This is a genomic window from Methylibium rhizosphaerae, from assembly GCF_006386545.1.
Classification (GTDB): domain Bacteria; phylum Pseudomonadota; class Gammaproteobacteria; order Burkholderiales; family Burkholderiaceae_C; genus Pseudorivibacter; species Pseudorivibacter rhizosphaerae.
In genome coordinates this window covers 1-50,171 of the sequence record NZ_SWAR01000040.1, presented here as the reverse complement: position 1 = coordinate 50,171, position 50,171 = coordinate 1, and the positions used below count along the sequence as shown (strand labels likewise).

The following is a 50,171-nucleotide window of genomic DNA, read 5'->3' as shown; positions in this document are numbered from 1 at the left end:
GGCGCTGGGCGACAGGCAGTCGATCTCGAAGCCGCCCAGGGTGTTGATGCCTTCGGTGCCGGACAGCCGCTCGACCACCAGCGTGGTGCTGGGCAGGGCCGTCTCGATGGCCAGCAGCCGGTTGTTCTGGCTGAGCAGGCCGGCGGCCAGCGCGGTCAGGTCGGCGCGGCCGGCTGCGAGCACTCCGTCAACGATGGCGGACATGTCCACTCCTCCCTGGAGCGAAGTCTTCGTTGCGCGCGATTGTGGAGGACCGTGGCAAGGGGTCACGCCCCTAGTTCGGGTGGCAGTTGCATCAAGGCGTTACCACGCCACGCCTTGCGCAGACGTGGCCCCAACCGGCGCCAACGGCTCAAGCACCCCGGAGATCTGCCAGGAAAGGCGCAAGTGCCACCGGCAGCTCCGCTCCCGAACGAGCCGCATGACCCAGCGTGTCGGCCTTCGCGAGGTCCAGCGCCAACCGCGCAAGCTTTGGGCAGCGCTCGAGGCCCTGCTTGATGCTGCGCGCGTTCGCGCCCAAACGGACTGCCGGGTTGTGCAGGAACAGCAGCGTGCTGACCGCGGCCCACAGTGGCTGTCCGTAGGCTTCATAGGGGACCGCTCCCCTGCTCCCGGCGATTTCCTCGGCGGACGAATCGTCGGACAGGTCGTCTGCCAGGTAGACGACACGACCGATGCCGACGAACTGCACCGCGGCCGCGCACATGGCGCAAGGGTGCTGGGTCGACCAGAGCGTCAGCACCTTGTGGTCGACATCGGTGGCGACCTGGGCGAGCGCATTGAGCTCCGCATGGGCGATGCGCGTGTCCTGCAGCGCCCTGCTCGTCCGCGTATCGAGCGGCCCCGCCGCCTCGTAGGCGTGGTTGCGACCGCGCCCCATAAGCTGGCCCTGTGCATCGACGATGGCCGAGCCGCATGCCAGGCCGCCGCCCCGCAAGCCTGCCCACTGCTCTTCGAACGAGACCCGTGCTCCAGCCGGCAACGCGGCCCATGCCTGCTGCAGTCCTTCAAGGTCGAGAGGCGTCGGGACATTCATGGAGTTCTCCCAGAGGCTGGACCGTCCGCCTCGTGTGCCTTTGACAAGCCCGGCCAGTCGCCGCAGGTCCTGCGCGATTCGCTGCGGGGTGCGACGGTGGCGTCGCTCACCTCGTACCACGCCATCACATGGTCCGCCGGCACCACAAACGCCGAACGCCGGCGCGGCTCGCCTGGCCCCCATGCAGGCTCACGGCAATCGATGCGCCAGTACGCCCCCAGGCGCGTCTCGACTGTCACGTCAGGCAGCAAGCATGATTCGACGCTGGCGGAGTCGTTGCCCTGGAGCCGAGCCCATTGCACGCCGATCTGCGTGAGATGCTCGCAGCCTTCCTTGTCCAGGACGATATGGGCGCGCTCGATACGGACGGAGGCCAGTGCCAGCACGCGGTCGTGCAATCGCCCGACCGAGCCCAGCATCACGGCACCATAGAGCAGCGCGCCGGCAAAGACCAGCAGCTGGATGCCCGCCAGCACGAACGTGGAGCCCCTGCCCGTGAGGGTGAGCGTCAGCGCAAAACCGTTCAACAGCAGCGTGAACAGAAAGCCGGCCGCCAGCAGCGCCACGCCGACAGACCACCCGGCATGGGCATAGTCAGACAAAGTGATGAGCCCGAGGAGCACCACCAACGGCATCGACGTGATCGTCGAGTAGAGCGCCGCCACCAGCAGGCGTGCCGGCCAGGTTCGCAGCCCTCTCGGCTTCAGCGGTCCAGCGTCGGCGGCCCGCCCGGGCACCTGCCACGCATACCAGCCGACACCCGCCAGCAACAAGCCCCACCCTGCAGCCCTCAGCCACACCGGCCAGCTCGACTCGTCGCCGAGCCAGTCGCGCGCAACAGGGGCGAAGAGCATCCACAGCCAGCTGCCGCCGATGGTGCAGAACAGGAACAGCCACAGTCGCACTCGGCGGAGGGCCACAGGGCTGCCGCCCGCAAGCGCCCCATTGCGCACGAAGCACTGCAGCCAGCCGCTTTGCTTCTCGTCTCGCAAGCCGATCCAGATCCATGCCGGCAAGCTCCAGCACACCACCAGCGCCACGAAGGCGCCCAGCGAGATCAGCGCGACGACCACGCCCAATGCCAGCGCGCTGCCCAGGCTGTCGAGCGGCACGTAGCCGATCCGCAGGAAGTAGAGCAAGGCGATCAGCGCACCGATCACCCCACTGGCCTTGGCGAGCAGCTTCAGCCACTCGACCCATGGCTTGGCTTCCTCCAGCGTGGGCAGCAGTGCCGGCGGCCGGGCCGCTTCGCCACTGTGCCGCGGCGGCGGTGTGAAGTTCGAAGCCGATGTCACTTGGCGCACCGATCGCTCAGCGACCACTGGCTACCTACCCGCTCGAACCCCTGCTCCTTCAGCCAGCGCCCGGCTTCGGCGTCAAGGCCGCCAGCGCAGGCTCCGGCGCTCACGCACCATCCCATGACGAACGGTGCTTCGGCGCTGCCCACGCCGGCCAGGCATTTGCGCTGTGCCAGGGGTTGCAAGGTGGTGGGGAATTCTTCGAGCCGCAGCGGCGGATGCGCCGGCTCGAAGTACACGCGTGAAGGCGGCGCGTCCGCTCCGCGCGGCGAAATGGTCTCTTGCACAAGTCCGTCCCTGGAGCCAGTCAAGCGCCGGCTTCGGCAGGACTTTAGAAGAAACGGGTGGCGTGCTGCAACGAGCGTGGCACACGACACAGGTCAGCCGGCGCTTCATCGGCATCCGTCGGTCGTGGCGCCGAAGTTCAGCACCATCACCCGGCCTGCCACCGCCATACGGCGTGCAGCACGTGCTCGATCCTCACCACTGTTGCTCCTTGTCGCTTGATCTTCAGTACGAGGTCGACGAGCTGGTCCACCTGGAACGCCTTCCCGCCCGTGGTGAGCCCGACGCGACGAGCTTGCGCACCTTCTCGACGAGGTGCTGGTCGGTTGTGCGAAGGGTCACGTCCAGGCGCCACGCCCCGGTGGAGGCAGGGAAAACACTGAAGCTGACGCACGCCTGGGGTTCGTCCTCCATCATGACTCGCACACCGCGCGGTCCGAGGATGAGTCGTCCGACAGTGGGTCGGCTCCATCGCGTACTTCAAGCATTCAGCGTTGCCTCGGAAGGTTCAGCAACATGACATCTCGTGAGCGTTCACCCCGGATCTCCGTCTCCCGCCGGTTCCTCAGCCTGGGTCTGGGGAGCCTGCTGCTCGCCAGCGGCGCGCCCGTCCTGGCCGCGGCCGGCGACGGCACCCTGAGCGATCCCAACCTTCGATTCGTCGGCCGCTGGGACAAGAGCAACAGCAGCGTCTATACGAGCAACTGGGGCGGCGCCTACCTCAGCACGAAGTTCACAGGACCCAGTATCGAGGTCCATCTCGAAGCCCCGAGATCCTTCGAGTACATCATCGACGGCGTGCGGAACTCGTACTGGAACTGGAACAACAGCACCACAGTCACCCTGTCCGCGCAGGGCAGCGGGCCGCACACGCTGCAGATCGCGACCACCTGGGAAAGCAACAAGTTGCCGATCAAGAAGCTGCAACTCCCGGTGGGCGAGAAGACCCTGCCGCCCGATCCCCGCCCGCTGGTGGAGTTCATTGGTGACTCCATCACCGCCGGGCACTCGACTTCCACGGGCGCCTTGACCGACTACGCCTGGCTGGTCGCCGAGATGATGGGCGCGGACCACACCCAGATTGCCGTCTCGGGCATCGCCCTGGTCAACGGCTACTTCTACAAGGATGTCGGCCCTTGGCCGGGCATGGACAACCTGTACTTCAAGTCGCGGTCCGCCTTGGATTGCCAGGACACGGCCTGCGCGAACAACCCGCTGTGGAACTTTTCCACTTACACGCCGCGGCTCATCGTCATCAACCTCGGGACGAACGACGCTTTCCTCGGCGTGCCGGCGAGCGAGTTCCAGAAGCGATACACCGACTTCCTCGTCGCCGTGCGGGCCAAGCACCCCAACGCAGAGATTGCGGCGATCGGCACGTTCGGCGGCCACTACCTGGGTGAGACGGAGGCCGCGGTGAAAGCCCGGGTCAGTGCTGGCGACACCAAGGTGCACTTCATCGGCACGAAGGACTGGGTGCTCGGGTCCGACACCGCCGACGGTGTTCATCCGCACGACAAAGGCCAGGTCAAGATCGCCGGGCTCCTGTTGCCGGAACTGCAGAAGTACCTGGGCAGCACCACCACGGTCAACGACACCCAGTTCGGCTACGACAACACGGCGAACTGGCCTTATGGCTGGCAAGCCGGTGCGAATCAGTCGGACAACCACTGGTCCAATGTCCCGAACGCCTACTACCAGCTGCAGTTCACGGGAACCCAGGTCAACGTCTACGGAGGTCGCGCACCCATGCACGGCGTCGCCGCGATTTCCGTGGACGGCGGCGCGGAAACCAGCGTCGACACCTACGCGGCCACACGCGCAGACAACGTGCTGCTGTGGAGCAGCCCGACACTGGCAGCGGGCCTCCACACGCTGAAGGTGCGTGTGACCGGCACGCGGAACCCGAGCTCGGGGAACACGTACATCACGGCGGACAGGGTCGACATCGTCGGCGGGGACCTGAACCTGTCGAGCAACGCCGGCTTCGAGAACGGGCTCACCGGCTGGAACGCATGGCCCGCTGGCGCATGGCAGTACGCCGACAAGACGAGCCCGCGCTCCGGGTCGTCGCACCTCACCCACCGCAGCACGACGCCCTACGCGGGCACGACCTTCCAGCAGTTGACAGGCCTGAGCAACGGGCTGTACACGTTCAAGGCCTGGGTCAGAGGCACCGGCGGCCAGACGATGTACGTGAAGGACTTCGGCGGTGCCCAGAAGGACGTGAAGCTTCTGCCTTCGGATGTCTACACGCAGGTGGTCATCAGCGACGTCAACGTCACCAACGGCCGCGCGGAGATCGGGTTCTGGTCCGATGGGCCTGGCAGCGCCGTCTGGCTCAACGTCGATGACGTGGTGTTCCAGAAGCAGTAGACGCCGTGTCGACCGAGCCGCTGGACGACCCTGCGGTCCGCGGCCCGGCCACTTCGGCGGGGGCTGCGGACTGCGCCGCCAAGGCCTCGATGCGTGACAGTTCGCGCCGGGCCTCGGCGTAGCCGGGCTCGAGTTCCAGCACGACGCGCAGCATCAGCAGCGCACGCCTCCACGAGTGCTCGGCCGAGGCCTGCATCGCGCGGGCCAGCAGTTGCATGGCCCAGGGGTCGTGCAGCGTGAAGGCGTCGGTCCCCTCGACCGCGCCGGGCAGCAGCTCGCGCAGCAGATGGCGGGCCAACGCCCGTCCCAGACGCACGAGGTCGCCTGCGTAGACGGTGCCGGCCGGATCGCCAGCAACGCCGAGCAGTCGATAGTCGAGACGGTAGCCTTGCGCTTCACGGGAGATGCCGGTATGCACGACATGGCGCGCGCCGGCGCGATGCCGCAAGGCCTCAGCCCGCTCCTGCACGGGCGCCGCAGGGTCGAGCCCCTGCATCGCGGCCGCGACGTCGTGCACCGTGAGGGGCGCCAGCCGTGGGTCGGTGGCCAGTGCGTTGCCAACGAGCGCCATCAGCCCGATGGTCGCCCAGTCAAGCGACAGGTCCCCCGTGAGGTTCTCGAAGGGCAGCAGGGCTACGCTGAGGGGAGCGGCCGCGGGCGTGGGCTCCGGCGCGGCGGACACGGTCTCATGCACCTCGGCCGCAAACCGGTACCCGATCCTGTGGACCGTGCGGATGAGCCGATTGCGCTCGGTGCAGCCGATCGCCTTGCGCACCGTCATCGCCGCGCGGGCCAGAGCGCCCACGGACACGATGCGGCCGAGCCACACCACGTCGAGCAGTTCGTCCTTGGAGACATCGCGATCGCGGTGACGCAGCAGGTAGGCCAGCAGGTCGAAGGCGAGCGGCTCCAGCGCCTGCTCGTGCCCCTCGACGAGCAGCTGGCGCGTTCCCATGCGCAACTCGCAGCGGCCGAAGTGGTACACGAGGTCGTCCATGCTGGTCCTCCGGTAGGTTGAGCCAGCGAGGCCAACGTCGGGTCGGCAGACCTGGCATGCCGGCCCCGCACGTCACGCACGAGTCGGGTGACCGCGTGGCGGGATTCTGCGAGACGAAGCCGTCGTCACACTGACGCCGGCCGGTCTCGCGCGTCAGGGTTTACCGGGTGCCGCGCCGCATGGCGGGCGTGGAAAAGAGAAAGGGACGACGGCCTGGCGCCTCGCGGCGGGCCATCGTCCCTGTGGCGCGCGGCGCCGTCGGCGCCGGCCGCGTCCGGCACGCGCTTGCGCAGCGTGCCGGCATCCGGTCGCCTACCTCAGCTTCCCGTGCTGGGAGCCGGGGACCTTGATCTTGTTGTAGTACTCCTTCGCGAACCACAGCAGATAACCGCCGTCGGTCTCGGTCGACGTCGTCTCGTTGTGGCCGGCGCCGAACTGGAGCGCGACGATGTGCGCCGCGGTGACCTTGTCCATCTTGGTGAAGAAGTGATAGACCTTGTCGTCCTTGAACTGGCCGGCTCCGCGGATCTTCCTTTCCACGTCGATGTACGGGCCGTACTTGTTGGGCATGTTGACGTTGCCCAGCGGGATCTGCCAGAGGATCAGCGGCTTGCCGATCGCCTCGGTCAGCGTCTTGAACTTGCCCATCACCTTGTCGAAGTACTCGTCGCTCCAGTAATACCAGGTCTTCGAGCCGTTCTCCGGCAAGGAGGCCCACCCGGCATCCCGATCGGTCACGTCACCGACGATGAAGTGGCCCGTGTCGGCCCCCAGCGACTTGTAGTAGCGAATGCACGCCTGCACGCCCTTCTGCGGCTCTTCCGGCTCTTTCATGATGTCCCAGCACGAGATGTGCAGGCCGACGGTCGAGTTGGGCGCGAACTTCTTCGCCATCTCGATCATGCAGCGTGCGAGACCGCCGGCGTTGTCGCCGAAGCCCTTGCCCTTGCACTCGTCGCCGGCAGCTTGGCTCAAAGCGGCCGGGATCTTGGTCGCATCGTTGGGGAAATTGCCGTCCGTGTCCCGGATGAAGCCCCAGAAGTCCGGCTCGAGTTGGATGATGTTCTTCTCGTTGCCGATGGTCTTCAGCAGGAATCGGAAGTCATCCAGGTAGCCCTTGAGCAGCCACTGATTGTTGATGGCGCCACGGTAGTCCGCCTCGTAATAGTTCTTGACGCCCCACTGCTGATTCAGCCGGCCTTGCGCCTTCCCGAGGTCCTCCCCCGCGTAATAGCTCCACTGCTGGATCAGCCGATGGGGCGAGCCGTCGGGGAGCTGGAAGGTTTCGGCGTTCTCCTGGTTGCGGAAGATGATCTTGCCGCCCGCCGTGAGGTTGTACTGGCCGCCACTGTCCATGCCCTCGCAGCCCCACCAGCCGAAGCACTCCTTCTTGCACTTGGTGTAGCACGCGGGATCCTGCGCGGTGGTGTGGCTGTGGATGTACGAGTACCGCAGATCCCACGGCGCCTTGCTCATCGTGTCCGTGAGGTTCTTGCTATCGACTCCCCAGAGGCTTTTCCGGGCATCGATCAGGCCACCGACCAGCACGCGGTCGAAGCCCATGAAGCTGCCGAAGGTGCCGCTGGCGCTGCACTTGCCGTCCACCGGGTTGAAGTACCAGCGCTGCAGCGCCGATCCCTGCTGGTCGGAGTTCTGGCGCAAGGCCGAGCCGGCCGCCGGGTTGGGCATCGTCCGGAGCTTGTTGGAAGACTTCGACGCGATGGTGTAGGCGTCGCCGCTGCGCGCCACGGTCCACTGCTGGTTTGCGTGGCCGCTGTAGGTGTACTGCTTGACGGGCGCGTTCTCGCTCGAGTCCCAGTTGAGCAGGTCCAGCGCCTGCAGGGTGTGCCCGGCGCGGATGGTGAAGACCCCCGGGCCGGTCTGCGTGAACAACCATTGCTGGTTCGACTGCGTGCCGCCGGCCCACTGGATGACGTCTGCGCCGCTCTTGGTGGACCCGTAGGCCACGTCGAGCTGCAGGCCGCTGGCCTTGTTGACGATGTAGTAGCTGCGGCCGCTGGCGGGTGCGTCGGTGCAGTTGGCCGCGTTCGCGGACCAGGCGGCCGACAGGCCGGCGGCGAGCATGATCAGGCGTGCCGCGGACGCGGTACGCCTGGGCATGCCGAAGAGGCGTTGGGTTCGATTCATGGTGGGCGCGGTCCTCCGGAGTGGCTTGGATGAATGGTTGGCTGCGGTTTGTGTTTTCCGACTCGCATGCACGAGTGCGCGAAAAGTACCGGTGTCGGCTTGTCGAGACATGATGGACAGCGAACCTCTGACGATCGACAACCAATCGTCAGGGTTTGGTCGCGGCGGCGGCAGGCCGGTGTTGCGCGAGCTGTCGTTCGAGTTCAAGCGCCGACGGTGCGCCGGTCTCTCGCGTGCCGTCGGCGAACACCAGCGTGGGCGTCCCCCGGATCTGGTGCCGGCCGCCGAACGCGAGGTTGCGTTCCAGCGCGCCGTTGTCGCAGCCGGCCTGCGCTGTCGGCAGCTTTCCCTCGCTCATCCACTCGCGCCACGCCACGTCCTTGTCCTTGGCGCACCAGATGGACTTCGCCTTGCTCAGCGACTGCGGGCCGAGCAGCGGTATCAGGAAGGTGTAGACGGTGATGTCGTCCCTTTGCTGCAGCACGCTCTCCAGCTGCTTGCAGTAGGGGCAGTCGGGATCGGCGAATACCGCGAGCTTGCGTGTGCCGCGGCCGTGCGTGGAGACGATGGCGTCGTGCAGCGGCAGCTTGGAGAAGTCGATCGTGGGGACCTTGCCGATCCGAGCCTGCGTCAGGTTGGTCTTGTGACGTGTGTCCAGCATCTCGCCGCGGACGATGTAATCGCCGCGCCGGTCCGTATAGAAGACGACCGTCCCGGAGCGCACCTCGTACAGGCCCGGGATCGGCGTGCGCGTCACCTCGTCAATGGGCGGGGACTGCGGGAACCGCGCGGCCAGCGCCTTGCGGATCGCGGCCTCCTGGGCGACGGCGCCCTGGGCGGCTGCCGTCAACGCGATGCCGAGCAGGACGATCCGGCAGGTGGCCGGCCACAGAGCGCCGGGCCGGCGCACGGTCTTGTGTGCTTTCAATGAATCTCTCCCGTGGAATGGATCGGCAGGCCGGATACGCAGACCGGGCCCGTGGGTGAACGAAGGGTCAGGCGGCCGGCTCGTCAGGTGCAAGGAGTTCGCGACGTTGCGCGATGGCCGAGCTGGGGTCCGCGGTCGGAGCAGTTCTTGGTCGAGCAGTTCGACGCGCCGATCTGCAGGGTCGATGTTCATCGCGGATGCGCCCGAGACGCACGGTAACGGCGCGACCCCGGCGAATCATGATGAAGCATGAACCCACCCCGGAATTGGCAATGGCCGCACGACGGGCGGAGGGCTTCGCGGCCATGGTCATCGATTCCTCATGTCTGGCACGCCGCCCGTGCATAGACTCGAGCACTCGCCGTATCGACAACGACGCATCAATGCCATCGATCCCGTCCGCCCTGGCGCGTGTCGGCGGCCTGCGCAGCTGGCTCGCGCATTCGTGGGCCGCGCTGCGCCGCCGCGTACGCCATCGGGTGAAGCCCACGCGCGCCACGCGACCCGGCCGCCCGGAACCCACGACGCGACAGTTCACGCAAATGCACGCGGCGCTGCGTCAAGTGCTCGATCACCATCCGAGTGTGCGAGGTGTGCTTCCGGCTCTCGCGGCCGTTGAACGTGTGCTGCACGCGGGGCCGCGCGCACTGGAGTGCCTTCCGGTGCGCTGCCTGTGCGATGCTTCGGCGCGGCTCGACCGGCTGGCCGGTGACTGGAGCTCGGACGGGTTGCGGCAACTGCGCGAACACCTTCGAGGACTGTGCGAATCCGGTGCCGCGAAGGCGCGCGTCGAGCCGGCCGGACCCCAGACGCCAGCCCGGCTTCATTGACCTGAAGCCCATTCCAGACGTGCCGCAAGCCGGGTCAGGCGCAAACCGCCGGCACCCTGTCGAAGCACTTCGCCGTGACCTCGGTCATCGGGCAGAGACCGCGCGCACCGCCCCGCCCTTCAGGGCTCAGCACGAGCGGCTGGGCAGGAACGGGGTCGGCGGAAGCGGCTGCAGGCCCTCGCGCGCCTGCCGGTCGTACTCGGCCGCCAGATCCTCGAAGTACGGGTTCCAGCCCGGCTCCTTGCGCGCGGCGATGTAGCGCCGGTGCAGCGCGGCGGCGCTGCGCACGTCGCCCGCCGCATGCCGCACCCGCGCCCGGGTCGCGATGACCACGGGCAACGCCGCAAGTTCGGCATCGATCCGTGCGAGCGCACGCGCGGCCTCGTCGCTGCGGCCGGCCTCGGCGTTCAGCCAGGCGATGTCGACGCAGGCCCAGGTGTGCCACATCGCGGAGGGGCCCAGCGCCACAGCCTTGCCGAGCCAAGCCAGGGCGGCGTCGCGCTCGCCGCGCCGGTGCGCGAGCGCGGCGCACATCAGCAAGGGGTGAACCTTGTATTCGGTCGTCGCATAGGCCGACGGGTCATCGTTGTCGATGAGCGCCTGCGCTTCATCGTCTCGACCGCAGAACATGAGCGCCTCGGCATGCCAGGGCAGCACGTAGGCGCGAAGCGCGGCGAAGGGCATGCGATCGAGTGCGCGGCCCGTGAAGGCAGCCGCCTGCGTCCAATCGCCCCGGCTTCCATGCCAGAAGCCGCGTGCCAGCAGCACGAAATGCTCTTGATACGGTGCACCGGGCAACGCATCCAGGTCGGCCAGCGTGCGCTGCGCGATGGCCGGCCAGCCGGCCAGTCGACAGGCGAATGCAGAACACTCTGCCAGCGACTCTGCGATCAACCGGGAGCCGATGGCTGCCGCCGCAGCGAATCCTTCGGCCGCATACGAAACCGCCTCCGCCAGACGACCCAGGCGACTGAGCGACTTGCTGGCGTTGTTGCATGCCCCGGCAAGCGTCAGTTGCCGCCCGATCTGTCGCGCGCCGCGCGCGGCCTTCATCGCCAGTTCCGCGCCTTCTTCAGGCGTCACCAGTCCGGCTTCGTACAGCATCAGCCACAGCAGCTTGGCGCGGTCGCCCGTATCCAGACAGAACTGGCGACTGCGGGCCAGGTGCTCACGTGCCTCCTCGTAGCGCGAGCGGGCGTGCGACACGATGGCTCGCAGTTGGTAGACGTTCGCCCAGAACATGGCGCCCTCGCGCCCGTCGGACAAGGCCATGACTTGATCCAGATGAGGCGCGGCCTCCTCTGGAAGGTGGTGCGTGGTCTGGCCGTGAGCCATGGCGTAGTGGACCCGCACCAGCGTCACCCGATCGTCGGCGGACTCCGCGCGGCGGATCAGATCGGCCGCCAGCGTGTGCGCCTGCGCACGGGTCTCTGTGCGCGCCGCCAGGCGCTGAAGCAACCTCAGCGCAGTGGCGGTATGGTCCGGCTCCACGTGGTGGGCGAGCTGGAACAAGTGCAGCGCCAGCTCGAATCGCTCGTCGGCCGCCGCCTGGCGCCCGCGGAAATACGCCTCCGCGGCCAGGGGGTCTTTCGGCAACTGCGCCGCGGCGGCTTCGTCGTCGATGGCGCAGCCCAGGAGCGCGCCCACGGCCTTGGCCGTCGCCAAGGCCAGATCGGCCGGCCGCGATTCGGCGACGGATCCGGTGGCGACCTTGCCTCCGGCGAACAGGCGGAAGTCCACCTGCAAGCCCGCTGGAGACCGCGCGACGCGCGCATGCACAACCGCCGCGGCGCCGGTGACCTGCTGCAGGCGGGCAACCCGCTGCGCCAAGGTATCCGCAGGCACCTCTGCGACGGCTCCCAGGACGGAAGGCATCGTGACGAGCGAGATGCGACGATCGCTCTCGAGCATCTCGCCGACGAGCGACGGCAGTCCGGATCGAACCCACGCGGAGTCCGCGTCGTTCGTCGCGTCATCGAAGGGCAGGAGCGCCACCGAGACACTTCGGCCATCTTCGCCTGGCGCCAGGGCATCCGTGCTCACGTTCGCGACGAAGCGAAAGCCCACCCGTTGGACGGCTGTCACCGCGCAGCACGAGCCCTCGGATTCGATCGCCTGCCGGACCTTCGTGATCGCGCGGGCCAGCGCGGCAGAGCTCACCTCGCGGCCGCCGAACACCTCCTCGAGCAGCTCGTCCTTGGAGACCACGCGGTGGCGGTGGCGGATGAGGTGCAGCAGCAGGCGGCGCGGCTGCGGTTGCATGGTCACGGGCTTTCCGTCGAACCGCAACTCTCCGGACTCCAGGTCGGCGGTGAACCGGCCGAAGCGGACGCGCTGGGTCGCTTCGTCGTTCGATGAAAGGGGCCGTGGCAAGTCCATGGTCCGCATTCTTGCCGATGCGCGCGAACGTTCGAGGTCTGCTCGACCCAACCGCCAGCGGCCCCGCGCTTTCCGACACCGGGTCCGCCTGCGCGGCCACTCCACGGCCATTCGAAGTCAGCACGCGCGGCTGGGCAGCAGCGCGGCCGTCGGCAGCGGCTCGATCCCGGCGCGGCACTGGCGCTCGTATTCGGCACCTAGCGTGTCGAAGCACGCGTTCCAGCCCGGCTCCTTGCGCGCGGCAAGGTACTGGCGATGCAGCGCCAGCGCGCCACGCACGTCGCCCGCGGCGTGCAGCACCCGTGCTCGCGTCGCGACGACGACCGGCAGTTTCGCGAGCGTCGGGTCGACCTGCGCGAGCAGTTGCGCCGCCGTGTCGCCCTGGCCGGCCTGCGCATGCAGCCATGCCGCATCGACGCACGCCCAGGTCCGCCACATCGGTGCCGGCCCCTGCGCCAGCGCTTCGCCCAGGAGTTCGAGCGCGCGGTGCGGTGCGCCGTGGAGGTGGGCCAGGGCAGCACGCAGCAGGAGCAGCAAGGTGGCGAAGTTGTGATTCGGTCGCAGCGACGGGTCCGTGCGTTCGAGGGCGGCCTGCGCCTCGTCGGGGCGGCCGGTGAGCATGAGCGCCTCGATGTGCCACGGCAGGATGTGCGCGCGCAGGTAGGCCGTGCCGGCACGTTCGAAGGCATGGCCGAGGTGGCCGGCGGCCTGTGTCCATTCGCCCCGGCCGCTGTGGCACAGGCCACGGGCCAGCGACACAACCGCCCCATGACAAGGCAGCCCCGGCAGCGCATCGAGCTCCGCCAGTGCGCGCGCCGCCGCCGTGGGCCAGCCCGCCAACCGGCACGCCAGGGCAGACCCCTCCACCAGCTCCTCGGCGATGCCTCGTTCGCCCACGGACACCGCGGCCGCAAAACCCTCGGCCGCATGGGCCATGGCCTGCTCGAGTCGGCCGGCATCGATCAAGGCCCTGCACGCGCTGTTGCATGCCGTGGCCAAGGTGAAGGGCAGGCCCAGCTCCCGCGCGCCGCGCGCGGCTTCCCAGGCGAGATCCACTGCCTGCTGCCCACCAATCAGCCCCGACTCCAGCATCAAGGCACGCAGCGCCGCGGCGCGGTCGCCTGCGTCGCGAAAGAGGCGCCGGCTGCGTTCGGCATGCTCGCGCGCCTCCGCAAGCCGCGCCCGGTTGCGCGCCGCGTGGGCCTGCAGCAGATGGACCTCGGCCCAGAAGCGTGCTCCCCCGCTGCCATCGGCGAGTTCGATCACTCGGCGCAGTTCGCGGTCGAAGCCATCGGCCTCGTTGCGGCGCAGCCGCCAGAACGCGAGGACGCGGTGCACGCGCAGCTTCGTGGCCCGGTCACCGGTCGCATCGGCGGCAACGAGCAGCCAGCCGACCATCGAGCACAGTTCAGTCGTCGAGTGGGCGAATCGCGCCAGTCCGCGCAACAACCCGAGCGCGATGCCGGTGTGATCGGGCTCGAGCTCGTGCGCGAGGCGGTAGAGGGTGACGGCGGCAGCGGTGCGCTCGGCAGCTTCGGCCTGGCGCGCGCGGAAGTACGCTTCCGCGGCCAGGGGGTCGCGCGGCATGGCCGCCGCCGTCGTCTCGTCGAACGCGCGGTTCAGCACGTCCACGTCGAGCGTGGGAGCATCCACCTTGGCTACGAAGCGGTAGCCCACGCGCGGGACGTTCGAGACGGCAGCGCCGGCGCCGTGGTCCTGCAGCGGCTGGCGCACCTTCGTGATGGCGCGCGCCAGCGCTCCGTTGGTGGCGCAGGAGCGGCCGAAGACCTCCTCGATCAGCTCCTGCTTGGACACCACCCGGTGGCGGTGACGGATCAAGTGCAGCAGCAGCTTGCGCGGCTGCGGCTCGAGGTCGATCGGGCGCCCGTCAACCGTCAGCCTGCCCGAGCCCAGGTCGGCCATGAACCTGCCAAAACGGATGTGCGGCGCCATTCGTCGCGTCCGGTCAACGCGGCAGGCTACTGCCTGTCGGATCCGACCGCGGCACTTGCCTGGCCCCTGCCGGGGCGGCCCAGCAGGCTCGGGCCGCCCAGCAGTGCGGCGGTCAGCGACCGGCGAGCGATACGCGATGAATAAGCCTGGTGGTTCACGGCGGAAACCCTTCCGAGGCGGGCGCCTCGTTGCACAGACACATGACGCGGGGCCGGCCGGGCATCGGCCAGCCCCGGTTCAGACGGCTCGGCCCGTCAGGTCGGCAAGACCTGCTGGCTCTGCCCGTTCACGACCACGGTGACGGCTGCATTGCGGTTCGGCGCCCGGTCCGCCACGATGGAGTAGCCCGTGACCACGCCGTTGCTCCAGCTGCATGAGACGCGGTAGCCGCCACGCGCGCGCAGGCCGTTGAACGAGCCCTTGGGCTTCCAGTGGTCCGGCAGGGCCGGCAGCAGGACGATCCTCCCTTCGTGGCTTTGCAGCAGCATCTCGGCCACCGCGCCGGTGATGCCGAAGTTGCCGTCCATCTGGAATGGCGGGTGGTCGCAGAACAGGTTGTCCAGCGTGTTGAAGCTCAGCAGGCCGCGCACCATCTCACCGGCGCGCATGCCGTCGCCGAGCCGCGCGAACAGCGCAGCGCGCCACGGCCAGGTCCATGAGCGACGGCTGTCCCAGCCGAACTGGTCCGGCGTGAAGGTTCCGCCCTTGTCGCTGCAGCGGGCCTTCAGCGAGACCATTGCGGCGGTGGCCAGCTGCGGCGTCTTGCTCGGCGTGATCTGCCGTCCGGGGTAGACCGCGAACAGGTGCGAGGTGTGGCGGTGCGTGTCGTTCGGGTCGTCGCGGTCGACCTGCCACTCCTGCAGCTGCCCCCACGAGCCGATCTTGTTCGGGGCGAGCTTCGCCTGCAGCATGCGCACGTCGGTGCCGTCGGCGGAGCGGGGGCTGACCCCGAGTGCCGCGGAGGCGTCGATGTAGTTCTGGAACAGGTCCCAGATGATCTGCTGGTCGTACATCACTCCGTCTTCACGGGGCACGTGGTTCTGCTCGGGCGAGAACCCCAGCGGCGCGACGAGCAGGCCGTCGCTGCGCAGCTTCAGCTGCGACTTCCAGAACTCGACGATCTCCTTGATGAGCGGGTATGCGGTGGTCTGCAGGTAGGCCCTGTCCTGTGTGAACGCGTAGTGCTCCCACACGTGCTGGCAGTACCAGGCGCTGGCCACCGTGTTCCACTCCCAGGCGCTGCTGCCGAAGGGGCTCTGCATCGTGCGGGCCGTCCAGCCCGGCGTCTGCGCGCCGAACTCGCGTTGCGTCGCCACGCGCATCGGCGCGGCCTGGGCCTGGACGAAGCCGATCAGCGCGAGGTGGCAGTCCCCGAGGTCGGCCGACTCGGCGCCCCAGTAGTTCATCTGCACGTTGATGTTGTTGTGGAAGTCGCTCGACCAGGCCGGCCAGTTGCTGTCGTTCCACAGGCCCTGCAGGTTGGCCGGCAGGCCGTCCGGACGCGAGCAGCTGATGAGCAGGTAGCGACCGTAGTCGTACATGGTCTGCTCCAGGCCCGTGTCGGTTCGGTTGGACGCGTAGGCCTTGCGGCGCAGGTCGGTCGGCAGCTGTGCGACGCTGGCCGCCGGGTCCGCGCCCCAGCTAACGTCCACCCGCGCCATGCGCGGCGGGAAGTCGGCCAGGTGCCGGCTGCGCAAGGCGTCCCAGCCCAGCGTGGCCGCGGCATTGACGCGGTTGCGGGCGACCTGGACGAGCTGGCCCGGGTTCAGGCCGTTGGTCCAGTTGGCTGCGTAGTCGGCCTTGTAGTCGGTGGCCGCATCCAGCAGCAGCGTCAGCGTCGTGCAGTTGGAAAAGCGCAGGCGGCCGCCTTCGACGGCGAGTGCTCCATCGGCCAGCACACGCAGCGACGCCGCATAGTTCTCGCCGGCCGACAGCGTCCCCTGGAACTCGAGGCGACCGGCCTCCGGCGCGACCGTCGTCGCGCCCTGCGCGCTGCTCAGCGTGATGCTGCCATTCAGGCGGGTGCTGCCGACGGCGGTGTAGCGCAGTGCCAGCACGTCGTCCGCACGCGTTGCGAACGCCTCGCGCGTGAAGCTCTCGGTGCCGCGGCGGAAGGCCACCGAGTGCAGGCCGCGGTGCAGGTCGAGCCGGCGCTCGTAGTTGGCGATCGCGGGCCGGCCGGCAGTCGTGAAGCCGTTCGCGCCGCGCAGCGTCACGTCGGCGATCTGGAAGTGCGACGCGCTCGGGTCGTGCTGGAAGCGGAAGCGGAAGTAGCGGTAGGCGGTCGTGTTCGCGAAGGAGAAGTCCAGCTTCTGGTTGCGCGCCGTGAACGCGGGGCCCGGCTGGCGCACGTCGAGGTTCGTCCAGTTCAGGCCGTCGGTAGAGCCCTGCAGCGTCCAGCCCTTCGGGTCGCGCTGCGGCACGTCGTTCGCGCTGGTCAGCGAATAGGCGTTGACCACCACGCCGCTGCGGCTGTCGTACTGCCACAGCACCTCGGCTTCGCCGGTGGCGACGCACCACTTGGTGTCGGGGTTGCCGTCGACGGAGGACGAGATCTCCTCGTTCGGCGACCAGTTGCCTTCGCCGCCGTGGCCGCTCGGCGAACTCAGCAGGGGCGCGGCGACATCGTTCGTCGCGGCCCCGTCCAGGCGCACCTCGGCGATCTGGAAATACCACTGCGAGGTGTCGTGCCGGAAGTCGAAGCGGTAGTGGCGCCAGGCGCGGCTGTTGCTGAACGAGAAGGTCTTCGTCAGGCCGCGCTGCTCGAACGGTGCGCTGAGCGTCACGGTGTGCAGCGCGGTCCACGTCACGCCGTCGTCGGAGCCCGACAGCGTCCAGCCCAGCGGGTCGCGCGCGGGCACGTCGTTGGCGCTCGTCAGTGCATAGGAGGACACCGCCGTCGGCTGCAGCAGCTGGATCTGCCACGGCACGACGGGCGCGTTCGTCTGCACGCACCATTTGGTCGACGCGTTCCCGTCGATGGTGTTGGCGATACCCTCGCCAGGCTGACCCGTCGGCCCGGTGGGGCTGGTGCCGAAGTCGACCTGGAACTCGCCGAAGTTCTGGTAGGCACCCCAGCCGTCCCAGCCGTCGTAGTTCTTCAGGCTGGACCACAGCGTGTTCTCGTTGAACTGCACCCGGTCGACGCTGGTGCCGCCGAAGATCATCGCGCCCAGGCGACCGTTGCCGATCGGCAGCGCCTGCGTCCACTGTTCGGCCGGCCGCGCCAGCCACAGGCTGCGTGCCACGGCCGCGGTCTGCGTCAGCGCCTGCCGCTCGATCGCGACCTTTGCCGGCGCGGCGGTCGCGGCGTCGCCCTCGCCGCCTCCGCCGCACGCGTGGAGCAGCGGCAGGCCGGCCATTGCGCCGACCGAGGCGAGCAGCGTGCGGCGGGTCAGACCCGTGGCGGGATCGGACTGGGACGGGTCATCGTTCTGGGTGCGGTTCATCATGTCTCCTGGACTGGGCGCTGGCGCGCCTCGTGAACATCGGTAGGAAGGAGGCATCGGACACTTGGCCGGCACCTCGAGCTCAGGCGTGACGTGTGGGATAGATCACCACCACATCTCGACCTGCACACCGACACTGGTGCCGCTGGTCTTGCCGGCCGGCAGGCCGTTCGCAGCGTTTGCGCCGGCGGCGTCGTTCCACTTCGCCGTTGTCGCGTACAGGCGCAGTTCCGGGCGGTTCCAGAAACCCGGGCCGGTGGCGATCGTCGGGGCGATCGTCAGCTTGGTCAGCTTCTGCGTCGCCTGGGCCTCCGGCTTGAGCTGCGAGTAACCCGCCTCGGCGACGAACTTGAAGTTCTTCGTCAGCGCGTACGAAACCCGACCGCCGACGGTGCCCAAGGTGCTGTCGCCCGCATTGGCCTTGTTCTGTGCGAACGAGGCCATCGCCTGCCCGCCGAACGCGCCGACCTGCCAGCTGAACGCATCTGTGAGGCGCCAACCCTTCACGTCGGAACCGGCAGTTGCGTTGCCGAAGTTCGTGTTCAGGTTGGCCGAGCCCTGCGCGTACTGCAGCCAGGCGGTGTTGCCGCCGCCCAGGCCTTCGACGCTCTGCTGGTGCTGCACGGTCGCCGCCATGCCGCTCTTGCCGCCATCGAAGTTCGCGCTGGTGAAGGCCGTGACGAAGCGCAGCTTGCCGCCGGCGTTGGCGGCGATGTCGTCCAGCTCGACGTTCACGCGGTTCATCGGCGTCGTGCCGTTGCCGTCGTCGCGGAAGTAGGCGACGCCGAGTTTGCCCACGCCGAGGTCGATGCCGTAGGCGCCGCCGCCGACGCCGTCTTCCACCGTGTACTTGGTGTCGTTGATGTGGATGTCCGAGCGGCCGTAGTAGCGCTTGCCGGCCCAGAACTTGACGCCCGGTGCGAAGTCGAAGCCCCTGCCCTCGACGAACATCTGGCCCAGGCCCCAGGTCGCGCTGCCGTTGTCGGTGCCGGGGTTCCACAGCGTAGGCATCACGTGCACGCTGTACTCGACGCCCTCGGCCTTGAACGCGGTGGCCAGGTCGATTTCGCCGTAGATGTCGCACTCGTTGCCCAGGCGGTACTTCAGCCCGGCGCCGGCCAGGCCATAGCAGGCGCGGGAGGTGTTCTTGCTCGCGGTACCCGTGCCGGCGCGGAAGTAGCCGCTCGTCGAGAAGGCACCGGTGTCTGCGGCCGTCGCGGCGGCCGCCATCGTCGTGCCGACGGTCAGTGCCATCGCGCTGCGGATCATCTTCTTCATGCTTCGTGCTCCAGTGGTGGTTGTGTTGCTGCTGGCTTGGGGGCCAGATCGCAGGCGCGAGCCGACCCGGACCACTCGCCAACGGTGGCCGCTTGGGATCAAGAAGTGGATGTCGGGTCAGCGCGGCCTGGTGCGCCGCACGACCTCGTTCAGGTGGATGGGGATCTCAGCGGTACGGCCCTCCATACAGCTGGACCTTGTCCGCATTGACCCGGCTGACGAAGCCGGGCCCCGGGTTCAGATGCCGGCCTTCACGAGGCTCGGTGATCGAGACGACGCCTTCGTCCTTCTGCCGCGCCTGCGCCCAAGCCGCGGTGATGGTGCAAAGGCCGGGCGTGGCCCAGACCGCGATGCGTTGCAGTGCATTCATGTCCCCTCCGTCCTTCTTTCATCGCCGAGTTCGGACCCGGTCTGATGTCGTGTTCACCCTGTCGTCACGTCGCTGGCAATGCCCGGTCGAGGTGTACGTAGCCGCCGTCTGGATGCAGCCATTGCCCGGTCGTGTGCCCCGAGCGATCGGACAGCAGGAAGCAGACGAGGTCCGCCACCTCCACGTCCCGCGTCATGCGTTGACCGAGCGGAATGCGGGCGGCGATGCGCGCCAGCGCAGCATCCGGGTCGGACTGACTGCCGAGCCACTTGCGGTACAGCGGCGTCATGACCTCCGCCGGAAGCACCGCGTTGACCCGCACGCAGAAAGGCGCGAGCGAAGCGGCCCATTCGCGCGTGAGCCCCAGCTGCGCGGCCTTTGCCGCGACGTAGCCGCTGGTATCGCCCTGGCCTGTCAGCGCCGTCTTCGAAGAGATGTTCACGATCGCGCCTCGGCGCTGCTTCAGCGACGCCACGCACAGATGAGCCATCACGTAGCAGTGAACGAGGTTGGCCTCGAGCGAACGCACGAAGGCCGTTCGACCGGCGCCCAGCCCGACGCCGTCGTTGACGCCTGCGTTGTTCACCAGGCCGTCGACGCCGCCGAACTGGCGCAGCGTGTGCTCGACCGCCGCCGCGCACGCGGCTTCGTCGCTGAGCTCGATCTGGTGGAACACGCGCCGTGGACACAGAGCCGACAGATCGTGGTCGAAGATCGGGTCCAGCGGGCTGCGATCCAGAATGACCGGGATCGCGCCCTCCCGCGCGAGCTGCAGGGTGATCGCGCCGCCGATGCCGGCTCCCCCCCCGGTGACGATCACGACCTTGTCGTGCAGGTGCAGGTCCATCGTGTCAGCCCTCGTGCAGGTGGCGCTGAAGCGACTCGCGCTTCATCTCGATGGAGTAACCCGGCCGGCTCGGCGGCATGTAAGCCGCACCGCGCACGACGCAGGGATCGATGAAGTGATCGTGCAGGTGGTCGACATACTCGATCACGCGGCCTTCCTTCGTGCCCGCGATGCACACGTAGTCGATCATCGACAGGTGCTGCACGTACTCGCACAACCCGACGCCGCCGGCGTGCGGGCAGACCTTCAGACCGTACGTCGCGGCCATCAGCATCACCGCGAGCACCTCGTTGACGCCACCCAGCCGGCAGGCGTCGATCTGCACGACGTCGACCGCCCCGCTCATGATGAACTGCTTGAACATGACGCGGTTCTGGCACATCTCCCCCGTGGCCACCTGCATCGCGCCGTGCATCGCGGCGCGGATCCGACCATGGCCTTCGATGTCGTCGGGGCTGGTGGGCTCCTCGATGAACCACGGCTTGGCGAATGAAAGGTCCTGGAGCCAGTCGATCGCCTGTTCCACCTCCCATACCTGGTTGGCATCGATCATCAGGTGGCGGTCCGGGCCCAGGACCTCGCGTGCGATGCGCAGGCGGCGGATGTCGTCGGCGCGGTCGCGGCCGACCTTCAGCTTGATGTGCGAGAAGCCCGCGTCCACGGCCTCCTGCGCGAGCCGGCGCAACTTGTCGTCGTCGTAGCCCAGCCAGCCCGCCGACGTCGTGTAGCAGGGATAGCCGTTGGCCAGCAGGTCCGCGATGCGCTCGTCCTTCCCGCGGGCGCGTTCGCGCAGGAACGCGAGCGCCTCGTCGGGCTTGATGCAGTCGGTGATGTAGCGGAAGTCGATGCAGCGCACCAGCTCCTCGGGCGACATGTCGGCGACCAGCCGCCAGACCGGCTTGCCCTCGGCCTTCGCCCACAGGTCCCAGACCGCGTTGACGACCGCGCCAGTCGCGAGGTGGATCGCGCCCTTGTCCGGGCCGATCCATCGCAGCTGGCTGTCGGCGGTGACGTGGCGCCAGAAGCGTCCCATGTCGGCGGCGATCCAGTCGAGGTCGAGGCCGACGACGAGGTGGCGCATCGCCTCGATCGCCTTGCAGCAGATGTCGTTGCCGCGGCCGATCGTGAAAGTCAGGCCGTGGCCCTCGAGGCCGGGCTGGTCGGTTTCGAGGATCACGTAGGCGGCCGAATAGTCCGGGTCCGCGTTCATCGCGTCGGAGCCGTCGAGGTGCTGCGAGGTGGGAAAGCGCACGTCGAGCACGCGCAGCGATCGGATCTTGGTCATGGTTCTGTAGTGGATGGGCGCAAGTCGGTTGGTTTCGCGTTCAGCCCTGCACGACGCGCTGGCACTGGATGCCCAGGCCGTCGATTCCCAGGCGGATGCGGTTGCCGGGCGCGAGGTACACCGGGGGCTTCTGCCCCAGACCGACGCCGGGCGGCGTGCCGGTGGAGATCACGTCGCCCGGCTGGAGCGTCATGAACCGGCTGAGGTAGCTCACGAGGTGGGCGACGCCGAACACCATGGTCTTCGTGTTGCCGTCCTGGTAGCGTCGGCCATCGACCTCGAGCCACAGGCGCAGGTTCTGCGGGTCGGGCACCTCGTCCGCGGTGACGAGCCACGGTCCGAGCGGGCCGAAGGTGTCGCAGCCCTTGCCCTTGTCCCACTGGCCGCCGCGCTCGAGCTGGAACTCGCGTTCGGAGACATCGTTGACGACGCAGTAGCCGGCAACGTACGACAGGGCGTCGGCCTCATCGATGTAGCGCCCGTAACGGCCGATCACCACGCCGAGTTCGACCTCCCAGTCCGTCTTGGTCGCACCGCGAGGGATCTCGATGTCGTCGTCCGGACCGACGATCGCGCTGGTCCATTTGCCGAAGACGACAGGTTCGGCAGGGATCGGCATGCCGGACTCGGCAGCGTGATCGGCGTAGTTCAGCCCGATGCAGATGAACTTGCCGACCTGTCCGACGCAGGGGCCCAGCCGCAGGTCGGCCTGTGGTTGGCCGGATACGAGCGGCAAGGTGTGCGGGTCGAGCGCGCGCAGCAGCGCGAGGGTCTCGGGCAGAAGCGCGGGGCCGGCGATGTCGGCCACATGGGCGCAGAGGTCGCGCACGCGTCCCTCGGCGTCGAGCAGGCCCGGCCGTTCGGCACCGGACGGGCCGTATCGGAGCAGTTTCAACTCAGGTCCTCAAGCAGGGGAAATTGGGGGGCCGCGCTCCCTGCGCGGCCCGTGCCGTCAGGCAACGATCAGTCGTACAGCACCGCAGCGACCTTCGGGTCTGCGATGTTGGTCTTGTCGTACCAGTAGAAGCCGGTGTCGATGACCTTCGGCAGCTTCTCGCCCTTGAGCGCCTTGACGGCCGCTTCGACGGTCTTGTAGCCGATGCCCACCGGGTTCTGCGTGATCGCGCCGGCCATCTCGCCCGAGGCGATCGCGGCCTTCTGCTGCTTGCCCGAGTCGAAGCCGACGATGACGATCTTGCGCTTCATCTCGCGCGCCGCGTTCACCACACCGATGGCCGAACCTTCGTTGGTGCCGAAGATGCCCTTGAGCTTCGGGTTGGCCTGCAGGATGGACTTGGTCACTTCGGTGGACTTCAGGTGGTCGCCGCCGCCGTACTGCACGGTCACGATCTTCACCTTCGGGTGCTTGGCCTTCATCTGCTCGAGGAAGCCGTCGCGGCGGTCGGTGCCGGTGCTGCTCGTCTGGTCGTGTGCGACCACGGCGACGTCGCCCTCGTCGCCGATCAGCTCGGCGAGCTTGTCGGCTGCGAGCGCGGCGGCGGCCTTGTTGTCGGTCGTCGCGGTGGTCGCCGGGATGTCGCTCTTGACGCCCGAGTCGAATGCGATGACCGGGATGCCGGCGGCCAGGGCCTTCTTCAGCAGCGGGATCGCCGCCTGGCTGTCGAGCGCGGCGAAACCGATCGCCTTGGGCTTCTTCGCGAGAGCGGCCGACAGCATGTCGATCTGCTTGTCGACCATCGCCTCGGTCTCGGGACCTTCGAAGGAGACGGTCACGTTGTTGTCCTTGGCCGCCTGCTCGGCGCCGGCCTTCACGGCTTGCCAGAACTGGTGCTGGAAGCCCTTCGAGACCAAGGGAATGTAGGCCTGCTGCGCGGCGACCGGCAGCGCGAACAATGCCGCGGTGGCCAGGGTCAGGGCGTGTCTGCGTTTCACGGAGTCTCCTCTCGTTGTGGTGGAAGGGGAAGGGGAAGGGAAAGCGGGGCGCGAAGGACTCAGCTGCGGGCCTTGCGCAGGATGTCGGCGTAGACCGCGAGGATGATGATCACCCCCGTCAGCACGGTCTGCCATTCCTGCGCGACCGACAGGATGCGCAGGCCGTTCGTCAGCACGCTCATGATCAGAGCGCCGATGATGGTGCCGAGGATCGTCCCGGTGCCGCCCGACAGCGAGGTGCCGCCGATCACGACCGCGGCGATCGCGTCGAGCTCGTAGCCCTGCCCGAGCGCTGGCTGTGCCGAATTCAGCCGCGAGGCGATCAGCAGCCCCGCGATGCCGCAGATCGCGCCGCTGACCGTGTAGACGACGACCTTCCAGAAGGTCACGTTGACGCCGGACAGCCGCACCGCCTCTTCGTTGCTGCCGATCGCGAAGGTGTAGCGACCGAGCACCGTGCGATTGAGCACCACGCTGGCCAGCGCGGCGACCAGGAACAGGATCAGCACCGCGTTCGGGATCGGCACGGCCGGCACGACGGCGCCGATCAGCGAGTCCTGCGAGATCGCGGTGAAGCCTTCGGTGTCGTTGAAGTAGATCGGCTTTGTGCCCGAGATCACGAGCGCAAGGCCCTTGAGCGCCATCATCATGCCGAGCGTCGTGATGAACGGCGGGATCTTCAGCTTCGCGATCAGCACGCCCGAGCTCAGGCCGGACAGCGCGCCGAACACGATCGCCGCGGCGATGCCGACCGGCAGCGGAAGCCCCCAGTAGGTCAGGAACACGCCGGCCATCACCGAGCAGAAGGTCATCATCGTGCCGACCGACAGGTCGATGCCGCCGGAGATGATCACGAAGGTGCAGGCGATCGCGAGCACGCCGTTGACTGCGGTGGCCTGCAGGATCGCCACGAGGTTCTCGGTCTGCAGGAAGTTCGGCGACGCGAAGCCGAAGAAGACCATCAGCACGACGAGGCTCGCGAAGGCGAGCAGCTTCTGGCGCGTCTGCGGGTTCAGGGCCATCGCCTTCAGGCGCGACGTGCCTTCGCGTGCCGGCAGGGTGGTCGATAGAGTCATGGGCGGTCCTCGAATGGGAATGCGGTGCGCTGCGTCAGGCGGCAGCGGGCAGCTCGGCGCGGGCCGTGGCGAGTTGCATGATGTTTTCCTGCGTGGCGGCGCTGCCGTGCAGCTCGCCGGTGATCCGCCCCTCGCACATCACGATCACGCGGTGGCTCAGCAGCAGCACCTCGGGCAGCTCCGAGGAGATCATCACGATCGCCTTGCCCTGCGCGGCGAGCGACTTGATCAGCTTGTAGATCTCGGCCTTGGCGCCGACGTCGATGCCGCGTGTCGGCTCGTCGAAGAACAGGATGTCGCAGTCGCGCAGCAGCCACTTCGCGATCACGACCTTCTGCTGGTTGCCGCCCGAGAGGAAGCGCGCCAGCTGTTCCAGGTTCGGCGTCTTGATCGCGAGGCGCTGCACCAGGTCCTGAGAGACGCGGCGGCCGTGTGCATCGTCGACGAAGCCCAGTCGGTTGCGGAAGCGCGCAAGACTGGCCAGCAGGATGTTGTCCTGCACGGCGAGCCCCGTGGCCAGCCCGAAGTGCTTGCGGTCTTCCGAGAGGTAGCCGATGCCCGCCGCGACGGCCTGCTGCGGCGAGCGGATCGCGGTCTCGCGGCCGCGCACGCGGATGGTTCCGGCGTCGATCGGGTCGGCGCCGAAGACGGCGCGCGCGACCTCTGTGCGGCCTGCGCCCATCAGGCCCGCGAAGCCGAGGATCTCGCCGCGGCGCAGCTGGAACGAGACGTCGTGCAGCACGCCGCGGCGCGCCAGACCCTGCACCTCGAGCATCGGCTCGCCGCTGGGCTCAGGGACAGGTTCGCGCGTCATCTGCCCGAGCTCGCGGCCGACCATCATCGCGATCAGCTGGTCGATCGACGCCTCGGCCATCGCGACGGTGGCGACGTGGCGCCCGTCGCGCATCACCGTGACCCGGTCCGCGATGCGTGCGAGTTCGTCCATCTTGTGCGAGATGTAGACAATGCCGACGCCTTGTGCGCGCAGGTCGTGCACGACGCGGAACAGGTCCTCGGCCTCCTCACGGTTCAGCGCGGCGGTCGGCTCGTCCATGATCAGCACGCGGGCCTGGTGCGACAGCGCCTTCGCGATCTCGATCATCTGCTGGCGTGCGACCGTCAGCGTGCCGACGATCGTGCGCGGGTCCAGGTTCAGCTTGATGCGATCGAACAGCGCGGCCGCCTGCACGTTCAGCGTGTCTTCGTCGAGCAGCCAGCCCCGCCGGGGCTCGCGACCGATGAAGATGTTCTGCGCCGCCGTCAGGTGGTTCATCAGGTTCAGTTCCTGATGCACGATGCTGATGCCCGCCGCCTGTGCCTGGCGCGGGGTGCCGAAGTCGACCGCCGCGCCGTCGAGCAGGATCGCGCCGGCGTCACGCCGATAGATGCCGGTCAGGATCTTCATCAGCGTCGACTTGCCGGCGCCGTTCTCGCCCATCAGGACGTGAACCTCGCCGGGACGCAGGTCGAAGGAGACGTCCTCCAGCGCGCGCACGCCGCTGAAGGACTTGCTCACGCCCTGCGCGGAGATCACGCGACGATCGTCAGCGCCTGGAGGTTTCATGCAGGGCACTCCAGCGGCAGGCGACAGAAGTTGTCCCGGAGGGACGCATGGTCGTCGATGCGCATGGCCATGGTTCAGATCGTCACGCCGCCGTCGACCAGCACTGCCTGACCCGTGACGAAGCGCGACTCGTCGCCGAGCAGGTAGACGACCTGCGGGGTGATGTCGTCGACACTGGCCAGGCGGCCCATCGGCTGCCGGGCGATGAAGTCGCGCTCGGCCTGTGCCGGGTCCACCGAGTTGGCGATGCGTTGCCGCAGCGACGGCGTGTCGACAGTGCCCGGGCACAGCGCGTTGCAGCGCAGGCCCTGCTTGACGAAGTCGGCTGCGATCGCCTTGGTCATGCCGATGACCGCGGCCTTGCTCGCACCGTAGGCGAAGCGCCGCGGGAAGCCCTTCACCGACGAGGCCATCGAGGCCATGTTGAGGATGGAGACGCTGACACCTGCCTCCTCGGCGCGGCGCAGCATGCCGGGCAGGAACGCGCGGACCGTGCGGTACATCGCGGTGACATTCAGCCCGAAGCTGAACTGCCAGGCGTTCTCTTCGCAATCGAGCACCGAGCCTTCGTGCACGAAGCCGGCGCAGTTGAAGAGGCCATCCAGCGCTGGCAGCTGCGCAGCCAGGGCGACGATGGCGTCGGCATCCATGACGTCGAGGCGATGAACTTCGATCGCCGGGTATTCCTCCCTCAGGGCTGCCAGAGCAGGGACGTCGATGTCTGTCGCCACGACGCTGGCGCCTTCGCGGGCGCACGCCAGGGCACTTGCCCGACCGATGCCGTGGCCCGCTGCGGTAATCAGCAGACGCTTGCCCTCCAGGCGGCCAGCCCGACCACCGGCCTGGTTGACACCAGCATGTTCATCTATGAATGTTATGTCCATATATGAATTGTCCGTAACCATCAGGTAACCGCCCATCCGGGCTAACCCGGGGCGTCCGTTCCCGATGGGTGAGCCTTTCCCGCGCCCGATGCGATATGGTCTGGGCCCCCTGCCCCCTCGTCAGATTCGCCTTGAACACCCAAGACATCGAGCGCTATCGCGCACCTGCCCTCGACAAGGGGCTGGACATCCTTGAACTGCTTGCCGAGCAGCCACTCGGACTCACCCGCGCGGAGATCGTCCGCGCCATGGGGCGCAGCCAAAGCGAGATCTACCGCATGCTTGAGCGGCTGGTGGCACGCGACTACGTGACCCGCTCGCCCGAAGGCGACCGCTATGCACTGAGCCTGAAACTGTTCGTCCTCGGGTCGCGCCATCCGCCGGTGGAGCGCCTGGTGGCGCGCGCGCTGCCCCTCATGGATGGCTTTTGCAAGGCGGCCGAGCAGTCTTGCCATCTGTGCATTCACGACCGCGGCAACCTCACGGTGGTCGCACAGGTGAACAGTCCGAGCACCTGGGGTATGTCGCTGCGCCTTGGCGCGCGCGTGAGCCTGCTCGACACCGGGTCGGGGCACGTGCTCCTGGCGTTCCAGACCGAGCTGCGTCGCGCGGAGATGGTGCGCGAACACGAGCCGATCGAGGGTGAGTCGCATATCGACCCGATCGAACTCGCGTCGCTGCTCGACAAGGTCCGCGCTTCCGGCGGTTGGCAAGGCAAGAGCCGGCAGGCCGAGGGCGTGATCGACCTGTCGCTGCCGATCCTCGGGCCGCACGATGAGGCGGTCGCCGTCATGACCTGCCCCTACGTGCGCCGCATCGACAGGCACATCGGACCGGACGTCGCGAGCACACGGGAGATGTTGCGCGAGGTGACCACGACACTGTCGTTCCGCTAGCCCTGCTCACATCCGGAGGGCTTCCGCCGAACTCACACTGTTTTCCATGGCGCCTTGCCTTCTTCATTTCCCATGACCCGCAGCAGGCATGAACCGTTGAACGCGACGTGTCATTGATTGATGTTCATGACGCGAAGCAAAGCGGCGCTGCAATGGCGACATGGTCGATATCCAGGCCATTGCGAGTCATGATGAAACGTTGACCCGGAGCGGGGCGGAAGGTGCGCGTTTTCCCGCGCCGGGTCCTGACTCGTGCTTGCGCGCCAAGCTGACCGCGCCTCGGCGCGTTGGACGGGCGGTGAAGCGGTGACCACGGCGCTGAACTTCGCAGCTACGAAGCCACGGTTCACGATCCATCATTTCTGCCCGCTCAGACCGAAGTACCGTTGGCTTCCGATGCTTCTGTACTGATCGCATGAGTTCGACCGTTGATCCGCCCGGGTTCCAGATCGCTGCGACCCAAGACCTTCGAGGGAGCGTCGTACCGGCGAACCGCGTTCGCCGCTCGGTCGTCTTCGGGCTGGCCACACTGCCGATGCTTCCAGTCGTTTCCGGATGCGGCGGCAGGCTGGCGGACGGGTCTTCAATTCATTCGGAGAACCCCGGCACGGAGTCCGCAAAGGGCGCATCCGAAACAGGACAGCTCCGCCATGCCGGCGCACTCATCAGCAACGCCGACATCGCGCGCATTCGCGGCCACATCGCGGCCGGCGAGCGACCCTGGTTGGACTGGTGGAACCGGCTGGGCAGCGAACGGGCCATCGACCTGAGCCTCGGGCCGAACCCGCAGGCAGGTGTCTATCGAGCGACCAATGCAGGAACGATGTACTGGGACATCCAGCGGGCGTGGTGCCTGGCGCTGCGCTGGAAGCTGTCAGGCGACACGCGCTACGCCGACAAGGCGGTGGAGACGCTCGATGCCTGGTCGGCCACGCTGACGGAGGTGTGGACCAGGCCTGCGGGGTCCGGTGCGCCGGAGGACTGGACCGGCTGGCTGCTCGCAGGCATGCAGGGCCATCAGTGGGCGCAGGTCGGCGAACTGATGCGGGACTACGAAGGTTGGGCGCCGCAGCGCCTCGCGCGCTTTCAGGACATGCTCGTGAGGGTCTTCGCCCCCCATTCGGTCATCTGGCTCAACGACGTCACCGAGAAATGGCTGCACCTGGAGGCACATGCCAACTGGGACCTCGCGGCCCTGTGCGGAATCATGGCGATTGGCATCTTCTGCGATCGGCACGATCTGTACATGCTCGCGTACAACTACTACACGGCCAATGGCCGAGGCGAGTACCGCCGGATGTTCGGCAACGGCGCGTCGCCGCACAACGTGTACTTCATGCACCCCGGCCACCTGGGGCAGTGGCAGGAAAGCGGACGCGACCAAGGCCATGCGACGCTGGGCATGTCGCTCTGCGGCGCGCTGCTCGAGATGGCGTGGAACCAGGGCGACGACCTGTATGGGCTGCACAACAACCGCTTCCTCGCCGGCGCGGAATACGTCGCCCGCTCCAATCTGAAGGACGCGCAGGGTAATGCCTACGCGATGCCGTTCGCAGTGCAGCGCGAGCCGAACGGCGGCGCATTCTGGACACGTGTGAACCAGTCGTTCCTGAACTACCGCGGCTGCTGGGAACCGATCTACAACCACTACGTCAACCGGATGGGCCTGGCGGCCCCCAACGTCGCTCGCATGCTGGCGCTGTGCGAGCAGAACCACTGGTCGGGCAACGGCGATGACATGGTGTACCCCACGCTGACGCACCGTCGCGCGGCTTACGCCGGGCCGATGAAGGCGCCGTCAGGGTTGAGCGTGATCGGGGTCGATGGCCGAGCGGTGCTGTCCTGGTGGGGCAGTGCGGGGGCCACGAGCTACAAGGTGCAGCGCGGCCAGGCGGCGCCCGGTCCGTTCATGGAGATCGGCGAGGTGCCAGCAGGCGAGGCGACCACGTTCACCGACGCACCGCGCGGTGGCACGTGGTTCTACCGTGTCGTAGCCGTCGCGGCCGACCGCCCGGGCGCTGCACCGGCGTCGGTGGCGGCGCGCATCGCGCTGCCCGGCGAACTGCGTTATGCCCTCGCGCTGAACGACGGCACCGGCACGGCAGCGAGCGGCTGGTGGGTGGACGACGCGGGACGCCGCGTTCGGCTGGATGCGCCGCTCATGGGCGGCGCCACATGGGCCGAGGGGCGGGTGGGCGGCAGCAAGTCGGTCGCCTTCGACGGCCGGATGTCGCACCTCCAGCTTCCGGCCGGGCTGTTCCAGGACCTGAGCGACTTCACGATTGCCGTGTGGGTCCACGCAAACGTGCTGCGCTACGACACCTGCCTACTGTTTGTCGGGCAGGACGGCATCGCCCACATGCGCCTCGTGCCCAAGGGCGGCAACTTCAGGTACTCCATCTGCGCGTCGGGCTATGCGGACGAGCGCACGGATGCATTGACTGCAAAGGAAATCGCGAGTCTTGCAGCCTGAATCCGGTCCGAAGCGTTCCGGATTCGGCATGACGACTCTTCATTTTCCGCACACGGGCCGGCGCATTCTGCGCGGCCTCATCGAATCAGAAACAGCAGCGAGGATCCTGCATGCAGCAGCTTCTGAATGATTGCGCCTTGGCCCCGGAATCAGGCCGGGACGGCGACGGCACGCGCTTGCAGCGAGCGTTGTTCCGGTCCGTCTCGACCGTGCTGCTCGCCTGTCTGGCCGCATGCGGGGATGGCGGTGGCGGTCAACCCACGGGTTCCACCCCCACGCCCGGCGGTCCTCCGGGGTCCTCGCTCACCTTCATGGGCAGCGACACGGTGATGATCGGCGGCGGCATGTCCGACGAGACCGCCGCCAGCGCGCCCTTCGACGTGCGCTATGCCTACGTCCACAGCAAGCCCGCCCCCTCGCCGGACTACTACGAGGCGGCGCTGTGCAAGGACGCGTGGACCAGCTGGTGGGGCTGCTGGCCCGGCAGCACCACCGCACCGGGCACCTACGTGACGTGGTGGAACGACCACGTCGCCCAGGCGACGTGGCAGGGCGCCCCGCGCCCACAGATCTTCTTCTGGACCTGGTACTCGTTGCGCGACCTCGGGGACCTCGCCGGTTCTGGCGACGGTCCGGGCGAGGTCGTGGCGATCACCCGGCTGGATCTGCTCACCCGCTACATGGACGACTACCGCTTCTTCCTCCGCAAGATCGGGAACTCGCGCGTCATGGTCGATCTCGAGCCCGACTTCTGGGGCTATGTGCGCTCGCTCGGCGATCCGCACCAGGTGCCGGCACAGGTCGCCGCCGCCAATCCAGCCGATTGCGGGAAGCACGAAGACAGCGCCGCCGGCCTGGCCCGCTGCCTGATCTCGATGGCCCGCAAGTACGCGCCGAACACCACCGTCGGGATGCACCTGTCCTGCTGGGACTGGCAGAGCAACGCGCGCAAATGTGGTGAGGACTATCTGGATCTCGGTGCGAAGGATGCCGACTTCCTCGTCGCCGACGTTTCCGACCGCGATGCCGGCTGGTACGCCTTGCCGGCCAACGGCGGCTACGACAACTACTGGAACGACGAGAAGGCCGCGCAGGCGCTCGGGTTCTACAAGGCGATGGCAGAGACTGTCGGCAAGCCTGTCGTGCTGTGGCAGATCCCGCTGGGCAACATGGCACTGGACAACACCCTCAACCACTACCGGGATGACAAGGTGGACTGGTTCTTCGGGCACATGGACCAGGTCGCCGACGCCCACATCGCCGCGTTGCTCTTCGGGGCGGGGCATCACGAGCAGACCGCGGCGGAGACCGACGGCGGCAACTTCGTCCGCAAGACCATCCAGTACCGCCTCTCGGGCGGCGTGAAACTCAAATGATCCATCCACAATTCGTAAAGATGACGACGTTCAGTGGGCAGGTGACCCATCCCACGGGGGGCCTCGGGCCATGGCGGCGATCGATGGCTGTCGCGGCCGTCATCGCTTGCCTGGCCGCCTGTGGAGATGAGTCCGGCAGTGCGACCGGTGCGGGCTCCGGCCCTGGCGGTGACGCCGGCGGGGCTCCGCGCACCGGCTGGACGACGGTCAAGATGGGCGGCGGCGGCTACATCCCCGGCATCCTGTACCACCCGACCGTGGCCAACCTGCGCTACGCCCGCACGGACATGGACGGCGTGTACCGCTGGGACGAGGCCCTTTCGCGTTGGACGGCGCTCACCGATGCGTTCGCGCCCGAGGACGGCGGCCACCAGGGTGCCGAGAGCATGGCCGTGGATCCGAACGACCCGGGCAAGGTCTACATGACCACCAGCATGGCGGTGCAATGGGGTAACGGTCGCTTCTACTACTCGTCCGACCGCGGCGACAGCTGGAACCACGTGACGCTGCCCTTTCCGGTCGGCTCGAACAACGGGGGCCGCGGCATCGGCGAGCGGCTCATGGTGGACCCGAATCTTCCGTCGACGATGTTCTATGGCTCCCGCACGGCCGGGCTGTGGAAGAGCACGGACAGCGGGCTGCACTGGAGCCAGGTCACCTCGCTGTCGTCGCGTGTGATGACGAAAGACGAGATGGGCAACGCGAACGGCGGCAGCCCCATCGGGGTCGAGTTCGTGGTCTTCGACACCACGGTGCCGACGAGCGGATTCAAACCCACCGGCACCGCCACGCCCACGCTCTACGTCGGCGTCGCGCCCGACTACCAGGGCCTCGCCGGGTTGTCGTCCTACCTGTACAAGTCGACCGACGGCGGAGCCAGCTGGACCGGCATTCCGCTCCCCGGCGAGGTCGCGGGCGAAGTCACCGGCTCGCCTGCCGTGTCGATCCTTCCGAACCTGCACATCCCGCGCATGGCCCGGGCGGCCGATGGCGTGTTCTACGTGCCGTTCTCCTATGGCCCCGGCCCTGGTGCCGGGGCGCCGTCGTTCCTGTACAAGCTCGACCGTGCCGGCAACTGGACCCAGCTGACCCGCTCCACCAACGGACAACCCGGGGTCGGCAGCTACTACGGCGGCATCGGCGGTGTCTCCGTCCACGGCAGCGGCGCCAGCACGAAGATCGTCTTCGGCGTGACCGGCACGTGGGGCGACAGGGAGTACGTGCAGATTGCCATGGCCTCTTCGGACGCGGGCGCCACCTGGCACGAGATCGGCAGGTCCGGTGACGCCAATGGCAGCCGGAACTACCACGACGTCGGCGGCTACTGGGGCTGGCCCGATGCGGTGCAGATCGACCCCTTCAATCCCAACCACGTGTCGTATGGTCTCGGCGGCGGCATCATGTCGACGCAGGATGCCTTCTCGACCGCGGACTGGAAGCCCCACTGGCGCTTCGATGTCGACGGCATCGAGGAAATGGTCAACCTGGCGATGACCGTGCCGCCGCCCAGCGCCTCCTACGCGCTGCTCAGCGGGCATGGCGATACCGGCCTGTACGTCCACACCTCCCTGACCGCTTCTCCCACGCGCTCTCCGGACCTGGGCGGCGGCAATGGCACCGGCATCGACATGGCATGGAACCGCCCCGAGTACATCGTCGCCGTGGGCACGTTCTTCCCCAAGGGGTCCGCGGTCTCGACCGGCGTGTACTCCAACGACTCGGGTGTCACCTGGACGAACTTCGCAAGTTCACCTCCCACCGCGACGACCACCGGCGACCACTCCAAGGTGGCCGTCACGGCAGATGGCTCGAACATCATCTGGTCGGTCGCGGGCGAGATCCCTTACTACTCCACCGACAACGGCAGCACCTGGCACGCCACGAACCTCCCCAAGCCGGCCGCTGCCTACAACGCGGGCTACCACATCGCGGCAGACCGCAAGAACCCGTTGAAGGTGTACGCCTACGACCACGGCGGCGACTTCTGGAACCCTTCCGATGCGGGCCGCTTCTACACGTCGCGCGACGGCGGGCGCACCTTCACCGCGAGTGCCCAGACCTGGCTGCCGTTCAGCTTCAACAACACCGACATGGCGGTCAACCCGTTCGCCGAAGGCGACATCTGGCTGGCCGACGCCAACAACCTGTGGCACTCGGTCGACTCCGGTGTCACGTGGACGAAACTGCCGGGAACGCAGGTGGGCATGGGCAACACCACCCAGCATGGCGCCATGAAGGTGGCCCTGGGCGTGCCTGCTGCGCGGTCGTCCTACTCGGCGGCCGTCTATTTCGTGGGCCGGCTGCTCGTCGATGGCGTCTACGTCTACGGCGTATTCCGGTCCGACGATGCCGGCTCGAACTGGACCCGAATCGACGATGACGCGCACCGCTTCGGCGGCGTCGGTGCGATCGTCGCTGACACGCGCGCCTACGGCAGGGTGTTTCTCGCGGGTCGAGGCATGAACTACAACCACTGAGCCAACGCCGAGTTTTGACCATGGCCGCTGCCAAGCCAGCGCGTGAATGAGCGCGCTGGCGAGCTCGGTACCCCATCCACCGGTGGCCTTCATCACCACTCGCTCGAGCAGCCCGCCGATCGCTTCCTCGGTGTGATCGAATGTGAAGCACCGCGCCATCCAACCAGGCCACATCAAGCCCAGCCCTGGCAACGTCAATGCCGAAGAAGGACCTGGGTTGCTGCTCAACCGCAGGTGCCTCCAGCGTCTGTTCGACTTGGGATTCTTCGGCGGAATCGAGAGCTTCAACATGCAAAGGCTGCACAAATGACTTCCATCGCGGTTCTCGGTTCAACTGGCAATCTTGGTCGCCACGTTGCTGGACAGGCCCTCGCTGCAGGATGGAACGTGTCTGTCGCCGTTCGAAGCCGAGCCCGGCTGCTCCCCGAGATTGCTGAGCGTGCCAACGTGCTTGACATCGATCTCGCATCCGCCACGTCGGCGCAGATCGCGTCATTCGCCGCTTCGCATGATGCGTTCGTGTCCTGCGCTGGCGTAGTGACTGAAGGAGAGGTCTTCGTCACCTTAGTGGAACGCATTGTCACGGCACTCGATTCAATCGAGCACAACAAGCGCCCAGTGTGCTGGTTTCTCGCTGGCGCGGCGCTACTTCCGCTCGATGGAACCGGGAGACTTGGCGTGGACCTTCCAAAGGTCCGGAGCACCTACTGGCCGCATCGAAAGAACTACGAACGTCTTCAACGGTCCAAACTCGACTGGCGCCTCCTGTGTCCTGGACCAATGGTCGAGCAGGCGCCAGTTGGACTGGAGCGCCTTCGAGTCAGCATTGATTCCTTGCCTGCGCCACTCCCGTCCATCACCAAGGCTTTGCCGGCACCACTGGTTCTCCCGATGTTTGCGATGAAAATTCCAGAAATGATCATCCCGTTCGCGGATGCCGCATCTGTCATGCTTGCAAACGTGTCGCCGGGAGACTCCATGTCAAGGCATCGGGTCGGTGTCGCCTTGCCCCTAGGCATGAAGGGCAAGAAGTCTGAATGGGCAGCACAGCCGCGAAGTGCTGCGTAGCCACTCGGTCGAGGCGAGTCCCAACGGCATTGGGCAAGGCCCGCCTCACCTAGAACGTAGGCCGCAAACGTCGGCTTTGCCGCTGCCTGATGCGGTAGGCCTCCTGTCCGCTATGGGGACCCATAGCGCCCGGACGCCTCGGTCGCCCCCAGCGCCCACCGAAGATCGTTGACAGCACCGCCACGCCGGGCGCTGTCAGCGCCACCTTGGTGCCCCGGTTCGAAAACCCGGCCAGGAAGCTCACATGGCCGCCGATGGCCTGGCCACGGTGCGGGCTCAGCGTCCACTCGAAAAACGTGCCGGCCGGCCAGCTGTTTTCAAGGCCGATCGCCGACACCGCGACCGCCTCCGGATACCGTGCCTGGTAGTCCACCTGCCCGCGGCCATCGTTGCCGGTGGCAGCCACGCAGACGCTGCCGCGCTCCCACGCAAACCGCACCGCGTCGTGCACCGCGGCGTCCGCCATGCTGTCGCCGATGCTCAGGTTGATCAGGTCGCAGCCGTCCAGCGCGGCCTGCTTGATCGCCGCCTGGATCGCGAACGTCGACGCATAAGGATCTCCGGCCTCGAAGATCCGGTAGGCCCGCAGCTTGACCGCACTCGCCTCGCCCCGCCGCCAGCCGGCCGCCGAAGCGGCAATCACCCCGGCCACATGCGACCCATGGCCGTCCTCGTCCCGAAACCGCTGCACCGCCTCGGTGGTGGTGTTGCGGCCGCCCTCCACTTTCAGCGCCGGATGCGGGCCGACACCGGTGTCGACCACCCCGACCCGCACACCGCGGCCATCGCCGGCGCCGGGCTTGCCGTAGACCAACCCCGCACGTCCGGAGCCGACAAATCGATGCGCGGCACCCCCACCTGCATCCCGCCCGGCGCCAGCGGCACCCGCGTCAAGGCCACTGGCCAGCCGCTGTGCCGCGGGTCGACATACACCGCATCCAGCACCCGAACCTTGTCGCTCAGCTGGAAGGCGGCCCGGCCGTAGCGGTCCGTCACGACCTCCACGCCGACGCCCTTCGCCTCGTCGGTCATCACCGTCACCCGGGCATCGGCCAGCCGCTTCGGCTTGTCGCCCTCGAGCACCACGGTCACCGTCCAGTCCATGGCATGACCCGCCCTCACCCGTGGCCGTGATAGCCCGGTGGGATGGTGCTGGAACCACGGCCGTGCTGGCCGCTTCAGCCGGGACCACTGCTCCTCGAGTACCGTGGCATCCGAGGCCGTGGCAGCCCGCAGCTACGCCACCGACAGGTGTTCCCGCTCCACCAGCACCGCCCCGTCCGGCGACGACGCGTTGACCACCTGCAAGGCTGGCAGCGCGTGCGCCTCGGCACGCCGGTCCGCCAGGGTTTTCAGGAGCCGCAGCGGCTGCGCCCGCACCGCCAACTCGGCGGCACCGTGGCGCCGCGGAATCACAACAAAGCGCCTCGGTCGTTGTACTGGATGCATCGGTGAAACCTTCCCTTGTGATGGTTGTGTTGCCGCCAGCCGCAGGCCGCTTACCTTGACAGCCACTTCAGGACCATGGAGCATTTTGTTACCAGGAAGAGGGGGATCCACCGTGAACCAAACGCTTCTGCGCCCGCCAAGGCGGCTGCGCATGACCTCGTTGCGTGCGCAGCTCAGCACGTCATCGCTTGCGGCGTTCCTCGCCGGCCCTGCGATGGCCCAGACCGCGCCGGCTCCGGCGGCCTTGCCTGTATCCGACTCGGCGGACGCTGCACGGTCGGAGGCCCGGCAGGCTGATCCGTTGAACCTCGAGCGCGTCGTCGTGACCGCTACATCAGTGGCGAAGTCCAAGCTCAAGAATTCGCTGTCGGTGACCACGATCGGGGACGACCTCGTCACAGCGTTGAACCCGCAGACGCAGTCTGAAGTGTTGCGCCTCATCCCGGGCATGGTCGACCACGGCGGCAACGGCCCGGGCGGCAACGGCAACATCACCGTGCGCGGATTGCCCATCACCACCGGCGGCGCGCCCTTCGTGCAGATCCAGGAAGACGGGCTGCCGACCGTACTGTTCGGCGACATGAACTTCGGCAACAACGACTACTGGATTCGCTTCAACCGCTCGAACACGATCGAAGCCGTGCGCGGAGGCTCGGCCTCCGTGCTGGCCTCCGGCGCCCCCGGCGCGGTGATCAACTACGTGTCCGACACCGGCGAGGTGCCCGGTGGCGTCATCGGCCTGGAAGGGGGAGTGAACTACAACTCGACGAAGGCCTACTTCGCGGCAGGCCGTGCACTCGCCCGGGACCTGCGCTTCCACATCGACGGCTACGCCATCAAGGGCCGCGGCCTGCGCGACCCCGGGTTCGATGCGCAGAAGGGCTACCAGCTCAAGGCCAACATGACCAAAGGCCTCGGCGAGCTGGGCTTCGTGCGCTTGTACCTGAAGCGGCTCGACGACGCCGAGCCGGTGTACACCGGCTACCCGTCTCTCGTGCACGCAGGCCCGAGCGGCTTCAGCGGCCTGTCGCCGTTCCCAGGCTTCGATGCCCGCACCGGCACCACGGTAGGCATCTACAACGAGCGGATCAACGTGCTCGACAGCACGACCGGCGAGCTGTCGAAGAAGAAGTCCGATGGCCTGCGCCCCGTCGCGAGTGCCTACGGTGCGCAATTGCACCTCACCCCGGGCGGGGGTCTCACGATCGACGACAAGTTCCGCTACACGCAGATGAGCGGCAGCTTCTCGAACAACTTCATGCGCCTGACCAGAGCCTCGAACATCGTCGGCTCCACGGTCAACGGCCAGACCGTTGGCAGCATCGTCTACGCCAACGGCCCGCTGGCAGGCCAGCCGTTCAACGGCACGTATGTCAACACCGGCCCGCAGGTCTACACCCGCATACGCGACATGGGCAGCGTGGCCAACGACCTGAGCGTGAGCAAGGCCTTCGACCTCGCAGGAGGCAGCGTGCAGCTCACCGGCGGCCTGTTCTACATGGACCAGCGCATCGCGCAGGACTGGCACCCGAACGCGCACTACCAAACGCTGGAAGGCGTGAACCCGGCGGGCCTGGACCTGGTCAGCACCACGGGCCAGCTCCTCACCCTCGACGGCGTCTCGAGCTACAACACGGCTTTCGGCCTGGGCGCCAACCGCTCGTACGACATCAGCGCCAAAAACAGTGCGCCCTACCTGAACGCCAACTGGGAAAGCGGCCAGGTCCAGCTCGACGTGGGTGTGCGCCACGACAGGTTGCGCGTGAAGGGCTGGGCCGAGTCGGCCAGCGCCGCCACCACCACCACCGGCCTGATCGGCGGCGCGCTCGTGTCCAGGTCTCTGCTGGACCCGTCCACGCACGAAGCGCTGAACTACACCGCCCGCTACAGCTCGTATTCGGCAGGCGCCCTGTACGCGCTGAACACGGACACGAGCGTGTTCGCGCGTGTCAGCCACGGCGGCCGCTTCAACGTCGACCGCAACATCCTGTCGGGCTACACCAATCCCGATGGCTCCCTCAACGAATCGGGCAGACAGAAGGTCGTCAGCCGAGTGAAGCAGCAGGAACTCGGCATCAAGAACCGCGGGCAGTTCGGCAGCCTGCGCTACGGCACCAACGCGACGCTGTTCCACAGCACCTACGATTCGTCGAACTTCGACCTGACGAGGGGACCCACGGGCACCTATTTCCAGAGCGGCTACAAAGCAACCGGCCTTGAGCTGGAAAGCTCTTTCAGGTCCGGCGGGTTTGCGATGCTGGCCAACATCACCTGGATCGACGCAAAGGTCACTGCCAACGCCCAGGGCCCCGACCCGCAGAACCTGGTTTCGTCCGGCGTCGGCAATCGGCCAGCGAGGATGCCGCGCTTGCTGTACGTGCTCGCGCCCAGCTACCGGGTCGGCGGCTTCACCGGGGGCGTGATGCTCGTCGGCCGCGGGCGCAACAGCGTCGACACCGTCTCCCAGTACGAGGCACCGTCGGAGGTGCAGGTTCACCTGAACGCACACTGGGAGTTCCTGCCCGGCGCCACGCTGAGCCTGAACGTGCACAACCTGTTCGACAAGCTGCTGGCTGACGGCCACATGAGCCCGGGCAGCCTGGCCAGCCTGCAGGCCAACGGCACGATCGATGGCCTGCCGATCGGCACAGGTGCCGCCGTCAACGGTAGGGCAGTCGTGCTTGGCATCAACTACGCGTTCTGAACACCCCGGGCCGTGAAGACCAAGACCGCGATCCGGCCCGCTTCGCTCAAGGCAGAACGAAACACTGCACCAGAGGTTCCCGTGAGATGGTTTCCCTCCGTGCCAACGACATTCGATCCTGCCCGATGCAGAGCCTGGCCGTGCGCTTGACTGGAGCTGCCGTGGCCGCCGGAGCCTTCCTCGTGGGGCTGGCGAACGCCGCCCCGCCGGCTGGGAAGCCCCCCCCGGCCGCCGCCATGAGCATCATCACCGTGTGGGCGCCTGCCCGCCCGAACATCGGGGAGTACCCGGAGATCACGGAAGCGGCCAAGGCCTTCAACCTCCAGCAGCGTGCCGTCAAGGTGGACGTCCACTTCTCCAGTGTCTGGCGGTATGACGAAATGGTGCGCAATGCGGCGATGGGCAACCGGTTGCCGTGCGTGATCTCGCTCGATGGCCCTCTCCTGTCCAGCTATGTGTGGTCCGGCTATCTGCAAGCGCTCGACCCGTTCGTGCCCAAGGCGCTGCTGAATGACCTGCTGCCTTCGATCATCAAGCAGGGCACCTACAACGGCCGTCTGTATTCGCTCGCGCAAACCGACTCAGGATTGGGGCTGTGGGGCAATCGCCGCCTTCTTCGCGCAGCCGGTGTGCGCGTGGCCACGCTGGAAGCGCCATGGAGCCTTGCGGAATTCGAGCAGGCTTTGCAGAGACTCACCGCACTGGAGGATGTGGACTACGCGATCAACTTTTCCATCTACTACGTCCGTAGCGAGTTTTCGGCCTATGCGTTTTCGCCGATCTTGCAGGGCTTCGGTGGTGACCTGATCGATCGATCGGACTTCCAGTCGGCCAAGGGGGTTCTCGACGGACCGGCGTCGGTTGAGGCCATGAAGCGCTTTCAACAGTGGTTTCGCAAAGGCTGGAGCAAACCTGTCGTCGATCGAGCCGACGACTTCGAACGGGGGCGGGTCGCACTGTCCTGGACCGGGCACTGGAGGTACAAGCCCTATCGCAAGGCGCTGGGCGACGACCTGGTGCTGATGCCGCTGCCTGACTTCGGGCATGGCATCAAGACAGGCATGGGGAACTGGAGCTGGGCCATCAGCAGCACGTGCAAGGAGCCGGCTGCGGCTTGGGCCTTCATTGCCCACCTCATGTCACGCGAGGAAATCCGGCGCATGGCGGATGCCAGCGCCTCCGTGCCCGCGCGCCGCTCCGTGCCGGCCCGCACGCTGCTGTACGGGCCGAATGGGCCGTTGCGCATGTTCGCGCTGCAACATGCCGCCGGCCTGGGCGTGCCGCGCCCTGCGACGCCCGCCTACGTCACCATCAGTCCAGTCTTTGCCAAGGCGGTCAGCGCCATCGTCAATGGCGGCGACGTGCAGGTCGAGCTCAGCAAGGCGGCCGAGATCATCGATGCGGACATTGCAAGGAATCTCGGTTACCGTCCATGACGTCCGGCATCCAGCGCAAGATCCTGCTCGTGCTGATTGGCGTGCTGGCGCTGACCACCGCACTGTACGCGCTGCTCGCATCGTATTCCACCAATCGGCAGAACGAGGAATCCGCTTTCGCAGCGCTCGATCGCGACCTGAACTCCTGGCAGGATGAACTACAAGACCTGACGCTGCGCCTGCGAGAGGTGGCCCTGGGTGCTGCTGGCGACCCGACGCTGTCGAACCAGCTGGCTGATCTGGTTGCGCGCGAGATCTCGGCCGACCGCATCAGCGCCACCGCCGACCGCGTGGAGATCGACCGGACAATCGCCTTCAGCAAGGCAGTCTCGATCAACAGACTGAATCGCGAACTGCGCTCGGGCGGCTTTTCGAGCATCAGTGTCTATGCCGGCGGCAGCTTGCGCTACTACGTATCCAGCGCCGAGGCGGGAATGACGGTGCGAAGGCGAAGCGGCAGCGAGGTATGGGTCAAGGCTGCGGTCGACGCCAAGGGAAATCTGCCGCTGCAAAGCTGGCCCGCCTGGCCTGAGGGGAGCCCCCGAGTCCTGGGCGATGGCCCCAAGGCCGACCTGCGACAGCCCCGTGTGTCGTTTGCGTTCCCGACGCCGGAGAGCACCGCGATCGAGATCAGCGTACCGCTGCAGGCGCAGGCGACGGACTTTCTCAGTCAGGCCAGTGGCTTGCCGAGGGCGCGCGGCTATTCAGACGTCGAGATAGCCGGCGCCGACCGCGAGGTGAACGCCATGGCGGGCCCGCCGCCGGACGTATTTGCCGTGCTGGTCTTCCGCAAGCTCATCGACGGTGCCTACTTGCAAGGCATCGCCAGGAAGACCGGAAACCTGCCGGTCCTGGTCTCCGCCGATGGCGAGCACCTGCAGCAACACATGCTCCCCGAGCTCGGCGCAGCGCGGTTGAAGGCTCTGCAGACGGCCCGGCTCAAAGGCAGCACGACAAGTCTGCGCGACACCATTTCGACTGCGCAGGGATCCTTCTACGTCATCCTGCACCCCTGGACGTTCGAGGAGCAAATGCCCTTCACCCTCGGCATGGCCCTGTCTCGCTCGGGAGCGCTGCAGAACATCCGTGAAACGGTCGCGGTGATCCTGATGGCGTCGCTGCCGATCCTGCTGCTGGGCGCGACGCTGGGGGTCTTCTGGGTGCGGCGATTCCTCGCCCCCATTCTGGCGCTGACCTCCGCGGTAAAGGGGATCGCAGCGAGGAGCCGGTCCGCGGGTGGCGGCAGCGGCGATTCGCCGAGCGCGGGGGGCGAACTGCGCCCCGTCGTGGTCGAGGCGCCGGACGAAGTCGGCGAACTGGCGAGAGCCTTCAACGTGATGGTGGCCGAGCTGGGGCAGGCCTTCCAGACGCTGGAGCATCGCGTCGCGGAGCGCACCACGGACCTGGCGCTGGCACGTGACGCTGCCGACGCCGCCAACCGCGCCAAGAGCGACTTCCTGGCCAACATGAGCCATGAGATCCGCACGCCGATGAACGCCATCCTCGGCATGTCGTACCTGGCGCTGCAGAGCGAGCTCGATGCGCGGCAGCGCAACTACGTCGAGAAAGTGCACGCAGCAGCCGATTCGCTGCTGCACATCATCAACGACATCCTCGACTTCTCCAAGATCGAGGCCGGCAAGCTGGAGATCGAGACCATCGCGTTCCAGCTGGGCGACGTGCTTGACCAGCTGGCCAACGTGGTGGGCATGCGTGCCGAGCAGAAGGGGCTGGAGCTGCTGTTCATGCTGCCACCCGACCTGCCCACCGCGCTGCTGGGCGATCCCACGCGGCTGGGCCAGATCCTCCTGAACCTGGGCAACAACGCGGTGAAGTTCACCGACCGCGGCGAGGTCACGGTGGCGGTATCCCTCGTTTCGCGCGAGGCAGGGCGCGCGACGCTTCGCTTCGAAGTGCGCGACAGCGGCATCGGCATGGCGCCCGAAGTTCGCGAGCGCCTGTTCCAGCCTTTCGCGCAGGCCGACGCGTCCATGAGCCGGCGCTATGGAGGCACCGGCCTGGGCCTGGCGATCTGCCGGCATTTGGCCGACTGCATGGGCGGCTCCATCGGCGTCGAGAGCGAACCCGGCCGCGGCAGCACCTTCCATTTCACACTGCCCTTCGGTTTGCAGCCTGGCAGCCAGCCGTTGCCGCAGGCCGGCGAGCTGCAGGGCGTGCGTGTGCTCGTTGTCGACGACCATCCCATGGCGCGTGAGCTGCTGCAAGCCTTGCTGGAATCCCTGGGCTTGCAGGCGCAGGCGGCAGCCGACGGCGAGGCCGCGCTGGCCGCCGTGGCTCGCGCCGATGCCGAGGATCGCCCGTTCGAACTCCTGCTGCTCGACTGGCGCATGCCCGGCATCGATGGCATCGAATGCGTGGCCCGGCTCGTGCAGCGCGGCGGCAGGCATCCGCCGCCGTTGGTGCTGATGGTCACTGCCTTCAACCGCGACCAGGCCGAAGACCAACTGCGGGCGCGCCACCTCCAGGTGGCGGCCCTGCTGCCCAAGCCCGTCACGCCCTCGACACTGCTCGACAGCTGCCTGGTCGCACTTGGACGACCGGTGGCGCACCTCCGGCGCCGCGAACAGCGGCAGGAGCAGCTGCAGGCGCACCAGGCCAGCCTGTCGGGTGCGCGCATCCTGCTCGTGGAGGACAACCCCATCAACCAGGAACTGGCCTGCGACCTTCTGCAGCGGGCACGCATCGACGTGGTGGTGGCCTGCGATGGCCGGGAGGCGCTGTCCAAGCTCGAAGGTGAGCGCTTCGATGCCGTGCTCATGGACTGCCAGATGCCGGTGATGGACGGCTACGAGGCGACACGCGCGCTGCGCCTGCGCCCCGAACTGAAGGATCTGCCGGTGATCGCGATGACGGCCAATGCCATGGCGGGTGACCGCGAGAGGGTGCTCGCCGCGGGCATGAACGACCACATCGCCAAGCCGGTCAACGTGGTCGAGCTGTTCGCAACCCTGGGGCGTTGGGTGCGGGCCCCTGGCGGGCCATCGCTCAACGCGCTTGCTGGGATGGACACACGCGCCGGCCTGGCGTCGGTGAGGGGCAACGTGGCGCTGTACCGGAGGTTGCTGAGCATGTTCTGCGAGCGCGAGGCCGATTTCGAGGTGCGCTTGCGCAGCGCGCGGGCGAATGGCGACACGGAGGCAGCCATTCGCTGCGCGCACGATCTCAAGGGCGTGGCCGGCACGCTGGGCATGTTCGACCTGCAGCAGGCAGCCGAGGCGCTGGAGACCGCGTTGGTCGCAGCAGAGGGGGACGGCGCGATAGAGCCCCTTTTTCAGGCGGTAATCCATCAGCTCGAACCGTTGATGCGCACGCTGCCAGAGTGGACGGGTACCTGAGTCGTGTGGTGGCTCGAGATGGCTGCCAGTCGTTGGGAACAGTGCTGATCTCTTCGTACCTTCCGAAGAATTGATCATGAGTTCTCCCGCCACGATCTGCGAAGGCCGAGCTTGGATTCACGGTCTCTGTCACATCCCGGTCATTGAGGTGCCTGCGAGGACCTCTGCGTCGGTGGCCGGTTTCAAGGGCGGGCGTCGCCGATGGCCGGCACTGCGGCGCCTCTGACGGCATGGCCGGTGAAGTGAGCCAGTTCCGCGGCCCAATCCTTTCGGGCGTATCGATGTGCGACGTCTTGCGCACCTTGCAGCAGCGAGCGCGAAAGCAACAGCCGTACAGCATCATCGAGCCGGTCGCCGCCTCGCACCACCACACCGGCTCCGGCCTGCGCCACACGCCGAGACACCAGCCATTTCTCGACATCGCTGGGCAGCATCAGCTGCGGCTTTCCGGCCAGCAGGGCCTGGCACACGAACGTGGTGGATCCGTAGTTGACGACCGCATCTGCCGAGCGCAGCACTTCGCCCATGGGTGCCGGGCGTTCCACCACATGCACGGCGGGGCCGAGATCGGGCCGCATGGTGGCTTGCGCCCCCGGACAGACACACAGGACGTTCGCGCCGGCCTGGGCGAGCGCGCGCAACGTGTCCCACACCGGCGCAGCCGGCCTCAGGTACGCAAACACCCGCGGCGCTTGCGACCCTGCAGCGTCGGGCCACGGGGCCATTTCGGTATCGCCCGGCGCCCCCAGCGGCCCGACGTAGCGGGATTCACCGGCGCGTGCGTCGCCATAGGGGTCGGTTTCCGGAACACAGTCCAGCCATCGTGTCGGGTGCGCCAGGAAGCTCCGCAGCGACGCGTCGCGCCCGACCGCGCGCGCCACCGACCGGATGACCTCGTCCAGCGCGGCCACTTTGCGAGCATTGGTGCGCTCCATGTAGGGACCGCGCACCCCCCAGCCAAAGGGCGGGCAGCCGGGCGGAGGCGCGTCAAATCCATTGGTGACCTGCGCAGCACGCAGCCCCGCGAGGTGAGCGGCCAACTGGGCCGCCGGCGCGTAGTCGAGCACCACGGCGGCGGGCCGCACCTGCGCAAACAGTTGCAGCCACGCCTGCACAGCCTTCAGCAACGCTGCGGCATCGGCGAATCCCAAGCCCAGCAGGACGTCGGCATACGACACCGGCGCGCGAGCCGCAACCACCCGTGCAAGCGTCGGAGCAGCCCAACGCATGCGCCCCGTCCGCACGAAGGCCTCGTCATCGAGCCGGGCAAGGGGCAAGGCCCAGACAGGCTCAGCACCCGCCTGGGCCGTCGCATGTGCCAGTGCCAGCATGCGGGAGACGTGACCGAAATTGTGGCCATGCTCCCAGGCGAACAGCACCTTGGGCGAAGACTGCCCGCTCAATGCCAGTTCGCCGCGATCACCGGCTGCAACGTGGCCTGATACGACGCGGCCAACGTGGTTTCGCCTTCGGCCGGCGCGGCAAAGCCAGCCATGGCATCCACCAGCGCCTGCACCTGCGTGTTCAGCAGCGTGCTGCCGTCGGACAACTCGATCGTCTCCACCTGCCGGCCCACATCCGCATACCAGCCGTCGATCGTGAAGCGGTCGGCACTGCCGATGACCGAGAGCTCCAGGTCGTCACCCAGCTGGCGGAACCACAGCTGATCGGCCGTCACACCGCCCATGACCTCCAGCCGGTCATGGCCGCCCGCATCGCTGAGTGTGTCGGCACCTTCGCCGCGACCCCATCGGTACAGGTCGTCCGAGGCGGTGGCGCGGTCGACCAACTGGTCGGCTCCGGCGCCGCCCAGGTAGACGTCGTCGCCCGCGCCGCCAACCAACGTGTCGTTGCCGCTACCGCCATCCAGCATGTCATCGCCGGATGTTCCCGCACCGGCAAAGGCCAGCGCCGGCACGGTGAAGCGCAAGGCACCGTTCCACAGCAGGCCGTTCTGTCCGGCAATGGTGTTCACGCCATCGAATGCCTGTGCACCGGCACCCCTGTCGATCACCACCCCGGCGTCGGTCGTGCGCATCGCGTGCTCGCCCACCGTCACCAGCGACACCCACAGGTTGCGGTCCTGGCCGTTGGCGTAGTAGTCGTTGGTGAACACGACGTCCAGCCGCGCGTCGCGGCCCAATTCGGCGGCCACGTCGAATCGGTAGTCGGTGTACATCGTGCTGTCGACTTGCGTCTCACCGACCAGCTCGCCATCGAGCCACAGCTGCATGCGCGCGCCCACGCCGTTGACCAGCTGGGCGCGGGCACGCACCACCACCGGGGTGGTGGCGGCATCGCCGCGCAGCTTGTCATCGCCGGCGCCGCCATAGAGCGCGTCGTCGCCGGCACCTCCAAGCAAGGCATCGGCCCCGGCGCGCCCCTCCAGCCGGTCATTGCCTGCGGCGCCGTTCAGCAAGTCCGAGGCTGTGCCGCCCTGCAACAAGTCCCCCCTGCCCGTGCCGGACAGGTCCAGCGGAGCCGCTGGCTCCTCGTTCACCGGCAACGCTGCCAGCAGCTGCTGCACGCTCAGCAAGGTGCCGTCGGCGAACCGGAAGCGCTCCACACCTTCCATGGACACCTCGCGCGAGAGGATCTCGGCGCGCGTCGCGCCCGGAAACCCTCGCTCCAGGGCTTCGTCGCTCAGCAGCGGCGCCGTGCCTCCCTGCGCAGTACGCGGGCTGTAGTCGATCTGGAGGAAGGGGCGACCTTGAAGCAGCAGCTCGAGGGTCTGCAAGCCCGTCGAAGGATCAACTGATCCCCAGCGGTAGCTCAGGTCCTGCAGTGCCACACCGGCGTCGAACTCAACCACGTCCAGGTTCGCGTCGTTCAGCCTTCCGCCATATGACAGAAAGCTGTAGTCAGCCGCCGGATCGAACGACGCCAGGTCGGCGATGCGATCCACATCGCGCCCGGTGGCTTCGATGTAGTAGGTGTCGGCCCCGGCCTGCCCGTCGAGCCAGTCGCTGCCCGAGCCGCCGCGGATGAAGTCATGACCTTCTGTGCCCGACGCTGCGTCGTCCCCATCACCCAGGTCGATCCAGGCGCCCAGACCTCTTTGGTAGTGCTGCGTGTTGAAGCTGGAGTAATCGGCCCATGGCATGACACTCCAGTCGCTGTCACGGGTTGCCCACGACGTGCCCCATGCGTCGTAGAGGCTGTTGAGTGCAACGCGATCGTTGCCGGCACCCGTTTCAATCGAGCCGCGGAACCGCGCGGGCCTCGACCTGTCCGTGCCGGCCGGCAGGACCACGTCATCGCCATCCGTGCCGCTGATGAGTGCCTGGGTGGCGGTGTCTGCGGGAGACGCCACCGTGTAGGTCTCGGTCACGGTCTCGTAGCCCACGATCCGCCGTTGCGAGGTGAGCCCGGAACCCGAAGGGGTGTCGGGCGGGATGATGACGCCGAGGAGGTTGCCCCGCCCGTCGGTGGATCCCGATGCGTCCGGCATCCTTGGACCACGCACCTGGATCGCATCGCTGGGATAGGGGCCATAGTTTGCAAGCTCGGACAGCGGCACGAAGCGTCCGCTCAGCGCCGGGGAGTTCGTGACGCTCGTCGTCTCATAGACCGGCTCTGTCCGTGTTTGCGTCACGGTTCTGACCGTCTCGCCGTCGGTCAGGTACGCCTCGTGCGCCAGGACCCGCCCCTCCAGCATTTGCAGGTGCTCTTGCCGAACGTGCACCGGCACCGTGAAGGGTTCGGGGAATGCCGAGTCGCGACGCTGGCCCTGGGTGCGCAGCTGCCACAGCTGCTCATCGACGAAGCGCTGCCTGCGGGCAGACAGGTCGACGCCCGCCTGCACCGCATGCTCCGCGACATAGTCGCCCAGCACGTGCGTGTTGCCCGAGCCAATGCGGATTCGCCAGCTCGCGGCGACGGCAGGATCGTTGCCGTAGCCGCTGATCCGCACGAGCGAGCTGGGTCCGCTGCTCAGCAGGAGGTCGTTGCCGTCCAGCGCCATGCTCACTTCACCATCGAACTCGAGCAGCCCTCGCTCTCCCGCCGTCACCTCGATGAGGTCATGACCGCTGTCACCGCCGAACCGATAGGTGTTGAAGCCCGCCCCCCCTGCGAGACGGTCGTCGCCGGCACCACCCTCGAGCACGTCGTCGCCGCCATGCCCCTGGATGTGGTCGTTGGCTTGCGTGCCGGCCAACAGGTCATCCGTTTGCGAGCCGTGGATGATGCCGTCGTCGTCAGGCGCCCGCACCAGCAGCGGCGCGACGATCTCGCTCATGGAGAGCACCGTGCCGTCGGCAAACTGGAGCTCGCGAATGGTCCCCTCGGCGCCGGGGTCCAGAACCAGCCGATCACCATTTCCGTAGCTGATGGCCAGATGCACCCCGCGCAGCGAAGTGCCTTCGCGCAGATTGCTGAGCTGCAGGTCTGCCGCGGTGATGCCCTCGCCAAAGCGGATCACGTCGAGCGCGTCACCATCACCGGGCTGTGCCGTGATCCAGTCCTCGCCGCTTCCGCGGGACAGCAGGTAGACATCGGCAGCGCCGTCGTCGCCGGCGGCCGTGTTGGCATTGAGCGTGTCCCGGCCCGCCCCACCTGCCAGCAGGTCGCTGCCCGTCCCGCCGACCAACATGTCGGCGCCAGCCCCGCCTTCGACCCGGTCGTCACCCGCTGCGCCGTCCAGGAAGTCGGCACCGGAGCCGCCTGCGAGGTGATCCCGCCCGGCCGAGCCGAGCAGCGTCTGAGCCGTGGCGAGGCTGTCCGACCACCTCAGCCCTTCGCCAGCCCGCCACAGGGCCGAGCGCACTTCGCCCCCTGAACTGCCGGCATCGACAATCGACTGCAGCGAGCGCGCCTCGCCATCACCCGTCTGCAGCGTCATCGACGACAGGTTCGAGGCCGCTCCCAGAGCCACCGCGGCTGTGTTGCCCACGGCCACGTACACCGTGCCGTCCTGCACGAACACCTGCGTATCGGCCGCTTCGGTGCCGCTGCCGGCGATGCGAATCGTGCTGGTGCCGCTCGCGTCGTTGACCACTGGCACGATCTGGGTCATCACACCGTTGACGACGGACGGCGCCTGCTGCGTGATCAGGTAGACGTCATCGCCCTCGCCGCCGTCGAGGTAGTCGTCCCCGTCGCTCACCAGCGTGTCGTTGCCGGCTCCGCCGAGCAGGGCATCCAGGCCGGTGCCGCCGTCCAGCCGGTCGTCGCCCGAGCCGCCCAGCAACGCATCATTGCCCGAGCCGCCCAGCAGCGTGTCGTTGCCGCCGCCACCCGCCAGCTGGTCGTTGCCATCACCGCCGTCGAGGTGGTCGTCGCGGTCGTTGTCGCTTTCGGCATGGCTGTTGAGGCCATCGCCCAGCAGCACGTCGTTGCCCGCCCCGCCCAGCAGCGTGTCGGCCCCGCCGTTGCCGGCCAGGTTGTCGTCGCCGTCGCCGCCATCGAGGTAGTCCGCCGCATGCGCGGACGCCTCCAGGGACTCGTCGTCACCGAGCATGGTGTCGTTGCCGGCGCCGCCGTACAGGACGTCGGCCGCGCCGCCGCCCGTCAGGCGGTCGTCGCCTTCTTCGCCGTCCAGATAGTCGATGCCGTGAGCCGACGCAGCGACGCTCTGCGCGTCATCGTCACCCCACAGGTTGTCATTGCCGGTGCCGCCGAACAAAGTGTCCCGGCCCCCGCCGCCGACGAGCTGGTCGTTGCCCGCCTCGCCGTCGAGGTGGTCGCTGCCGTGCGCGGAAACAGCCACACGGTCTTGCGTGTCGTCGCCCCACAGCTGGTCATTGCCCGCACCGCCGAACAGCGTGTCGTCACTGCCCTGGCCCGCCAGCTGGTCGTTGCCGTCTTCGCCGTCGAGATAGTCGCGCCCGTGAACCAGCACGTCCACCTTGTCGCCCGCGTCGTCGCCGAAGAGCAGGTCGTCGCCGACGCCGCCGAAGAGCTCGTCGTCGCGGCCGCTGCCCCATATCTGGTCGGCCCCGGCACCACCATCCAGGTAGTCGTTGCCGTGCGTGCTCAGGGGTGCGCGAACCGGATCACGGTCGTCGCCGACCATGTAGTCGGCGTCGTCGCCTCCGTAGATTTCGTCACTGCCGCCCT

Annotated in this window: 33 protein-coding genes and 1 pseudogene; 10 read left to right on the top strand and 24 right to left on the bottom strand. The window is 67.6% G+C overall.

Annotated elements, in window-relative coordinates:
• The 4 genes and pseudogenes from E8D38_RS22675 to E8D38_RS22665 form a co-directional block, all read right to left on the bottom strand.
• Positions 1-204, bottom strand: a pseudogene (locus E8D38_RS22675) (hypothetical protein); the annotation flags it as partial.
• A gap of 148 nt (positions 205-352) precedes the next feature.
• Complete coding sequence (locus E8D38_RS22670) at positions 353-1,036, bottom strand: deaminase (RefSeq protein WP_181179359.1); 684 nt, start codon at positions 1,034-1,036, stop codon at positions 353-355.
• On the bottom strand, positions 1,033-2,196 hold the full coding sequence (locus E8D38_RS28420) for a hypothetical protein (RefSeq protein WP_181179357.1): 1,164 nt from the start codon (positions 2,194-2,196) through the stop codon (positions 1,033-1,035). Before E8D38_RS28420 ends, E8D38_RS22670 begins: the two co-directional genes overlap by 4 nt.
• A gap of 131 nt (positions 2,197-2,327) precedes the next feature.
• Complete coding sequence (locus E8D38_RS22665; RefSeq protein WP_140635900.1) at positions 2,328-2,621, bottom strand: hypothetical protein; 294 nt, start codon at positions 2,619-2,621, stop codon at positions 2,328-2,330.
• A gap of 514 nt (positions 2,622-3,135) precedes the next feature.
• Here E8D38_RS22665 and E8D38_RS22660 point away from each other — a divergent pair.
• A complete protein-coding gene (locus tag E8D38_RS22660; RefSeq protein ID WP_140635899.1) occupies positions 3,136-4,995 on the top strand; it encodes a GDSL-type esterase/lipase family protein in 1,860 nt (619 codons plus the stop codon).
• Here E8D38_RS22660 and E8D38_RS22655 read toward each other — a convergent pair.
• The 3 genes from E8D38_RS22655 to E8D38_RS22645 form a co-directional block, all read right to left on the bottom strand.
• Positions 4,961-5,992, bottom strand: a complete 1,032-nt coding sequence (locus E8D38_RS22655; protein ID WP_140635897.1) for a winged helix-turn-helix domain-containing protein — start codon at positions 5,990-5,992, stop codon at positions 4,961-4,963. The two genes, E8D38_RS22660 and E8D38_RS22655, sit on opposite strands and share 35 nt — an antisense overlap.
• Before the next feature lie 312 nt (positions 5,993-6,304).
• Positions 6,305-8,140 (bottom strand): RICIN domain-containing protein, encoded by a 1,836-nt coding sequence (locus tag E8D38_RS22650; RefSeq protein WP_181179356.1) that lies wholly within the window; start codon positions 8,138-8,140, stop codon positions 6,305-6,307.
• Between the two features lie 148 nt (positions 8,141-8,288).
• A complete protein-coding gene (locus E8D38_RS22645; protein ID WP_140635892.1) occupies positions 8,289-9,260 on the bottom strand; it encodes a thioredoxin fold domain-containing protein in 972 nt (323 codons plus the stop codon).
• A 47-nt stretch (positions 9,261-9,307) separates the two neighbouring features.
• On the opposite strand from E8D38_RS22645, the gene E8D38_RS22640 reads away from it, so the two are divergent.
• Positions 9,308-9,898, top strand: a complete 591-nt coding sequence (locus E8D38_RS22640) for a hypothetical protein (protein ID WP_181179354.1) — start codon at positions 9,308-9,310, stop codon at positions 9,896-9,898.
• A gap of 126 nt (positions 9,899-10,024) precedes the next feature.
• Here E8D38_RS22640 and E8D38_RS22635 read toward each other — a convergent pair whose 3' ends face one another.
• The 12 genes from E8D38_RS22635 to E8D38_RS22580 form a co-directional block, all read right to left on the bottom strand.
• Complete coding sequence (locus E8D38_RS22635; protein ID WP_181179352.1) at positions 10,025-12,277, bottom strand: winged helix-turn-helix domain-containing protein; 2,253 nt, start codon at positions 12,275-12,277, stop codon at positions 10,025-10,027.
• A 117-nt stretch (positions 12,278-12,394) separates the two neighbouring features.
• Entirely contained in the window at positions 12,395-14,230 is a 1,836-nt protein-coding gene (locus E8D38_RS22630) for a winged helix-turn-helix domain-containing protein (RefSeq protein ID WP_140635885.1), read from the bottom strand.
• A gap of 254 nt (positions 14,231-14,484) precedes the next feature.
• Complete coding sequence (locus E8D38_RS22625) at positions 14,485-17,679, bottom strand: glycosyl hydrolase family 95 catalytic domain-containing protein (RefSeq protein ID WP_181179350.1); 3,195 nt, start codon at positions 17,677-17,679, stop codon at positions 14,485-14,487.
• A 105-nt stretch (positions 17,680-17,784) separates the two neighbouring features.
• Positions 17,785-18,957 carry a maltoporin gene (locus E8D38_RS22620; RefSeq protein WP_140635882.1) on the bottom strand — a complete coding sequence of 391 codons (1,173 nt, stop codon included), beginning with the start codon at positions 18,955-18,957 and terminating at the stop codon, positions 17,785-17,787.
• A 166-nt stretch (positions 18,958-19,123) separates the two neighbouring features.
• Positions 19,124-19,327 carry a hypothetical protein gene (locus tag E8D38_RS22615; RefSeq protein ID WP_140635880.1) on the bottom strand — a complete coding sequence of 68 codons (204 nt, stop codon included), beginning with the start codon at positions 19,325-19,327 and terminating at the stop codon, positions 19,124-19,126.
• A gap of 64 nt (positions 19,328-19,391) precedes the next feature.
• The gene (locus E8D38_RS22610) at positions 19,392-20,174 is read right to left on the bottom strand and encodes an L-fucose dehydrogenase (RefSeq protein ID WP_140635878.1); all 783 of its coding nucleotides are present in this window, start codon (positions 20,172-20,174) and stop codon (positions 19,392-19,394) included.
• A 4-nt stretch (positions 20,175-20,178) separates the two neighbouring features.
• A complete protein-coding gene (locus tag E8D38_RS22605) occupies positions 20,179-21,459 on the bottom strand; it encodes an L-fuconate dehydratase (RefSeq protein WP_140635876.1) in 1,281 nt (426 codons plus the stop codon).
• Between the two features lie 40 nt (positions 21,460-21,499).
• Positions 21,500-22,354 (bottom strand): ureidoglycolate lyase, encoded by an 855-nt coding sequence (locus E8D38_RS22600; RefSeq protein ID WP_140635874.1) that lies wholly within the window; start codon positions 22,352-22,354, stop codon positions 21,500-21,502.
• A gap of 68 nt (positions 22,355-22,422) precedes the next feature.
• Positions 22,423-23,352, bottom strand: a complete 930-nt coding sequence (locus E8D38_RS22595) for an ABC transporter substrate-binding protein (RefSeq protein WP_140635872.1) — start codon at positions 23,350-23,352, stop codon at positions 22,423-22,425.
• A gap of 59 nt (positions 23,353-23,411) precedes the next feature.
• Entirely contained in the window at positions 23,412-24,374 is a 963-nt protein-coding gene (locus E8D38_RS22590) for an ABC transporter permease (RefSeq protein ID WP_246099615.1), read from the bottom strand.
• Between the two features lie 88 nt (positions 24,375-24,462).
• The gene (locus tag E8D38_RS22585) at positions 24,463-25,992 is read right to left on the bottom strand and encodes a sugar ABC transporter ATP-binding protein (RefSeq protein WP_140635868.1); all 1,530 of its coding nucleotides are present in this window, start codon (positions 25,990-25,992) and stop codon (positions 24,463-24,465) included.
• A gap of 74 nt (positions 25,993-26,066) precedes the next feature.
• Positions 26,067-26,876, bottom strand: a complete 810-nt coding sequence (locus E8D38_RS22580; RefSeq protein WP_140635910.1) for an SDR family oxidoreductase — start codon at positions 26,874-26,876, stop codon at positions 26,067-26,069.
• Positions 26,877-26,971: 95 nt separating this feature from the next.
• On the opposite strand from E8D38_RS22580, the gene E8D38_RS22575 reads away from it, so the two are divergent.
• The 5 genes from E8D38_RS22575 to E8D38_RS22555 all read left to right on the top strand — a co-directional run bounded on the left by E8D38_RS22575 (position 26,972) and on the right by E8D38_RS22555 (position 35,166).
• Positions 26,972-27,772, top strand: coding sequence for an IclR family transcriptional regulator (locus tag E8D38_RS22575; RefSeq protein WP_140635866.1), 801 nt, complete (start codon positions 26,972-26,974; stop codon positions 27,770-27,772).
• A 415-nt stretch (positions 27,773-28,187) separates the two neighbouring features.
• On the top strand, positions 28,188-30,245 hold the full coding sequence (locus tag E8D38_RS22570; RefSeq protein WP_140635864.1) for an alginate lyase family protein: 2,058 nt from the start codon (positions 28,188-28,190) through the stop codon (positions 30,243-30,245).
• Positions 30,246-30,355: 110 nt separating this feature from the next.
• Positions 30,356-31,621 (top strand): hypothetical protein, encoded by a 1,266-nt coding sequence (locus tag E8D38_RS22565; RefSeq protein ID WP_219851836.1) that lies wholly within the window; start codon positions 30,356-30,358, stop codon positions 31,619-31,621.
• 83 nt (positions 31,622-31,704) lie between these two features.
• On the top strand, positions 31,705-34,098 hold the full coding sequence (locus E8D38_RS22560; RefSeq protein ID WP_219851834.1) for a glycoside hydrolase: 2,394 nt from the start codon (positions 31,705-31,707) through the stop codon (positions 34,096-34,098).
• A 306-nt stretch (positions 34,099-34,404) separates the two neighbouring features.
• The gene (locus E8D38_RS22555; protein ID WP_140635862.1) at positions 34,405-35,166 is read left to right on the top strand and encodes an NAD(P)-dependent oxidoreductase; all 762 of its coding nucleotides are present in this window, start codon (positions 34,405-34,407) and stop codon (positions 35,164-35,166) included.
• Between the two features lie 49 nt (positions 35,167-35,215).
• Here E8D38_RS22555 and E8D38_RS22550 read toward each other — a convergent pair whose 3' ends face one another.
• From E8D38_RS22550 to E8D38_RS22545, 3 genes are all read right to left on the bottom strand, one after another.
• Positions 35,216-35,980, bottom strand: a complete 765-nt coding sequence (locus tag E8D38_RS22550) for a S8 family serine peptidase (RefSeq protein WP_181179349.1) — start codon at positions 35,978-35,980, stop codon at positions 35,216-35,218.
• On the bottom strand, positions 35,893-36,270 hold the full coding sequence (locus E8D38_RS28415) for a hypothetical protein (RefSeq protein WP_181179347.1): 378 nt from the start codon (positions 36,268-36,270) through the stop codon (positions 35,893-35,895). Before E8D38_RS28415 ends, E8D38_RS22550 begins: the two co-directional genes overlap by 88 nt.
• A 132-nt stretch (positions 36,271-36,402) precedes the next feature.
• Positions 36,403-36,615 carry a hypothetical protein gene (locus tag E8D38_RS22545; RefSeq protein WP_140635858.1) on the bottom strand — a complete coding sequence of 71 codons (213 nt, stop codon included), beginning with the start codon at positions 36,613-36,615 and terminating at the stop codon, positions 36,403-36,405.
• Positions 36,616-36,766: 151 nt separating this feature from the next.
• On the opposite strand from E8D38_RS22545, the gene E8D38_RS22540 reads away from it, so the two are divergent.
• The 3 genes from E8D38_RS22540 (at position 36,767) to E8D38_RS22530 (ending at position 44,111) form a co-directional block, all read left to right on the top strand.
• On the top strand, positions 36,767-39,319 hold the full coding sequence (locus E8D38_RS22540; RefSeq protein ID WP_181179345.1) for a TonB-dependent receptor: 2,553 nt from the start codon (positions 36,767-36,769) through the stop codon (positions 39,317-39,319).
• Positions 39,320-39,555: 236 nt separating this feature from the next.
• Entirely contained in the window at positions 39,556-40,755 is a 1,200-nt protein-coding gene (locus E8D38_RS22535) for an ABC transporter substrate-binding protein (RefSeq protein ID WP_181179343.1), read from the top strand.
• On the top strand, positions 40,752-44,111 hold the full coding sequence (locus tag E8D38_RS22530) for a response regulator (RefSeq protein ID WP_140635851.1): 3,360 nt from the start codon (positions 40,752-40,754) through the stop codon (positions 44,109-44,111). The genes E8D38_RS22535 and E8D38_RS22530 overlap by 4 nt, the downstream gene beginning before the upstream one ends.
• Positions 44,112-44,293: 182 nt before the next feature.
• Here E8D38_RS22530 and E8D38_RS22525 read toward each other — a convergent pair whose 3' ends face one another.
• Both E8D38_RS22525 and E8D38_RS29380 read right to left on the bottom strand, forming a co-directional pair.
• Entirely contained in the window at positions 44,294-45,442 is a 1,149-nt protein-coding gene (locus tag E8D38_RS22525; protein WP_219851832.1) for a glycosyltransferase, read from the bottom strand.
• A gap of 68 nt (positions 45,443-45,510) precedes the next feature.
• The gene (locus tag E8D38_RS29380) at positions 45,511-50,127 is read right to left on the bottom strand and encodes a carbohydrate-binding domain-containing protein (RefSeq protein ID WP_281286146.1); all 4,617 of its coding nucleotides are present in this window, start codon (positions 50,125-50,127) and stop codon (positions 45,511-45,513) included.
• Between the last annotated feature and the right edge of the window lie 44 nt (positions 50,128-50,171).

Excerpts from the sequence above, each read along its gene's own strand:
- E8D38_RS22605 (WP_140635876.1), bottom strand. The coding sequence starts at position 21,459 with ATGACCAAGATCCGATCGCTGCGCGTGCTCGACGTGCGCTTTCCCACC.
- E8D38_RS22555 (WP_140635862.1), top strand. The coding sequence starts at position 34,405 with ATGACTTCCATCGCGGTTCTCGGTTCAACTGGCAATCTTGGTCGCCAC.
- E8D38_RS22670 (WP_181179359.1), bottom strand. The coding sequence starts at position 1,036 with ATGAATGTCCCGACGCCTCTCGACCTTGAAGGACTGCAGCAGGCATGG.
- E8D38_RS22610 (WP_140635878.1), bottom strand. The coding sequence starts at position 20,174 with ATGGACCTGCACCTGCACGACAAGGTCGTGATCGTCACCGGGGGGGGA.
- E8D38_RS22570 (WP_140635864.1), top strand. The coding sequence starts at position 28,188 with ATGAGTTCGACCGTTGATCCGCCCGGGTTCCAGATCGCTGCGACCCAA.
- E8D38_RS22575 (WP_140635866.1), top strand. The coding sequence starts at position 26,972 with ATGGTCTGGGCCCCCTGCCCCCTCGTCAGATTCGCCTTGAACACCCAA.
- E8D38_RS22545 (WP_140635858.1), bottom strand. The coding sequence starts at position 36,615 with ATGCATCCAGTACAACGACCGAGGCGCTTTGTTGTGATTCCGCGGCGC.
- E8D38_RS22645 (WP_140635892.1), bottom strand. The coding sequence starts at position 9,260 with ATGAACATCGACCCTGCAGATCGGCGCGTCGAACTGCTCGACCAAGAA.
- E8D38_RS22535 (WP_181179343.1), top strand. The coding sequence starts at position 39,556 with ATGAGCATCATCACCGTGTGGGCGCCTGCCCGCCCGAACATCGGGGAG.
- E8D38_RS22615 (WP_140635880.1), bottom strand. The coding sequence starts at position 19,327 with ATGAATGCACTGCAACGCATCGCGGTCTGGGCCACGCCCGGCCTTTGC.
- E8D38_RS22640 (WP_181179354.1), top strand. The coding sequence starts at position 9,308 with ATGATGAAGCATGAACCCACCCCGGAATTGGCAATGGCCGCACGACGG.
- E8D38_RS22650 (WP_181179356.1), bottom strand. The coding sequence starts at position 8,140 with ATGAATCGAACCCAACGCCTCTTCGGCATGCCCAGGCGTACCGCGTCC.
- E8D38_RS22530 (WP_140635851.1), top strand. The coding sequence starts at position 40,752 with ATGACGTCCGGCATCCAGCGCAAGATCCTGCTCGTGCTGATTGGCGTG.
- E8D38_RS22560 (WP_219851834.1), top strand. The coding sequence starts at position 31,705 with ATGGCTGTCGCGGCCGTCATCGCTTGCCTGGCCGCCTGTGGAGATGAG.
- E8D38_RS22655 (WP_140635897.1), bottom strand. The coding sequence starts at position 5,992 with ATGGACGACCTCGTGTACCACTTCGGCCGCTGCGAGTTGCGCATGGGA.
- E8D38_RS22635 (WP_181179352.1), bottom strand. The coding sequence starts at position 12,277 with ATGGACTTGCCACGGCCCCTTTCATCGAACGACGAAGCGACCCAGCGC.
- E8D38_RS22620 (WP_140635882.1), bottom strand. The coding sequence starts at position 18,957 with ATGAAGAAGATGATCCGCAGCGCGATGGCACTGACCGTCGGCACGACG.
- E8D38_RS22660 (WP_140635899.1), top strand. The coding sequence starts at position 3,136 with ATGACATCTCGTGAGCGTTCACCCCGGATCTCCGTCTCCCGCCGGTTC.
- E8D38_RS29380 (WP_281286146.1), bottom strand. The coding sequence starts at position 50,127 with ATGGTCGGCGACGACCGTGATCCGGTTCGCGCACCCCTGAGCACGCAC.
- E8D38_RS22580 (WP_140635910.1), bottom strand. The coding sequence starts at position 26,876 with ATGGACATAACATTCATAGATGAACATGCTGGTGTCAACCAGGCCGGT.
- E8D38_RS22630 (WP_140635885.1), bottom strand. The coding sequence starts at position 14,230 with ATGGCGCCGCACATCCGTTTTGGCAGGTTCATGGCCGACCTGGGCTCG.
- E8D38_RS22565 (WP_219851836.1), top strand. The coding sequence starts at position 30,356 with ATGCAGCAGCTTCTGAATGATTGCGCCTTGGCCCCGGAATCAGGCCGG.
- E8D38_RS22525 (WP_219851832.1), bottom strand. The coding sequence starts at position 45,442 with ATGCTGGCACTGGCACATGCGACGGCCCAGGCGGGTGCTGAGCCTGTC.
- E8D38_RS22590 (WP_246099615.1), bottom strand. The coding sequence starts at position 24,374 with ATGGCCCTGAACCCGCAGACGCGCCAGAAGCTGCTCGCCTTCGCGAGC.
- E8D38_RS22540 (WP_181179345.1), top strand. The coding sequence starts at position 36,767 with ATGACCTCGTTGCGTGCGCAGCTCAGCACGTCATCGCTTGCGGCGTTC.
- E8D38_RS22585 (WP_140635868.1), bottom strand. The coding sequence starts at position 25,992 with ATGAAACCTCCAGGCGCTGACGATCGTCGCGTGATCTCCGCGCAGGGC.
- E8D38_RS22625 (WP_181179350.1), bottom strand. The coding sequence starts at position 17,679 with ATGAACCGCACCCAGAACGATGACCCGTCCCAGTCCGATCCCGCCACG.
- E8D38_RS28415 (WP_181179347.1), bottom strand. The coding sequence starts at position 36,270 with ATGGACTGGACGGTGACCGTGGTGCTCGAGGGCGACAAGCCGAAGCGG.